The organism is Mycobacterium sp. D16Q16 (genome assembly GCF_002013745.1).
GTDB lineage: Bacteria > Actinomycetota > Actinomycetes > Mycobacteriales > Mycobacteriaceae > Mycobacterium.
The window spans coordinates 114,127-171,797 of record NZ_MAEY01000013.1; the positions used below are offsets into that span (position 1 = coordinate 114,127).

General features: G+C 65.1%; 43 protein-coding genes and 1 pseudogene (2 of these 44 only partly in view). 22 read left to right on the top strand and 22 right to left on the bottom strand.

Going from position 1 to position 57,671, the window contains the following annotated elements:
- A protein-coding gene (locus B4394_RS13875) for a CHAP domain-containing protein (RefSeq protein ID WP_078315342.1) crosses the window boundary here: on the bottom strand, nt 1-552 show its 5' portion. It extends 12 nt beyond the left edge of the window; only the first 552 of its 564 coding nucleotides appear in the window; its start codon is at nt 550-552; its stop codon lies off the left edge, out of view.
- A gap of 47 nt (nt 553-599) precedes the next feature.
- Nucleotides 600-1,322, bottom strand: a complete 723-nt coding sequence (locus tag B4394_RS13880) for an aminoglycoside 3'-phosphotransferase (RefSeq protein ID WP_078315343.1) — start codon at nt 1,320-1,322, stop codon at nt 600-602.
- 44 nt (nt 1,323-1,366) lie between these two features.
- On the opposite strand from B4394_RS13880, the gene B4394_RS13885 reads away from it, so the two are divergent.
- From B4394_RS13885 to B4394_RS13900, 4 genes are read left to right on the top strand one after another with little or no spacing between them, the layout of a single operon-like run.
- Entirely contained in the window at nt 1,367-2,140 is a 774-nt protein-coding gene (locus B4394_RS13885; protein WP_078315344.1) for an SDR family NAD(P)-dependent oxidoreductase, read from the top strand.
- A gap of 47 nt (nt 2,141-2,187) precedes the next feature.
- Nucleotides 2,188-2,970, top strand: coding sequence for a lysophospholipid acyltransferase family protein (locus B4394_RS13890; protein ID WP_078290740.1), 783 nt, complete (start codon nt 2,188-2,190; stop codon nt 2,968-2,970).
- Nucleotides 2,971-3,735 (top strand): lysophospholipid acyltransferase family protein, encoded by a 765-nt coding sequence (locus tag B4394_RS13895; RefSeq protein ID WP_078315345.1) that lies wholly within the window; start codon nt 2,971-2,973, stop codon nt 3,733-3,735.
- Nucleotides 3,732-4,550 (top strand): HAD family hydrolase, encoded by an 819-nt coding sequence (locus B4394_RS13900; RefSeq protein WP_078315346.1) that lies wholly within the window; start codon nt 3,732-3,734, stop codon nt 4,548-4,550. The genes B4394_RS13895 and B4394_RS13900 overlap by 4 nt, the downstream gene beginning before the upstream one ends.
- 36 nt (nt 4,551-4,586) lie before the next feature.
- On the opposite strand, the gene B4394_RS13905 is transcribed toward B4394_RS13900, so the two are convergent.
- Nucleotides 4,587-6,338: an N-acetylmuramoyl-L-alanine amidase gene (locus B4394_RS13905; protein ID WP_078315347.1), complete on the bottom strand. Its 1,752-nt coding sequence runs from the start codon at nt 6,336-6,338 to the stop codon at nt 4,587-4,589.
- Between the two features lie 201 nt (nt 6,339-6,539).
- Entirely contained in the window at nt 6,540-7,346 is an 807-nt protein-coding gene (locus tag B4394_RS13910; RefSeq protein ID WP_078311346.1) for a hypothetical protein, read from the bottom strand.
- 275 nt (nt 7,347-7,621) lie between these two features.
- On the opposite strand from B4394_RS13910, the gene glf reads away from it, so the two are divergent.
- The 12 genes from glf (at nt 7,622) to B4394_RS13970 (ending at nt 28,112) form a co-directional block, all read left to right on the top strand.
- Nucleotides 7,622-8,827, top strand: coding sequence for a UDP-galactopyranose mutase (gene glf / locus B4394_RS13915; protein WP_078311345.1), 1,206 nt, complete (start codon nt 7,622-7,624; stop codon nt 8,825-8,827).
- Nucleotides 8,820-10,772, top strand: a complete 1,953-nt coding sequence (locus B4394_RS13920; RefSeq protein ID WP_078315348.1) for a glycosyltransferase — start codon at nt 8,820-8,822, stop codon at nt 10,770-10,772. The genes glf and B4394_RS13920 overlap by 8 nt, the downstream gene beginning before the upstream one ends.
- Nucleotides 10,769-11,332, top strand: coding sequence for a phosphatase PAP2 family protein (locus B4394_RS13925; protein ID WP_078315349.1), 564 nt, complete (start codon nt 10,769-10,771; stop codon nt 11,330-11,332). Before B4394_RS13920 ends, B4394_RS13925 begins: the two co-directional genes overlap by 4 nt.
- On the top strand, nt 11,329-12,243 hold the full coding sequence (locus B4394_RS13930; protein ID WP_078311342.1) for a decaprenyl-phosphate phosphoribosyltransferase: 915 nt from the start codon (nt 11,329-11,331) through the stop codon (nt 12,241-12,243). The genes B4394_RS13925 and B4394_RS13930 overlap by 4 nt, the downstream gene beginning before the upstream one ends.
- 43 nt (nt 12,244-12,286) lie before the next feature.
- Complete coding sequence (gene aftB, locus B4394_RS13935; protein ID WP_078315350.1) at nt 12,287-14,242, top strand: terminal beta-(1->2)-arabinofuranosyltransferase; 1,956 nt, start codon at nt 12,287-12,289, stop codon at nt 14,240-14,242.
- A 189-nt stretch (nt 14,243-14,431) separates the two neighbouring features.
- Nucleotides 14,432-15,406 carry an alpha/beta hydrolase gene (locus B4394_RS13940; RefSeq protein ID WP_078315351.1) on the top strand — a complete coding sequence of 325 codons (975 nt, stop codon included), beginning with the start codon at nt 14,432-14,434 and terminating at the stop codon, nt 15,404-15,406.
- A 160-nt stretch (nt 15,407-15,566) separates the two neighbouring features.
- Nucleotides 15,567-16,547: an esterase family protein gene (locus B4394_RS13945; RefSeq protein WP_078311339.1), complete on the top strand. Its 981-nt coding sequence runs from the start codon at nt 15,567-15,569 to the stop codon at nt 16,545-16,547.
- 222 nt (nt 16,548-16,769) lie between these two features.
- Nucleotides 16,770-17,750 (top strand): alpha/beta hydrolase, encoded by a 981-nt coding sequence (locus tag B4394_RS13950; RefSeq protein WP_078311338.1) that lies wholly within the window; start codon nt 16,770-16,772, stop codon nt 17,748-17,750.
- A gap of 214 nt (nt 17,751-17,964) precedes the next feature.
- Nucleotides 17,965-18,975, top strand: a complete 1,011-nt coding sequence (gene culp6, locus B4394_RS13955) for a carboxylesterase Culp6 (RefSeq protein ID WP_078315352.1) — start codon at nt 17,965-17,967, stop codon at nt 18,973-18,975.
- A gap of 288 nt (nt 18,976-19,263) precedes the next feature.
- On the top strand, nt 19,264-21,168 hold the full coding sequence (fadD32, locus tag B4394_RS13960; protein WP_078311336.1) for a long-chain-fatty-acid--AMP ligase FadD32: 1,905 nt from the start codon (nt 19,264-19,266) through the stop codon (nt 21,166-21,168).
- 150 nt (nt 21,169-21,318) lie between these two features.
- The gene (gene pks13 / locus B4394_RS13965) at nt 21,319-26,559 is read left to right on the top strand and encodes a polyketide synthase Pks13 (protein ID WP_502688528.1); all 5,241 of its coding nucleotides are present in this window, start codon (nt 21,319-21,321) and stop codon (nt 26,557-26,559) included.
- A gap of 2 nt (nt 26,560-26,561) precedes the next feature.
- Nucleotides 26,562-28,112 (top strand): acyl-CoA carboxylase subunit beta, encoded by a 1,551-nt coding sequence (locus tag B4394_RS13970; RefSeq protein WP_078311334.1) that lies wholly within the window; start codon nt 26,562-26,564, stop codon nt 28,110-28,112.
- A gap of 61 nt (nt 28,113-28,173) precedes the next feature.
- Here the strand turns inward: B4394_RS13970 and B4394_RS13975 are convergent, their stop codons facing one another.
- Nucleotides 28,174-28,587 (bottom strand): hypothetical protein, encoded by a 414-nt coding sequence (locus B4394_RS13975; RefSeq protein WP_078315354.1) that lies wholly within the window; start codon nt 28,585-28,587, stop codon nt 28,174-28,176.
- Nucleotides 28,588-28,641: 54 nt separating this feature from the next.
- Nucleotides 28,642-29,601 carry a cation diffusion facilitator family transporter gene (locus tag B4394_RS13980; RefSeq protein ID WP_078311332.1) on the bottom strand — a complete coding sequence of 320 codons (960 nt, stop codon included), beginning with the start codon at nt 29,599-29,601 and terminating at the stop codon, nt 28,642-28,644.
- A gap of 95 nt (nt 29,602-29,696) precedes the next feature.
- Here B4394_RS13980 and B4394_RS13985 point away from each other — a divergent pair, with 95 nt between their 5' ends.
- Nucleotides 29,697-29,948 carry a hypothetical protein gene (locus B4394_RS13985; RefSeq protein ID WP_078311331.1) on the top strand — a complete coding sequence of 84 codons (252 nt, stop codon included), beginning with the start codon at nt 29,697-29,699 and terminating at the stop codon, nt 29,946-29,948.
- A gap of 69 nt (nt 29,949-30,017) precedes the next feature.
- Here the strand turns inward: B4394_RS13985 and B4394_RS13990 are convergent, their stop codons facing one another.
- Nucleotides 30,018-33,230 carry an arabinosyltransferase domain-containing protein gene (locus B4394_RS13990; RefSeq protein WP_078315355.1) on the bottom strand — a complete coding sequence of 1,071 codons (3,213 nt, stop codon included), beginning with the start codon at nt 33,228-33,230 and terminating at the stop codon, nt 30,018-30,020.
- Nucleotides 33,227-36,392: pseudogene (locus B4394_RS13995) on the bottom strand (arabinosyltransferase domain-containing protein). Before B4394_RS13995 ends, B4394_RS13990 begins: the two are co-directional and overlap by 4 nt.
- A 191-nt stretch (nt 36,393-36,583) precedes the next feature.
- On the opposite strand from B4394_RS13995, the gene B4394_RS14005 reads away from it, so the two are divergent.
- Nucleotides 36,584-37,750, top strand: coding sequence for an ATP-binding protein (locus B4394_RS14005; protein ID WP_078311328.1), 1,167 nt, complete (start codon nt 36,584-36,586; stop codon nt 37,748-37,750).
- A 76-nt stretch (nt 37,751-37,826) separates the two neighbouring features.
- On the opposite strand, the gene B4394_RS14010 is transcribed toward B4394_RS14005, so the two are convergent.
- The 8 genes from B4394_RS14010 to pdxR form a co-directional block, all read right to left on the bottom strand.
- Complete coding sequence (locus B4394_RS14010) at nt 37,827-38,009, bottom strand: hypothetical protein (protein WP_078311327.1); 183 nt, start codon at nt 38,007-38,009, stop codon at nt 37,827-37,829.
- A 122-nt stretch (nt 38,010-38,131) separates the two neighbouring features.
- Nucleotides 38,132-41,359: an arabinosyltransferase domain-containing protein gene (locus B4394_RS14015; protein ID WP_078315358.1), complete on the bottom strand. Its 3,228-nt coding sequence runs from the start codon at nt 41,357-41,359 to the stop codon at nt 38,132-38,134.
- A gap of 48 nt (nt 41,360-41,407) precedes the next feature.
- Nucleotides 41,408-43,300 (bottom strand): galactan 5-O-arabinofuranosyltransferase, encoded by a 1,893-nt coding sequence (locus tag B4394_RS14020; RefSeq protein ID WP_078315359.1) that lies wholly within the window; start codon nt 43,298-43,300, stop codon nt 41,408-41,410.
- A 10-nt stretch (nt 43,301-43,310) separates the two neighbouring features.
- Nucleotides 43,311-44,090 carry a decaprenylphospho-beta-D-erythro-pentofuranosid-2-ulose 2-reductase gene (gene dprE2 / locus B4394_RS14025; RefSeq protein WP_078311324.1) on the bottom strand — a complete coding sequence of 260 codons (780 nt, stop codon included), beginning with the start codon at nt 44,088-44,090 and terminating at the stop codon, nt 43,311-43,313.
- Between the two features lie 18 nt (nt 44,091-44,108).
- Nucleotides 44,109-45,518: a decaprenylphosphoryl-beta-D-ribose oxidase gene (gene dprE1 / locus B4394_RS14030; RefSeq protein WP_078315360.1), complete on the bottom strand. Its 1,410-nt coding sequence runs from the start codon at nt 45,516-45,518 to the stop codon at nt 44,109-44,111.
- A gap of 20 nt (nt 45,519-45,538) precedes the next feature.
- The gene (locus tag B4394_RS14035) at nt 45,539-45,952 is read right to left on the bottom strand and encodes a GtrA family protein (protein WP_078315361.1); all 414 of its coding nucleotides are present in this window, start codon (nt 45,950-45,952) and stop codon (nt 45,539-45,541) included.
- A gap of 244 nt (nt 45,953-46,196) precedes the next feature.
- Nucleotides 46,197-47,051 carry an alpha/beta fold hydrolase gene (locus B4394_RS14040; protein ID WP_078311321.1) on the bottom strand — a complete coding sequence of 285 codons (855 nt, stop codon included), beginning with the start codon at nt 47,049-47,051 and terminating at the stop codon, nt 46,197-46,199.
- 41 nt (nt 47,052-47,092) lie between these two features.
- Nucleotides 47,093-48,526, bottom strand: coding sequence for a MocR-like pyridoxine biosynthesis transcription factor PdxR (gene pdxR, locus B4394_RS14045; protein WP_078315362.1), 1,434 nt, complete (start codon nt 48,524-48,526; stop codon nt 47,093-47,095).
- A 50-nt stretch (nt 48,527-48,576) separates the two neighbouring features.
- Here pdxR and B4394_RS14050 point away from each other — a divergent pair, with 50 nt between their 5' ends.
- The 3 genes from B4394_RS14050 (at nt 48,577) to B4394_RS14060 (ending at nt 51,282) form a co-directional block, all read left to right on the top strand.
- Nucleotides 48,577-49,041 (top strand): carboxymuconolactone decarboxylase family protein, encoded by a 465-nt coding sequence (locus B4394_RS14050; RefSeq protein ID WP_078290713.1) that lies wholly within the window; start codon nt 48,577-48,579, stop codon nt 49,039-49,041.
- A 108-nt stretch (nt 49,042-49,149) separates the two neighbouring features.
- Nucleotides 49,150-49,731: a VldE C-terminal domain-containing protein gene (locus tag B4394_RS14055; protein ID WP_078315363.1), complete on the top strand. Its 582-nt coding sequence runs from the start codon at nt 49,150-49,152 to the stop codon at nt 49,729-49,731.
- 57 nt (nt 49,732-49,788) lie between these two features.
- Entirely contained in the window at nt 49,789-51,282 is a 1,494-nt protein-coding gene (locus tag B4394_RS14060; RefSeq protein ID WP_078315515.1) for a bifunctional phosphatase PAP2/diacylglycerol kinase family protein, read from the top strand.
- On the opposite strand, the gene B4394_RS14065 is transcribed toward B4394_RS14060, so the two are convergent.
- From B4394_RS14065 to B4394_RS14090, 6 genes are read right to left on the bottom strand one after another with little or no spacing between them, the layout of a single operon-like run.
- Complete coding sequence (locus B4394_RS14065; protein WP_078315364.1) at nt 51,236-51,916, bottom strand: phosphatase PAP2 family protein; 681 nt, start codon at nt 51,914-51,916, stop codon at nt 51,236-51,238. The two genes, B4394_RS14060 and B4394_RS14065, sit on opposite strands and share 47 nt — an antisense overlap.
- 2 nt (nt 51,917-51,918) lie before the next feature.
- Complete coding sequence (gene wzm, locus B4394_RS14070) at nt 51,919-52,752, bottom strand: galactan export ABC transporter permease subunit Wzm/RfbD (protein WP_078311316.1); 834 nt, start codon at nt 52,750-52,752, stop codon at nt 51,919-51,921.
- Entirely contained in the window at nt 52,749-53,690 is a 942-nt protein-coding gene (gene glfT1, locus B4394_RS14075; RefSeq protein WP_078315365.1) for a galactofuranosyltransferase GlfT1, read from the bottom strand. Before glfT1 ends, wzm begins: the two co-directional genes overlap by 4 nt.
- The gene (gene wzt / locus B4394_RS14080; protein WP_139360191.1) at nt 53,683-54,471 is read right to left on the bottom strand and encodes a galactan export ABC transporter ATP-binding subunit Wzt/RfbE; all 789 of its coding nucleotides are present in this window, start codon (nt 54,469-54,471) and stop codon (nt 53,683-53,685) included. Before wzt ends, glfT1 begins: the two co-directional genes overlap by 8 nt.
- Nucleotides 54,472-54,473: 2 nt before the next feature.
- Nucleotides 54,474-55,001, bottom strand: a complete 528-nt coding sequence (locus B4394_RS14085) for a bacterial proteasome activator family protein (RefSeq protein ID WP_078311314.1) — start codon at nt 54,999-55,001, stop codon at nt 54,474-54,476.
- Nucleotides 54,998-56,974 carry a DUF6541 family protein gene (locus B4394_RS14090; protein ID WP_078315366.1) on the bottom strand — a complete coding sequence of 659 codons (1,977 nt, stop codon included), beginning with the start codon at nt 56,972-56,974 and terminating at the stop codon, nt 54,998-55,000. The genes B4394_RS14085 and B4394_RS14090 overlap by 4 nt, the downstream gene beginning before the upstream one ends.
- A 109-nt stretch (nt 56,975-57,083) precedes the next feature.
- Between B4394_RS14090 and B4394_RS14095 the strand changes: the two genes are divergently transcribed.
- On the top strand, nt 57,084-57,671 hold the 5' end (the start) of the coding sequence (locus tag B4394_RS14095) for a cysteine desulfurase-like protein (protein ID WP_078311312.1). It continues 609 nt past the right edge of the window; the window shows 588 of its 1,197 coding nt (coding positions 1-588); the start codon lies at nt 57,084-57,086; its stop codon lies beyond the right edge, outside the window.

Here is a 57,671-nt window from a genome sequence, read left to right on the forward strand (position 1 = left end):
TCCGTACCCGGTGATCCCCGAGTCTTCGGCGGCCACATAGGTCGACATCCCGACTCCCCTGCCCTCGCCGCCACCGACCGTGGTGAGGGTGCCGTTGTCGTTGATCAGGACGATGTTGACATGCTGGCCCTTCGGGCTCGGTTCGTCATACAGCACCATGTCGCCGGGCTTCGGGCTGTAGTCGGGGGTCTCGTAACGCCTCTCGTCCTTGAGGTATGCGGTCAATGTCAGCACCCCGGGGATGCGCCAGTTCCCGGAGTTTGGGTTGGAGAACGGCTTGCCGGACTCGCGCATCACCCAACTGGTGAAGTCGGCGCACCACGGCTCGTCGTTGCCGTCGGAGTACTTGGCCATCCCGGCCTGCGTCTCGTACTCCTGCCCGAGAATCCGCACCACGGCGGCACGCCCGGGGGATAGCGCGGAGGTGTCGACCACGGGAAATTCCGGGCTAGCGGTGCGGGAACGGTAGAAACCGACGGCGCCGCCCGCCGCCACCACCAGGGTCGCGACGAGTGCAATCAGTATCAAGGCCCGGCGGGTCGAGAGACGCATGCGATCCAGGTTACGGAAATCCGCCGGTCCGCTGCCTCTAGGCAGGGTTAATCTTCGGAGTTCCATAGGCGCCGGTAGTAGGCCATGCGCTCAGAGTCCTCCGTGACGCCGTACGCCTCGAAGAAAGTGGCGTCCCAGCCCGCACCGTAGTTCCATTCCAATGACCAGCTGGCCACCGCAAGGTCCGCCCAGCGATCGGCAACTCCCATATCGCCGAAATCGACATGGCCACAACAGTTCCCGGCGTCATCCACGAGAGTGTTGGGCGCACACGCGTCACCGTGACACACCACCAGGCGATCGATCGGCGGGTGGTGCGTCAGCCCCTCGGGATTGACGAGACGGGCCACTCGATCGGCCACCGCCCAGCTGTAGGGGCAGTCGTCCGCGGGCAGCCGGTCATGCAGCGCGCGCAGCCCGGAACCGATGGCGCGCACTGCGGGCCCGGGGTCGTTGATCCAGCGGGGCACCACCGCGCTGTTGCCGTCGACACCGGCGGTGTGCAGCCAATGCAGCGGACCGCCGGTGTCGACGCCCAGGACCACGGGAACCGTGGTGTAGTGGCCTGCCCAGGCGAGCTTTTCAGCCTCGACACGCAGGTCAATCGCCGGATGAGGCTCCGACACCTTGATGAATTCACGGCCTGGCCCGTCGCCGATCTGAAACGTGTGGCCGCCAATTTCGTTGTCCCACACCGGGAGTATCGGCTGTCCCGCTGCTATATGGGACACGATCTCGGGAATGGTCACCGGCTCGATCGGAATCGTCACCGTTCCAGTCTGCCCGTCATCGGGCGACGGGTAGCGTGCCGGGCGTGAACCTCAATGACTTCCGGGCGCTCTACGACTTGTCGGGACGTACCGCGATTGTTACCGGTGGGACCCGCGGGATCGGGTACGCAATAGCCGAGGCTCTCGGTGCCTGCGGGGCATCGGTGGTGGTGTCCAGCCGCAAGGCCGATGCCTGTACTACCGCGGCGAAGGAGCTTCAGGACAAGGGGTATCGGGCGCTCGGTGTGCCCGCCCACATGGGTGACCTGAGTGATATCGACGGTTTGGTCGCGAGCACGGTCGACGAGTACGGCGGCGTCGACATCGTGGTCAACGCGGCTGCCAACCCGGTCGCGCAGCCCATGGGCAGCTACACGCCTGAGGCGCTGGGCAAGTCGTTCGACGTCAATGTGCGCGGTCCGGTATTCCTGGTGCAGGCGGCGTTGCCGCATCTCACTGCCAGTGAGCATGCCTCGGTGCTCAACGTGGTGTCGGTGGCCGCTTTTCAGTACGTGCCGATGTTGTCGATGTACGCGGCCATGAAGGCCACGCTCATGTCCTTCACCCGGTCGATGGCCGCCGAGTACACCGGGCGGGGCATCCGGGTGAACGCGCTGGCGCCCGGCACTGTCGATACCTACATGCTGCAGCAGAACCCGCAGGAGGTCATCGACGCCATGGCCGCGCAGTCCTTCATGGGGCGCCTGGCGTCCACCGACGAGATGATCGGACCGGCGCTCCTGCTGTTGTCGGACGCGGGCTCGTTCATCACGGGTCAGGTGATCGTGGCCGACGGTGGCGGTCTCGTGCAGCGTTAGACGGGTATCGAGTGCATCGGGTGGACCACCAGCGCTAGGCTCGTCACGTGGAGCCTGTTTATGGAACGGTGATTGGGCTTGCCCGTACCGTCTGGGCCATTCAAGGCCTGAAATTCACCGTTACGGGTGTCGAGAACCTGCCGACTGAAGGCGGGGCGGTTGTGGCGATCAATCACACCGGATACATGGATTTCACCTTCGCCGGGCTGCCGGCGTTCCTTCAGAAAAAGGGGCGCAAGGTGCGGTTCATGGCTAAGAAGGAAACCTTCGACAACAAGATCACCGGCCCCATCATGCGGGGCTGCCGGCATATCTCGGTCGACCGCGTGGACGGTGCCGCGTCGTACGCCGAGGCAGTCGACAAGCTCAAGGCCGGTGAACTGGTGGGGGTGTACCCGGAGGCGACCATCAGCCGCAGCTTTGAGATCAAGGAATTCAAGTCAGGGGCGGCGCGCATGGCCATCGAGGCAGGTGTGCCGATCGTTCCGCATGTCGTCTGGGGTGCGCAGCGCATTTGGACCAAGGGGCATCCCAAGAATCTCGGTCGCACCAATACGCCGATCTCTATCGCGGTGGGCGCACCTATCGAGCCGACGCTGCCGGTTTCGGAGCTCACCGCGCTTCTGCACGCACGCATGCAGCACCTGCTGCTGGAGGTGCAGGACGACTACGGCCAGCATCCGGCAGGAGAGTACTGGGTGCCGCATCGGCTGGGTGGGTCCGCGCCGACCTTGGCCGAGGCCGCGCAGTGGGATGCCCAGGACGCTGCCGAGCGCAAGGCACAACGCGCCGCTCGCGAGGCAGAAAAGCAGGCCCAGAAAGACAGCTAGATGGAACCGGTTTACCGACTCCTCGAAATCACAGCCAATACGGCGGTCTTCCTCACGGGGACCGTGATCAGATATCGAGGTCTGGAGCAGGTCCCGTCCGGCGGTGGTGCGGTGATCGCGATCAACCACACCAGTTACGTCGACTTTCTTCCGGCGGGTTTGGCGACGGTCCGCGCCGGTCGGCGGCTGCGGTTCATGCTCAAGGCAGAGATGCAGGAGGTGCCCATCATGAACTTCCTGATCAAACATGCCAAGGCGATTCCCGTCGACCGCAGCGCGGGCCACGGCGCCTACGAGGCGGCGGTGGACAGCCTGCGTAGCGGCGAGATCGTCGGGGTGTACCCGGAGGCCACCATCAGCCGTAGCTTCGAGCTCAAGGAGTTCAAGAGCGGCGCCGCCCGGATGGCTCATGAGGCCGGCGTGCCGATCGTTCCGCTCATCGTCTGGGGTGCGCAGCGCATCTGGACCAAGGATCATCCAAAAGACCTGGGGCACAGTAAAATTCCTGTCAATGTCGCCGTCGGTCGGCCGCTGGCGGCTTCCCCGGATGTCGATCGCACGACGGCCGAGTTGCATGACGCCATGGAGCAGCTGCTGACCCAGGCGCAGCGGGACTACCCGAAGGAACCGGGCGCGTACTGGCTGCCCAGGCGCCTGGGCGGTAGCGCCCCCACCCTGGAGGAAGCCGCTGTGCTCGAGGAGGCGGAATTGGCAGAACGCGCCCGGAAGAGGGCCCAGAAGAAGACGGGGCCGGGCTGCCCGTGACTCCTCCCACCCTTATCGCGTCCGACGTGGACGGGACGCTGATCGATTCCGACGAGCTGCTGTCGGCGCGCACTCGCGCGGTCATCACCGCCGCGGTCGGATCGGGTGCCACGTTCATCCTCGCCACCGGGCGTCCGCCCCGTTGGATCACCCCGATCGTCGAGGCTCTCGGCTTCGCGCCGATCTCGGTGTGCGCCAATGGATCCGTTCTGTACGACGCGGACAGTGACCGGATCATCTCGGCGGCCACGCTGGGCCCGGCGGAGCTTGCCGTGCTGGCGGAGGTTGCGCAAGCCGCCATCCCCGGGGTGGGCCTCGCGGTGGAGCGGGTCGGTCGCAGCGCACACGATGCCGCGACACCGCAATTCGTCAGTTCTCCCGGATACGAGCATGCCTGGCTGAACCCCGACAACACCGAGGTGTCTCTGGAGGACCTGCTGAGCTTTCCAGCGGTGAAGCTGCTGGTGCGCAAGGCCGGAGCGCGTAGCTCGGAGATGGCTGAGATCCTCGCGCCGCTGGTGACCGAGGCGGGAGCGGCCATCACCTACTCCACCGATAACGGGCTCATCGAGGTGATGCCCACCGGAATCAGCAAGGCCAGCGGAATCGCCGTGGTAGCGGATCAGGCTGGGGTGCAGCCGGAATCGGTCATCGCCTTTGGCGATATGCCCAATGACGTGGCCATGCTCCGCTGGGCCGGGCACGGGGTGGCGATGGGTAACGCGCACCCGGAGGCGCGCGCAGCCGCCGACGAGATCACGGCCACCAACGACGATGATGGGGTGGCCAAGGTTCTCGAACGTTGGTGGGGCTGAGGCGGTTACGTTCGTGCTGTCGCTTCCGATGACGCGTTAGGCGGCGGGTGCGAACTGTTCGACCGGTGGCGGCGGGGGAGGCGGCGCCGGTGCGGGGGGTGGCGGTGCGGCGGGCGCGGCAGGGGCTGAGAACTGTTCGGGCAAGGCGTTCTGTGCCACCGGTGCCACCCCGAGTACCTCGCGGGTCTCCCCGTTGATCACACTCGACACCCGTCCGCTGGCCCGGTCGTAGATTAGGGATCCGTTCTGGAAGTTCTGCACGATGATGTTCGGCTCGCCCAGCTCGTCGCTCACAGGAAGCCCCAACGGCCCACGCTCGAAATTTGTTTCGGCCCAGGCGTGGTAGATCGCCCCGACGACAGGGTAGGTGCCGGTGCCGGGCGAGAAGTACATCGCCCCGTTGCGGAAGGTGGCGAAGCGGGCGTCGCCGGCGGCCTGTTGTTCCGTGGATGTGGGTGCGCCCAGCGTGCTGTCGGTACTGCCCAGCCGCATCCAGGTGTCGTAGATGGCGCCGCCGCGCATCGCGTCGACGAGATCCGGCGGGTCTCCGTTGGCGGCGCCGGCCGCGATATCGCGCAGCCGGGGGATCAATCGGTAGGCGGCTTCACCTGGGCATTCGGTGTTTCCGACGTCACGGTGCGTGAAAATCGTTGGCAGCGTGACGACTTTTCCTCCGGGCACGGTGGTGAAGGGGCCGCCCTCCGAGGTCAGGTCCACTTGTCCGCGCGGATCCACGCCGGCGAGCCGCAGGCGCCAACCCAGCATGCGGCCTGCGGATTGCAGCATTGCGGGGGAGGGCTCGTCGCGAGTGAAGTCACCGATCAGCGCGAGGCCCCAGCTGTGCTCGTTGAATCCGCCGGTGTGTGCGCCCTGCACGTTGTTGGTGATACCGCCGAAGCGGCCCTCGAAGATCTGCCCGTACTTATCCACCAGCACGTTGTAGGCGATGTCGCACCACTTGAGAGTTTTGGTGTGATACGCGTAGATCGCCCGGATGATGGCGGCGGAATCGTAGGGCGAGTAGTTGTTGCTTCCGGCGGTGTGGTGGACCACTCCCGCGCGCACGTCTCTGTTGTAAACCGGTGGGCAGCGGTCTGATTCGTTGGCGCCCCATTGGGCGCGCGTGATGATCCGCGGGCCCGCTTGGGGCAGCGCTATCGGTGCCGACCAGCGCTCTTCGAACCGTGCTCCATCGGGGGGCGCCAGCTTGGGGCTGATCAGGATGGCATCGAGTCCGGTGGTCAAGGGCTGCTCGATGCTCGCGGGCCGGTAACCCAAACCGGGGGCGGCCGATGTCCGGCCACCGTCGGCGGGCGGGGGCTTCACGTTGGCGCCGTACCGGGGTTGCACCGCAATCTGGGCGGAATGAGTGGTGCCGACAAATACCGGTTCGGTCGCTGCGGGGATTCCCTTGTCTGGGGCCACCGGATCGCCCGACTCAACGGGGTGGAGTTCGTACCACTGCCCCCAGCCGCCGTCGGCTTGTTGTGCCCGCACAGAAACGTTCACGGAGGCCAGGTCCTCACCACGGACGGCGATAAGGCTGAAGGAGTCGGCCTGCTGAATGTCGTGCACGGTGGCCGGTGTGTTCTGGCCGGGTAGTCCGACCTCGGCGGTCAGCACGTCGTGCGTCGCGGCATTCTGCAAGGACTGCGTGGTGATGGCGGTCTCTTCGGCCTGCTCGGTCTTGAGGTGATCGACCACGCTGACGGTCATGACCGTCGCGGTCGCGGCAAGAGCCAGCGCAAGCTGCCGTCTCATGGGCATCTTGCTGACTCGTACTGGCACGTCGTCTCTCCTGGATCACACCGGACGCGCCGCAAGGAGCGACACGACCACCAGGGATGTTACGTATGGGACAAATGTGACTAGTGATTCGACACGCGTCAAATGTCGATCTTGATATTTGGCGGGTTGGTCACACGCAACGACACCGCAGAGCCTCTATGCCCTGCGGTGCCGTTTCGCTATCTAGCTTGTGTGTCGGGCCTAGCCGGCCGGCGCCGGAGCCGCCGCGGAGGCGGCCGCCGGGATGGCGCCCTTGATGAGGTCAACCGCCTGGGTGATGCCCAGCTGGTTGACGGCCCCCATCGCGTCGCTGATCAGGCTGCTGCCGCCACCGAGTCCGCTGCCGCCGCCGAGTCCGCTGGGCGTACCGAGGCCCGCCAGCGAGGGGTCGGCAAGTGCCGGGTTGGTCAGGCCGGTGCCCAGTGCGGGGTTTGGCGTGATCGGGACCTCGCCAGCGGGGGAAGTCAGACCCGCGGTGCCTGCGGCCGGATCGGTCAGCGCCGGGTTCACGCCCGTCGCGGGAGTGAGTCCCGCGGTGCTCGCCGGGGCGGCCGGGTTGGTCAGGCCGGGGTTGGTCAGCGCCGGATCGGTAAGGCTCGGCGTGGTGGCTCCGCCCGGGCTGGTGAGGCCGGGGTTGGTCAGAGCGGGGTTCGTCAGCGACGTGGACGGGCTGGTCAGACCGCCCGGCGTGGTGAGACCGCCGGGGGCGAGCGCCGGGTTGGCGCCGCCGAGGCTACCGAGCCCGCCACCACCCAGGCCGGGGATGTTGAGACCGGAAAGCCCGGGGATCTGCACGCCGAACTGTGACGTCATCTGTTGAACTGCGCCCATGAGCTCGCCGGGGAGGTCCGACACGATCGCGGCCTGCACGAATTCCTGCTGTGAAGGTGCGGGCGCGGCGGCCTGGGTCATGTTGGTCGCGAGGGCGATGGCAAACGGACTTGCAACGGCCAGCGCGGCGACCGAGCTCAAGGCTGTCGAAAGCCGGCGGCGGCGACGATTAGGCACGGAAGTCTCCTCAATATCGGGTCGATCACTTATGGTGTACTGCGGTTTTGCGTGTTCTTTCACGGGATTTCCCGTTGGGTGTCGGATCGGCGGATCGGCACCGGAACCGACGCTTTCGATGGTAACCAGAGTTACTGGTGTGACTAGAGGGACGAAATCAAATCGTGAGCCAATCGCGACCGGATCCGTACCTGCGAACCCTGACGGGTACGTTCCACGCGGGGCGGATGTCGCTGTCCGGGGCTCGTGGTGCCGGTCCAGTACCCTGACTGCACGTGACCGGAGAAAACCAACAGTTCGACCTGATCGTCGTCGGATCCGGGTTTTTCGGCCTCACCATCGCCGAGCGCGCGGCCACGCAACTGAACAAGAAGGTGCTCGTCGTCGAGAGGCGTCACCACATCGGTGGTAACGCCTACTCCGAGCCCGAGCCGCAGACCGGTATAGAGGTGCACAAGTACGGCGCCCACCTGTTCCACACCTCTAATAAGAGAGTCTGGGACTACGTACGGCAGTTCACCGAGTTCACCGGCTACCAGCACCGCGTTTTCGCGATGCACAACGGGCAGTCCTATCAGTTCCCGTTGGGCCTGGGGCTGGTCTCACAGTTCTTCGGCCGCTACTTCACCCCGGACGAGGCCCGCGCGCTCATCGCCGAGCAGGCCGCCGAGATCACCACCGAGGACGCCACCAACCTTGAGGAAAAGGCGATATCGCTGATCGGTCGCCCGCTGTATGAGGCGTTCGTCAAGGCGTACACCGCCAAGCAGTGGCAGACCGACCCCAAGCTGCTGCCCGCCGGGAACATCACCCGGCTGCCGGTGCGCTACACCTTTGACAACCGGTACTTCAACGACACCTACGAAGGACTGCCGGTCGACGGGTACACCGCATGGCTGCAGAACATGGCCGCCGACGACCGGATCGAGGTGCGCCTGGATACCGACTGGTTCGAAGTCCAGAAAGACCTGCGCACGCAGTCGCCTCATGCTCCGGTTGTGTACACCGGGCCGTTGGATCGCTACTTCGACTACGCGGAGGGCCAGTTGGGTTGGCGCACTCTGGACTTCGAGGTCGAGGTGCTCGATACCGGCGATTTCCAGGGCACCCCGGTGATGAACTACAACGACGCCGACGTCCCCTACACGCGGATCCACGAGTTCCGTCACTTCCATCCGGAACGGGCCTATCCGACGGATAAGACCGTGATCATGCGGGAATTCTCGCGGTTCGCCGAGGGAAATGACGAGCCGTACTACCCGATCAACACAGAATCCGATCGGGCCATCCTGGCCGCCTACCGTGCCCGCGCCAAGCAGGAAACAGCTTCGGCCAAGGTGCTGTTCGGTGGCCGGCTGGGTACCTATCAGTATCTCGATATGCACATGGCGATCGCCAGTGCGCTGAGCATGTACGACAACGTGCTCGCGCCGCACCTGGCCGACGGTGCACCCTTGTCCGGAGGTGACGACAATGAGTGATATTCCATTCGGCCCCATCGATTCGGCGGAATCGCATGCGGTGAGCCTGCTGTCCCGGGTGATCCTGCCCCGGCCGGGTGAACCGCTCGACGTGCGCAAGCTCTACATCGTCGAGTCCGACACCAACGCCAAGCGTGCGCACGCGCCCACCCGCACCACCCTGGAGATCGGCGCGGAGTCCGAGGTGTCATTCGCGACCTACTTCAACGCCTTCCCGGCGAGCTACTGGCGTCGCTGGTCGACGCTGGAAAACGTGGTGCTGCACATTGAACTGAGTGGGGCCGGTCGCATCGATGTGTACCGGACTAAGGCCACCGGAGCTCGAATCACGGTGGGCGGCACCCAGTTCAGTGGCCAGAATGCGGTGATCGAGTTCGAGATCGGCCTGGACGCATTCGAGGATGGCGGCTGGATCTGGTTCGACATCACCTCCGATACCGAGGTCGCGCTGCACAACGCGGGCTGGTACGCGCCGAGCGCCGCACCAGGCCGCGCCAGCATCACCGTGGGCATCCCCACCTTCAACCGTCCCGGAGATTGCGTGAACGCCCTCAAGGCGCTTACCTCGGACCCGCAGGTGGACAAGGTGATTACCGCGGTCATCGTTCCGGACCAGGGCACCAAGAAGGCCAAGGACCATCCGGAATGGGCCGCTGCCGCGAGACCGCTGGGGGACCGGCTCCGGGTGTTCGATCAGCCGAACCTGGGCGGTTCGGGTGGCTACAGCCGGGTCATGTACGAGGCGCTCAAGAACACCGACTGCGAGCAGATTCTCTACATGGACGACGACATCCGGATCGAGCCGGATTCGATCCTGCGGGCCCTGGCGTTGAGCCGGTTTGCCAAGGCCCCCATGCTCGTCGGTGGCCAGATGCTCAACTTGCAGGAGCCCTCGCACCTGCATGTGATGGGCGAGATGGTCAACCGTGACAACTTCATGTGGACCAATGCGCCGTTCGCCGAGTACGACCACGACTTCGCCAAGTTCGCGCTGGGCGACATCGAAGAGGAGCGCAGTAAGCTGCTGCACCGCCGCATCGATGTCGACTTCAACGGCTGGTGGATGTGCATGATCCCGCGCGCTGTCGCCGAGGAACTGGGGCAGCCGCTGCCGCTGTTCATCAAATGGGATGACGTCGAGTACGGGATCCGCGCCAACGAGCACGGTTACGGCACCGCGTCGATGCCGGGCACCGCGATCTGGCACATGGCCTGGAGCGACAAGGACGACGCCATCGACTGGCAGGCCTACTTCCACCTGCGTAACCGGCTGGTGGTGGCAGCACTGCACTGGGACAACCCGATCCGCGGTCTGCTCGCCAGCTCGCTGAAGGCCACCTTCAAACACCTGCTGTGCCTCGAGTACTCGACCGTGGCCATCCAGAACCGGGCCATTGACGACTTCCTGGCGGGGCCAGAGCACATCGCATCGATTCTGGAGTCGGCGCTGCCCGATGTGCGCAAGATGCGCCAGGAGTTCCCGGACGCCGTGGTGCTCCCGACAGCCACCTCACTGCCGTCCCCGTCTGGACGCCGCAAGGTGCATAGGCCGCCGGTCTCGTTGCCCGCCATCGGGTTCCGACTCTCCCGCGGTGTGATTCACCAGCTCAAAAAGGAAGATCCCGCGCATCACGTGCGCCCGGAGCTGAATGTGGCGACCCAGGATGCTCGCTGGTTCCTGCTGTGCCGTGTCGATGGTGTCACCGTGACCACCGCCGACGGGCGGGGCGTGGTGTACCGGCAGCGTGACCGCGCCAAGATGTTCGAGCTGCTGCGCGCGTCGGCGCGCCGCCACCTGCAGCTGATGCGTAATTTCAACAAGATGCGCAAGACCTACCGCAACGCGCTGCCGACGCTGACCAGTAAAGAGCAGTGGGAGAACATCCTTGGCATCGAGAAGGACAACACGGCGGCTCAGTCGGTGAATCCCGGGGTGAGTGCATGACCGGTCTGCTGCCGGGCGAGGTGACCGCGCCGCAGGGTGAGACCGCGGTGCTGGTCGCCGTGCAGTCGGCTCTCGCCGGTCGGCCCGGGGTGCTCAGCACTGCTCGCGGGCTGTCCCATTTCGGTGAGCACAGCATCGGATGGGTGGCCGCGGCGCTGGTCGGAGCGGCCATCAACAAAAGTGACAAGCCCCGTCGTCGCAGCTGGTTGGCGGCGGGCGCCGGCGCCTTTGGCGCCCATGCCGCCTCGGTGATCATCAAGCGTGTGGTGCGTCGCCGTCGTCCCAGCCATGAGGCGGTGCGGGTGAATGTCAGTACCCCAAGCCGGTTGAGCTTCCCCTCTTCGCATGCCACCTCGACCGCGGCGGCGGCAGTGCTGCTCGCGCCGCTGACGGGATTGCCCCTGCCCGCGCTGCTGATTCCGCCGATGGCATTGTCGCGGTTGGTTCTTGGCGTGCATTACCCCACAGATGTGGCCGCGGGCGCCGCGATTGGCGTACTGATCGGCGCGGCCGTTCGTCGGGCGGACGCTCGCCTGGCGCTCAAGGAGGAACAGCGATGAGTGAGGCACCGACTCCTACGGCGGGCCCGCCCAAGAATCTCGTTTCGGGGATCGTCAAGGCGGTGCGCCCGCGCCAGTGGGTGAAGAACGTCCTGGTCTTCGCGGCGCCGTTGGCGGCGCTCGGCGATATCTCGCCGCACGACTACCGGGGCATTTTCATTCGGGTCGCTATTGCCTTTGTTGCGTTCAGCATGGCGGCCTCGTCCATCTATCTGATCAACGACGCCCGCGACGTGGATGCCGATCGGCAGCACCCCACCAAGCGATTCCGGCCGATCGCCGCGGGTGTGCTCCCGATCCCCGCCGCGTACGGGCTTGCGGTTGTGCTGGCTGCCGGATCGCTGGGTATCGCATCGCGCGTCAACATCAACCTGGTCATCGTGATAGCGATCTACATCGCCATCCAGCTGGCCTACTGTTTCGGCCTGAAACACCAGCCGGTCATCGATATCTGCATCGTCTCGTCGGCGTATCTCATTCGGGCGATTGCCGGTGGTGTGGCCGCCGGGGTGTATCTGTCGCAGTGGTTCCTGCTGATCATGGCCTTCGGGTCGCTCATGATGACCGCGGGTAAGCGCTATGCCGAGTTGCAGATCGTCGAGAAGACGGGTGCCAAGATCCGTAAGTCGCTCGAGGGATATACCTCCAGCTACCTGCGTTTCGTGTGGACGCTATCGGCCACCGCCATCGTGGTCTGTTACGGGCTGTGGGCCTTCGAACGCGACCACCGCGCCGGATCCTGGTTTGTGGCATCGATGATTCCGTTCACCGTCGCGATCCTGCGTTACGCGGTAGATGTCGACGGGGGCGAGGCAGGCGAGCCCGAGGAGATCGCTCTGGGGGACAGGGTGCTGCAGTTCCTGTTCGTCGCATGGATCGGATCACTCGGTGCGGCCTTCTACTTCTCCTAATACCCAACCCGGCCCGGGCACGAATGGACTGACCCGCTTCACCATGTGGGTCAGCGTCCTCACCGTGACCGTGCTGTTCGGTTGGGGTGCCTGGCAGCGGCGCTGGATAGCGGATGACGGCCTCATCGTGCTGCGTACCGTGCGAAATCTGCTGGCGGGCAACGGTCCTGTTTTCAATAAGGGAGAACGGGTAGAGGCCAATACCTCCACAGTGTGGACCTATCTGACGTATCTGGGTAGTTGGGCCGGCGGAGGCATGCGCCTGGAGTACGTGGCGCTGACGCTGTCGCTGGTGCTGAGTCTGGCCGGCGTCGCGCTGGCCATCTTGGGCACTGCCCGGCTCTACGCGCCGCTGCTTGCCGGGCGCGCCGCCGTCATGGTGCCCGCCGGAATGCTGGTGTACATCGCCATCCCTCCGGCCCGCGACTTCGCCACCTCTGGCCTTGAAAACGGTTTGGTGCTGGCGTATTTGGGTGGGCTGTGGCTCATGATGGTGATCTGGGCGCAGGCCGTGCGCATGCCGGTGACTCTGGATCGGCGCGGCGGCCCGCATCAGCCGGTGGACCCGCGGATCGTGCATGCCGCCCAAAAAGACCAGAAAGATGTTCTGAGCAAGCGGTTTACGTTAGGGCTGGCCTTTTTGGCCGGGCTGAGTGTGCTGATCCGTCCGGAGCTCGCGCTTATCGGCGGCGGCTTTCTGGTGATGATGTTGATCGCCGCGCGCGGGTTCACCATCCGGTTGTACATCGTGGCGGCCGGTGGAGCATTGCCGGTGCTGTATCAGATCTTCCGGATGGGCTATTACGGCCTGCTGGTGCCGAGTACGGCGATCGCCAAGGACGCGTCGGGCTCCAAATGGGGACAGGGCTTCGTCTACCTGCAGAACATGAATTCGCCATATCTCATCTGGGTTCCGGCGGTCCTGCTCATCGCGCTCGGCGTGGCCGCCTACCAGGCTCGCCGCGGTCAATGGTGGGTACGTCAGGTGGCCGCCCCTGGATACGGCTGGCTGGCACGTCTTATCCAAAACCCCACCGCTGTAGTTCTTTTCATGCTCGCGAGCGGATTCATCCAGGGCGTGTACTGGATCCGGCAGGGTGGGGACTTCATGCACGCCCGCGTGCTCTTGACGCCGGTGTTCTGCCTGTTGCTGCCGATCTCGGTGGTTCCGCTGGCCGCTCCGGACAGTGCGGCCTTCACTCCGAAGCAGGCTCGCCTGCTCACCGCGGCCACTGTCGGCCTGTTCGCCGGCATTGCCGGCTGGTCGGTGTGGGTGGCCAATTCCCCGGGAATGGGCGGGGATGGCACCAAGGTCACCTATAGCGGCATCGTCGATGAGCGGCGTTTCTACGCCCAGGCGACCGGTGTCGCCCATCCGCTGACCGCCGCGGACTACCTGAACTACCCGCGCATGCGTGCGGTGCTGGTGGCCATCGACAACACCCCGGATGGCGCGTTACTGCTCCCGTCGGGGAACTACGACCAGTGGGATGTGGTGCCGGCCATCCCGCCGCCACCTCCGATTCCGCATGGTTATCGCGGGCCGCACGCGGTGCTGTTCACCAACTTGGGCATGCTCGGCATGAACCTGGGCCTGGATGTGCGGATCGTGGACCAAATCGGCCTGGCCAACCCGTTGGCCGCACACACTGCGCGCATCACCGATGGACGCATCGGCCACGACAAGAACCTCTTCCCGGACTGGATGATCGCCGACGGGCCCTGGCTCAAGCGCTACCCGTACATCCCGCGATACATCGACCAGGACTGGGTGGCGGAGGCCGTGGAGGCGCTCAAATGCCCGCAGACCGATGCGATGTTGGGTTCGATACGCCGGCCGCTCTCACCTCGGCTTTTCGTGTCCAATCTGTTGCACGCCGCGGACTTCACCACTTACCGAATCGACCGTGTGCCGCGCTTTGAACTGGCTCGATGCGGTCTGCCGATGCCAAAGCTGGATACCCCCCCGTACACTGGGCTTCCGGCGACCGGTCCCTAGAGCGTTCCCCGTCGGGGCCCTACAAGCGACCGTGCCGGTGGGTCTCCGTGTCCGAATCGAGATCCCAATTAGGTAACGCTGCGGCCCCGTCGTGGCGATACGAAGACGACCGTGTCAGACACTTCAGACGCAATGTTGCGTTACAGAAGTGACAGTTGTGACTTCCCCAATGAAACGGATGGATCCCAGATGAGCGTGCGCGTGAGAGCCCGCCGCGTGCTGACGGCCCTGTTAGCGGCGGTTGTGATGCCCTTGGCGATGGCTGCGGGTTTGGCGATCAGTCCGGCTACGGCGCATGCCTTTTCGCGTGAGGGACTTCCGGTCGAGTACCTGGACGTCTACTCCAATTCGATGGGGCGCAATATCCGAGTCGAGTTCATGGGTGGGGGACCCAAGGCGGTCTACCTGCTTGACGGCCTTCGCGCTCAGGACGACTTCAACGGCTGGGATATCAACACCGGGGCATTCGACTGGTTCTATCAGTCGGGAATTTCGGTGGTCATGCCTGTGGGCGGCCAGTCGAGTTTCTACAGCGACTGGTATTCGCCGTCTGCGCTCAACAAGCAGCCGTACACGTACAAATGGGAAACATTCCTCACACAAGAGCTGCCCGTTTACCTCGCCACCAACAAGCAAATATCGGCCACCGGCAATGGTGTCGTGGGACTGTCGATGAGTGGCGGCGCGGCGCTGATCCTGGCTGCCTACCACCCTGCACAGTTCAGATTCGCGGGCTCGCTCTCGGGATTCCTCAATCCCTCAACCATTTTCATGACCAACGCGATTCGGGTCGCGATGCTCGACGCCGGCAGCTACAGCGTCGACAACATGTGGGGCCCGCCGTGGGATCCGGCGTGGCGGCGCAATGATCCCACCGTGCAGGTCCAGGGGCTGGTCGCGGCCGGAACCCGCCTCTACATCTATTGCGCTCCTGGTGGCTCGACACCGATCGACGAAAACGGCGATGCCGGTGTCGCCCTGAGTGCGAGCAGCTTGGAGTCGCTGGCTGTCAGCGGCAACAAGAGGTTCCAGCAGGCGTATGCCGCCGCCGGCGGCAGCAACGCCACATTTGTCTTCCCCTCGTCCGGGAATCACTCCTGGCCGTATTGGGGACAGCAACTGCAGGCCCTCAAGGGTGATCTGATTGCCACGCTCAATGGCTAGGGTCTCGGGGCACCTTGAGAAGGTCCGCAGGCGCACGTAGTGATGATGCTGACAGGTCCAGGGATGTGGTTGACTACCGCGCGAACGTGCGACGGGCGTCCATCAAATCCGTTGGCCTGCGCGTGGGAAATCGATTGAAACAGATGGGAAAACGAAGTAAATGAAGCTCTTTTCGAAGATGCGTGGTGTTACCGCGCGTCGACTGGCTGTAGTGGCAACGGCCGCAGCCGTGCTGCCGGGTCTTGTCGGCGTTACCGGTGGCTCGGCGATTGCGGGCGCGTTCTCGCGTCCCGGGCTTCCGGTCGAGTACCTGCAGGTGCCGTCGGCGTCGATGGGCCGCGAAATCAAGGTCCAGTTCCAGCCGGGCGGTACCAAGGCCGTCTACCTGCTGGATGGTCTGCGTGCGCGCGATGACTTCAGCGGTTGGGACATCGAGACCACGGCGTTCGAGGACTACTACCAGTCCGGTATCTCCATGGTCATGCCTGTCGGCGGTCAGTCCAGCTTCTACACGGACTGGTACAACCCGGCCAAGGGCAAGGATGGCGTCTGGACCTACAAGTGGGAAACCTTCACCACTCAGGAACTTCCGGCCTACCTGGCTGCCAACAAGGGCATCTCGCAGACCGGTAACGCAGTCGTCGGTCTGTCGATGGGCGCCTCTGCCGCACTGACCCTGTCGATCTACCACCCGCAGCTGTTCATCTACGCGGGTGCGCTCTCGGGCTTCCTGAACCCGTCGGACATGAAGTTCCAGATCGGTATGGCCATGGGTGACGCCGGTGGCTTCAGTGCCTCCGATATGTGGGGCCCGGACAGCGATCCGGCCTGGCAGCGCAATGACCCGTTCCTGAACATCCAGAAGATCATCGACAACGGCACTCGCCTGTGGCTGTACTGCGGTACCGGCGACTCCACCGATCTCGACGCCAGCCGTAACGGCTTCGAGAACTTCACCGGTGGATTCCTGGAGGGCATGGCCATCGGTTCGAACAAGAAGTTCGTCGAGGCCTACACCGCCGCCGGCGGCAAGAACGCCCACGTCGAGTTTCCTCCGGGCGGTATCCACAACTGGACCTACTGGGGCCAGCAGTTGCGGGCCATGAAGTCCGACATGGTTGCCTACCTGCAGAGCCACTAGGCATAAGCAGTCAAAAGAGCGGTGGCCACCCAGGTGGCCACCGCTCTTTTTGTCTTCGCCGGACTGTGTCTCAGGAACACATCGGTCTGGTTGCGGAGGGCCAACATCCGCGCCGGGATGTGTTGACAGCCCTCCTGATGTGGTTGACTACCTCGGGGACCCCACAGGATGTCTGTCGGCCTGACATGTAACGCCGACTGAAGCAGACGGGATACTGAGGTAATGAAGCTCTTTTCAAACTTGCGCGGTGTGACCGCGCGTCGACTTGCTGTCGCCGCTGCGGCAGCTGCTGTTCTGCCCGGACTCATCGGTGTTACCGGTGGTTCAGCAGTTGCGAACGCGTTCTCGCGGCCGGGTCTCCCGGTTGTGGATCTACAGGTTCCGTCGGCCTCCATGGGCCGCGACATCAAGATCCAGTTCCAGGGTGGCGGCGCTAAGGCCGTCTACCTGCTGGATGGTCTGCGTGCGCGCGACGACTTCAACGGCTGGGACATCGAGACCACGGCGTTCGAGGACTACTACCAGTCCGGCCTCTCCATGGTCATGCCCGTCGGCGGCCAGTCCAGCTGGTACACCGACTGGTACCAGCCCGCCAAGGGCAAGGACGGCGTCTTCACCTACAAGTGGGAGACCTTCCTGACCCAGGAGCTGCCCGCATACCTGGCGGCCAACAACGGTGTGTCCAAGACCGGTAACGCTGTCGTCGGTCTGTCCATGGGTGGCGCATCCGCCATCACGCTGGCCAACTACCACCCGCAGCAGTTCGTCTACGCCGGCGCGCTGTCCGGCTTCCTGCACCCCGCAGACATGAAGGGGCAGGTCGGTATGGCCATGGGCGACGCCGGTGGCTTCAGTGCGCAGGACATGTGGGGACCGGATAGCGATCCGGCCTGGGTTCGCAACGACCCGTTCCTGAACATCGACAAGACCGTGGCCAACGGCACCCGCCTGTGGATCTACTGCGGTAGCGGCGACGCCACCGACCTCGACGCCACGCGTAACGGCTTCGAGAACTTCACCGGTGGATTCCTTGAGGGCATGGCGATCGGCATCAACAAGCAGTACGTCGATGCCTACACCGCAGCCGGTGGCAAGAACGCCCACGTGGAGTTCCCCCCGGGTGGTCTGCACAACTGGACCTACTGGGGCAACCAGCTCAAGGCCATGAAGTCTGACATGGTCGCCTACCTGGGCAGCCACTGAGCATCACTGACAATCGCGAAGGCGGCGGCCACTTCGGTGGTCGCCGCCTTCGTCGTTTCGGGAGACGACCGACGGCCACAATCGCGTAACGAATTCTGTGCTGTGACGATCATTTGCGCAGGTGCGGATGGCATCGGTTCGGTAGCCTCGCCCGGGGCTCCCGGTACCGTGGAGCAAGCTGCGAGACCGCACGTCACGAACGGCCAGGAGACACATGCCCAAGACCTCGAGTAGTAAACGACACCGGATTCTCGGTTTGGCGGCGGCGCTGGCCGTGGCCGTCGTCGTCATCCTGGTGATCGCTATCGTCGTTGTCATCGTCCGCCGGCCTGACGACGTCACGCCGCCCGCGGGGCAGGTGACGACGACGACACCGCCGTTGACACGGCCTGGCCAGAAACCCCGGCCGGCCTTCCAGAGCGCCGACTGCCCCGATGTGCAGACGCTCATCATCCCCGGCACGTGGGAGTCGTCGGTCACCGACGATCCGCTCAATCCCACGCAGTTCCCGCGCTCGCTGCTGCTTAACGTCTCGCGGCCGATCACCGAGAAGTTCGACAAGGCCCGGTTGGAGACGTGGACGGTGCCGTACACCGCCCAGTTTCACAACCCGTTCGCCAATGACAACCAGATGTCCTACAACGACAGCCGCAAGGAAGGTACGGACCGCGCGGTCAAGCAGCTGACCGAGATGTACGACCGGTGCCCGCTCACCAGCTACGTTCTGATTGGTTTCTCGCAAGGTGCGGTGATCGCCGGTGACATCGCCAACCAGATCGGAAACGGCGAGGGACCGGTTGATCAGGACTTGGTGCTCGGCGTGACATTGATCGCAGACGGCCGCCGTCAGGACGGGGTCGGGCTGTCGCCGGGACCCAACCCGCCCGGGCAGGGTGCCGAGGTCACTCTGGGCGATCTGGGAGTGCTGGATTCGTTCGGTCTGAAGATGTCGGGTCCGCGTCCCGGCGGATTCGGTGAGCTCAGCGACCGCACTAATCAAATCTGCGGTACCGGTGATCTGATCTGCGCGGCGCCGCCGGACGCCTTCAACATCTCCAACCTGGGCAAGACGCTGGATATTCTGTCCGGCGGCGCGGGTGCACCCGTACATGCGCTGTACGCCACGCCGGAGTTTTGGCAGATCGATGGTCAGCCGGCGACGGTATGGACCACCAACTGGGCTGAGGGGCTCATCGAGAAGGCACCCCATCCGAAGCACGGCTGACGGGCCTCGATGTCATCTTCGCAACAGGGCGACGAGATATTTGGCGGGCACGGTACGCTCGCCTAAGATTAAGAGAAAAATAAGACTGTAAGCCGTTCGTTGGGTCGCGGGATTTTGGCTGGCCGACGCCGACCGATAACCTCGTCGCGAATGGCCGCCTGAGCTGCCGTAGTACGCGAATGCCTCTCGGTACCATCATCGAGGATTTGACGTTCGCGATGACGCGTGCTCGCGAATGCTTCAGGCCCGCGAAACGCGCACCATGCACCGTCAGAGGAGAAAAGCACAATGGCGTTCGACAACCCGTTCCTCGACTCGGCGGGCCACATCAAGTTCCCCGAAGACGGGAGCATTGTTCGTCACGTCGAAGGTTGGGCAGAGTCGCAGGGCGACAGCCTGGCGTACCGGTTCCTCGACTTCTCCACCGAGCGTGACGGCGCGTATATCGACATCACCTGGTCGGAGTTCGGTGCGCGCAACCGTGCCGTGGCGGCCCGTCTGCAACAGGTGACCAAGCCGGGCGACCGTGTCGCCATCCTGGCGCCGCAGAGCCTCGACTATCTGGTCGCGCATTATGGAGCTCTATATGCCGGTGCCATCGCGGTGCCGCTGTTCGACCCCAGCGAGGCCGGCCATGCGGGCCGCCTGCACGCGGTGCTCGACGACTGCCAGCCGTCCGCGGTGCTGACGACCACCGAGTGCGCCGAGGGCGTGCGTAGGTTCTTCCGGAATCGTCCGCCCAAGGAGCGCCCCCGCGTGATCGCCGTCGACGCCATCCCGAATGACGTGGGGTCGACGTGGGTGGAGCCCGTGGCCACCAAGGACACCATCGCCTACCTGCAGTACACCTCTGGTTCCACCCGCGCGCCGGCCGGTGTGCAGATCACCCACCTGTCACTTGCCACCAACCTGCTGCAGCTGATCGACGCGTTGTCGGCAAAAGAAGGTGACGGTAGTCATCGCGGGACCACCTGGCTGCCGTTCTTCCACGACATGGGCCTGATCACGGTGATGGTGCCGTCCATGATCGGTCGGCACATGACGGTGATGAGCCCGGCGGCGTTCATCCGTCGGCCCATCCGCTGGCTGCGGGAAATGGGGGTCCAGGGTGATGACCGCGCCGGCACCTATTCGGCCTTGCCGAACTTCGCCTTCGAGCATTGCGCGATGCGCGGCGTACCCAAGGAGGGCGAGCCACCGCTGGACCTCTCGAACGTCTACTCGATCATCAACGGATCCGAGCCGGTGTCCACGGCCTCGCTCAAGAAGTTCTGCGATGCCTTTGAGCCGTATGGCTTCGATCCCAAGGCCATCCACCCGTCCTACGGCATGGCCGAGGCCACGCTGTTCGTCACCTCGACCATCTGGAACACGGATAGGGCGCGCGTGCTGCACGTGGATCGCACCGAGCTGAATGCCGGGCGCATCGTCGAAGTGGAGCCGGGCGCCGAAAACTCGGTGACGCAGGTGTCCAGCGGACGGATGGCCCGCGACGAGTGGGGCGTCATCGTGGACGGTGAGACCGCCTCCGAACTGCCCGACGGCCAGATCGGCGAGATCTGGTTGCACGGCAACAACATTGGCTCCGGCTACTGGGGCCGCCCGGAGGAAACGCGCGAGGCGTTCCAGAACACCCTCAAGTCGCGGATCGCCGAATCACATGCCGAGGGTGTATCGGACGACGCCATCTGGCTCAACACCGGTGACCTCGGAGTGTGGGTGGATGGCGAGCTGTACATCACCGGCCGCGTCAAGGACCTCATCATCGTGGACGGCCGTAACCACTACCCGCAGGACATCGAGTACACCGCGCAGGAGGCGAACAAGGCGCTGCGCCCGGGATACGTCGCCGCCTTCTCGGTGCCGGCCAACCAGCTGCCGCAGGTCGTCTTCGACAACCCGCACGCGGGCTTGAAGTATGACCCGGAGGACTCCTCCGAGCAGCTGGTCGTCATCGGCGAGCGCAGCGTGGGCGCCCACAAGTCGGATAACCAGGCGGTGGGTGACGATGTGCGCGCCGCAGTCGCGGTGCGCCACGGTGTGACGGTGCGCGATGTGCTGCTGGTTCCGGCCGGCTCGATCGCGCGGACCTCCAGCGGCAAGATCGCCCGCCGGGCCGCACGGACCAGCTACCTGGATGGCAGCCTGCGCGGCGGCTACCAGCAGACCGCATTCCCCGACGACCGGCAGTAACCGTTACACACGGTCGTCCGTACGCGATACCCCGGAGAGGGCTCGAACATGACTGATACGCAACAGGATTCGACACCAGAGATCGAGACCGAGCCCGAGGCTCCAGAGGCGGCGGCACCCACCAGCGGCGCCGAGCTGACTGTCGCCGAGATGCGCGAGTGGCTGCGTAATTGGATCGCCAAGGCCACCGGGGTGAGCCCCGATCGCATCGACGAGTCGGCACCCATGGTGGAGATGGGCTTGTCCTCGCGTGACGCGGTGGCCATGGCGGCCGATATCGAAGACCTCACCGGGGTCACGCTGACCGCCACCGTGGCCTTCCAGCACCCCACCATCGAGTCACTGGCCACCCGCATCATCGAGGGTGAGCCGGAGTTGCCGGACGCCGGTGACGAGGACTGGTCACGCGATCCCAAGGCTGCCACAGGCGAATTCGATATTGCGGTGATCGGTCTTGCCACCCGCCTGCCCGGTGATGTCAATACCCCGGCGCAGCTGTGGGAGGCGCTGCTGGAGGGCCGCGACGCGATCACCGACCTGCCCGAGGGGCGCTGGGAAGAGTTCACCAGTGAACCGCGCATCGCCGAACGCGTTGCGCAAGCCGCCACCCGCGGCGGATACCTGAAGGACATCAAGGGGTTCGACGCCGAGTTCTTCACGCTCTCCAAGATGGAGGCCGACAATATCGATCCGCAGCAGCGGATGGCCCTCGAACTCACCTGGGAGGCGCTGGAGAACGCGCGCATTCCGGCATCGAGCCTCAAGGGAGACAGCGTCGGTGTCTACATCGGCAGCTCCAACAACGACTACGGTTACCTGTCGGTGGCCGACCCCACTGTCATGCACCCGTACGCCATCACCGGAAATGCGAGTTCGATTATCGCCAACCGGGTTTCGTATTTCTTTGACTTCCGCGGCCCGAGTGTTGCCGTCGACACCGCATGTTCCTCCTCGCTGGTCGCGGTGCATCAGGGCGTGAAGGCCCTGCGTTCCGGTGAGGCCGATGTCGTCTTGGCCGGTGGCGTCAACGCACTCATCACACCGCTCGTGACGGTCGGTTTCGACGAGGTCGGCGGCGTGCTCGCCCCGGATGGCCGCATCAAGTCCTTCTCGCAGGATGCCAACGGCTACAGCCGTTCCGAGGGTGGCGGCATGCTGGTGCTCAAGCGCCTCTCCGATGCGCGACGCGACGGTGACCCGATCATGGCGATCATCGCCGGGTCCGCGGTCAATCACGATGGCCGGTCCAATGGTCTGCTCGCACCAAACCCCGACGCCCAGGCCGAGGTGTTGCGCAAGGCCTACAAGGACGCCGGTATCGATCCGCGCACCGTCGACGTCATCGAGGCGCACGGCACCGGCACCATCCTCGGCGATCCGATCGAGGCCGACGGCCTGGGCCGGGTGGTGGGCCGTGGACGCGACGCCGATAAGCCGGCACTGCTGGGCTCGGCTAAGTCGAACTTCGGGCACCTGGAGTCCGCGGCCGGTGCCGCGAGCCTGTCGAAGATCGTGCTGGCCTTGCAGAACAACAAGGTTCCGCCGTCGATCAACTACACCGGCCCCAACCCGTACATCGACTTCGACGCGATTCACTTGAAGGTCGTCGACCAGGTCTCCGACTGGCCGCGCTACAGCGGGCACGCCATCGCCGGTGTTTCCGGCTTCGGTTTCGGTGGCGCCAACGCCCACATCGTGGTGCGCGAGGTGCTGCCGATCGACCTGGTGGAACCCAGTGAGCCGTCCGAATCCGATGTGGACGAAAATTCCGACGTCAACGGCAAACATGTTGCGGCAGAGGCGGATACTGAAGAAGGTACCGATTTCGACGCATCTCGTTTTGACGAGTACGGCGAGTTCATCGGCGGGTACTCCGATGGGCCGCACGAGCTGCCTGGACTGACCGACGAGGCCAAGCGACTCAAAGAGGAGGCGCTGGCCGAGCTCGCTGCCGAAGAGCCGGTGACTCCCGTTGTCCCGCTCTTTATCTCAGGCTTCCTGTCCTCCCGCAAGAAGGCCGCCGCGGCCGCGCTGGCGGACTGGATGGAATCCGAAGAGGGCCAGTCCTACTCGCTGGAGTCCATCGGACGATCGCTGTCCCGGCGCAATCACGGGCGCTCGCGTGCCGTGGTGTTGGCCCACGATTTCGATGAGGCCATCAAGGGCCTGCGCGCCGTCGCCGAAGGCAAGCAGAAGCCGTACGTCTACTCCGTGGATGGTCCCGTCACCAGCGGTCCGGTTTGGGTGATGGCCGGTTTCGGTGCGCAGCACCGCAAGATGGGTAAGAGCCTGTACCTGCGCGATCCGATCTTCGCGGAGTGGATCGACAAGGTCGACGCGTACGTGCAGGACGAGCGGGGCTACTCCGTTGTCGAGTTGATCCTCGACGACTCGCACGAGTACGGCATCGAAACCAGCAACATCGCCATCTTTGCGATCCAAATCGGTCTGGGTGAGGTGCTCAAGGCCCATGGCGCCAAGCCCACCGCGGTGATCGGGCAGTCGCTGGGCGAGCCCGCGTCGGCCTACTTCGCTGGGGGGCTGTCGCTGGCTGACGCCACCCGCGTCATCTGCTCGCGTGCCCACCTGATGGGTGAGGGCGAGGCGATGCTGTTCGGTGACTACATCCGGCTGATGGCGCTGGTCGAGTACTCGGCCGACGAGCTTCGGACGGTGTTCGCCGACTTCCCCGACCTGGAGGTGTGCGTGTACGCCGCCCCCTCGCAGACCGTCATCGGTGGTCCGCCGGCGCAGGTCGACGCGATCGTGGCGCGCTGCGAGGCTGAGGGCAAGTTCGCCCGCAAGCTTCAGACCAAGGGTGCCGGCCATACCTCGCAGATGGACCCGCTGCTCGGCGAGTTCGCCGCCGAACTGCAGGGGATCGAGCCGATGACCCCGAAGATCGGGATCTTCTCGACGGTGAACGAGGGCACGTTCATTCGCCCCGGCGGTGACCCGGTGCACGATGTCGACTACTGGAAGAAGGGAATGCGGCATTCGGTCTACTTCACCCATGGCACCCGTAACGCCGTGGACGCCGGATACACCACTTTCCTGGAGCTGGCACCGAATCCTGTGGCGCTCATGCAGGTTGGGCTCACCACCATGTCATCCGGACTGCCTGACGCACAGCTGATCGCGACGCTCGCCCGTAAAGAGGACGAGGTCGAGTCCATGGTCAAGACCATGGCCCAGCTCTATGTGTACGGCCATAGCCTGGATCCGCGGACGCTGTTCGTCGCGGCGACCAGGTCGGCGGATTACGCGCCGATTCCTCCGACCGAGTTCAAGCGCAAGGAACACTGGCTCCCCGCGCATTTCAGTGTTGATGGCGCGACCCGGATCCCCGGTACGCACGTATCGCTGCCCGACGGCAAGCATGTGTGGGAATGGACTCTGGGAGCCGCAACGCCGGCGACATCCGACGTGAGCGGTATTTCCGCTCTTCTCCCCGAGCTGGTGAAAGCCGCTGCGGTAACGGTACTTCCGGATGCTCAGCTGACCGCATCCGAGCAGCGGGCGATCCCGGGCGAAGGTTCCACGCTGGTGACCACGCTGTCTCGCCATCCCGGTGGGGCCACCGTGCAGGTGCACGCCCGCATCGGTGAATCCTTCACCCTTGTCTACGACGCGGTGGTGTCCCGTGCGGGTCAGGGCGGCGCACTGCCGTTCGCGACCGCCGCGGGTGTTGCCACCAACGGTTCGGCGACGGTGACGGCGGCCCCCGCCCTGGCGGTCGCGGTCGCGGAAGACGAGGTGCCCGAAGAGATTCACGACAACCTGCTCTCCGGGGCGGGTGCGGGTGCCGACTTCAAGAAGTGGAGCAAGGAGTCCGGCGAGCCGGTCATCGAGCGTCTGGCCGCGATCGTGTCGCTGGCCATGGGCTACGAGCCCGAGGACGTGCCGCGCGAGGTGCCGTTGATCGAGCTGGGTCTGGATTCCTTGATGGCTGTGCGCATCAAGAACCGCGTCGAGTTCGACTTCGACCTGCCGCCCATCCAGCTGCAGGCCGTGCGCGATGCCAACCTGCTCGATGTCGAGCGGCTGGTTGTCTACGCGCTGGAGAACCCCGACGCCGTGCACGAGCTGCACGACTACCAGCAGACCGATGAATTCAAGGAGGCCGCGCCGACCGGCGGCATGCTGTCCAAGGCCGATCTTGAGAAGGCGCTGGAAGCCGCCCCGCAGGCCGCGGAGCCGGAGCCCGCCGCCGACAGCGTTCCCTCGGCGGAGCCGGCCCTCTCTGCGGAGACCTCTGAACTGGCCAAGGCTGCCGCCGTGATGAACCAGGAAGCCATCGCCGAGGCGCTGAATGCCGATGTGCCACCGCGTGATGCGGCCGAACGTGTCGCCTTCGCGACGTGGGCCATCGTCACCGGCGAGTCGCCGGGCAGCATTTTCAACGCGCTGCCCAAGATCGACGACGCGACGGCCGAGAAACTCGCAGAACGCCTTTCGCAGCGTGCCGATGGTGAGATCGGCGCCGAGGAGGTCAAGCTCGCGCCGACCATCGAGGCACTCGGTGAGGTTGTCCGCAGCCGATTGGAGGCCGGCAAGATCGACGGCTTCGTGCGGACCCTGCAGCCCAGGCAGGAGGGTTCGACAACGGTCCCCGTCTTCGTGTTCCATCCGGCGGGCGGGTCGACGGTTGTTTACGAGCCGCTGTTGAAGCGTCTGCCCGAGGACACGCCGATGTTCGGTTTTGAGCGCGTCGAGGGCACCATCGAGGAGCGGGCGACCCAGTACGTGCCGAAGCTTCTTGAGCTGCACAAGGGTCCGTTCATTCTCGCCGGGTGGTCACTCGGTGCGGTGTTGGCGTACGCCTGTGCGGTGGGCCTCAAGGAGGCCGGCGCCGAGGTGGCCTGGGTCGGCAATATCGACGGGGTGCGCCCCGGGACGCCGATCCTGACGACCACGGAGGAGACCCGCAAGCGCTGGGACCGGTATGCGGCCTTTGCGCAGAAGACCTTCAACGTGCAGATTCCGGCCATCCCGTATGAGCAGCTGGAGGAGCTCGACGACGAGGGCCAGGTCAGGTTCGTGCTGGAGGCGGTCAAGGCGGCCGGCGTGGAGATCCCCGGGGGGATCATCGAGCACCAGCGCACGTCCTACCTGGACCAGCGGGCCATCGACACGTCGACGCCGGTGCCGTTCGACGGCCATATGACGCTGTACATGGCGGACCGGTACCACGACGACGCCATTACGTTCGAGCCCGCGTACGCGACTCGCCAGCCCGACGGTGGCTGGGGCGAGTTCGTCTCTGATCTCGAGGTGGTTCCGGTCGGTGGGGAGCACATCCAGATCATCGACGAACCGTTCATCGCTAAGGTCGGTGCTCATATGAGTCAGGCATTGCGCTCCATCAATGCGAAGAACCAGGAAGGCTAGACGTGCCACCACATACAACTGCGGAGAAGGTCGCCGACCTGCGTGAGCGGATTGCCCGTACGCAAGAGCCGGGTGACGCCAAGGCCATCGCCAAGCGTGATGCCAAAGGCATCCCGAGTGCGCGCGCCCGCATTCACGCCCTGCTCGACAAGGGCAGCTTTCTGGAGCTCGGCGCATTTGGGCGTACTCCTGGTGATCCGAATGCGCCGTACACCGACGGTGTGGTGACCGGCCTGGGCCGCATCGACGATCGTCCGGTGGCGGTGTTCTCCCACGACCAAACGGTGTACCAGGGGAGCGTCGGCGAGATGTTCGGCCGCAAGGTCGCCAAGCTCATGGAGTGGGCGGCTACCAACGGCTGCCCGGTGATCGGTATCAACGACTCAGCGGGTGCCCGCATTCAAGACACCGCCACGTCCTTGGCCTGGTACGCCGAGCTAGGGCGTCGTCACGAGATGCTGCGCGGCATGGTCCCGGAAATCTCGTTGATCTTCGGGAAGTGTGCCGGCGGTGCGGTGTACTCACCGATCCAGACCGACCTGGTGGTCGCGGTCCGCGATCAGGGCTACATGTTCATCACCGGGCCCGACGTCATCAAGGATGTCACCGGCGAGGATGTCACGTTCGACGAACTCGGTGGCGCGGATGTACAGGCCCAGCGTGGCAACATCCACAAGGTTGTCGAGGACGAGGCGGCCGCGTACCAGTATGTCCGCGATTACTTGAGTTTCTTGCCCTCCAACACCTTTGACTACCCGCCGGTCGTCAACCCGGGACTTGAGCCCGAGATCACCGAGGACGATCTGTACCTCGACACGATCATCCCGGACGCCGATAACCAGGGCTACGACATGCACGAGGTTCTGTTGCGGATTTTCGACGACGGTGACGTCTTCGAGATCGCCGACCAGCGCAGCCCATCCATGATCACCGCGTTCGCCCGCGTCGACGGGAGCCCGGTCGGCGTCATCGCCAATCAGCCGATGCACATGTCTGGCGCGGTGGGCAATGAGGCCTCCGACAAGGCGGCCGGTTTCATCCGGTTCTGCGACTCGTTCAATCTTCCCCTGGTGTTCGTCGTCGACACCCCGGGAGCCATGCCGGGTGTGGAAGAGGAGACCAACGGCGTCATCAAGCGCGGCGGTAGGTTCTTCAATGCCGTGGTGGAGGCCGATGTGCCCAAGGTGACGATCATTACCCGTAAGGCCTACGGAGGCGGGTACGCGGTCATGGGCTCCAAGCAGCTCTCTGCCGACCTGAACTTCGCCTGGCCGACCGCACGTATCGCGGTGATCGGTGCCGAAGGGGCGGCGCAGCTGCTGGTCAAGCGATTCCCCGACCCGACCGCGCCCGAGGTGCAGAAGATTCGAGCCGACTTCATCGAGGGCTACAACAAGAACCTGGCTACGCCCTGGATCGCCGCCGAGCGGGGCTACATCGATGGCGTGATCGAGCCGCATCAGACTCGGCTGCTGCTGCGTCAGTCGCTGAAGCTATTGCGGGATAAGCAGATCGCCCGTGTCCAGCGCAAGCACGGTCTCACCCCGATCTAACGATTCATCGCCAGAAGGCCCCCGCGCGCGACGCGTGCGGGGGCCTTCTGCTTGTGCGTATTCAGTCCCGCAGAACGAGGGCGCGGCTGCCCGCGTGGGCCCAGACCATGGCGGCACCGATCGAGATCAGCACCGTTACCCAGGAGAACCAGGTGACGTCCACGCGTGGACCGGAAACGAAGCTGTCCTGCACCGCCGGCCAGTAGGTCGGCATGAGGTGCACGTATCCGAGCCCCAAAACGCTTGCCGTGCCGACAATCACGGTGGCTTCCGGCGCGTGCTTGCGGTGGCGCAGGATCATGGTCACGGCAATCGCGATGAGGACCGCGTGGGTGGCGGAGAGATAGGTCAGGGTCACCGGCGCCGCGGTTACACCGCGCCGTAGGTGATCGATGACGTCTAGTCCCCAGCCCATGATGAAGGCGATGGTCGCCGCTCGCAGGAACCTGTCGGCGCGAGTGGTGAGCTCTGTCATCGCGACCTCCGTTGGTCTACTACAAGTGATAGTAGATACCTGGCCCGTGTTCGGCTAGGTGCTTTCCTCGGCGCGGTACGGCTGTCCGTGAGGGTCGAGGCAATGACTTGATGCCTCGGTGTCCTCGTGGTCGACCTGCAACGTCGTGTGGTCGATGTCGTACTGCGTATGGAGTAACCCCTCGATGTCGCGCCGTATTCCGTGACAGTCCGCAGCCGGGGCCACCAAGATGTGCGCCGACAACGCGGGCTGACCGGAGGTGATCTGCCAGATGTGTAGGTCGTGTACCTCGGCGACGGAGGGCAACGATGCGAGCTGAGCTCCGATGGCGTCGGGATCCAGATTGGCTGGCGCGGCTTCCAGGAAGATGCGGCCCGATTCGCGTACCAGGCCCCAACCGGCCTTGAGCATCAGCGCGGCGACGACGAGCGCGGCGATGGCATCGGCTCGGGTGAAGCCGGTCAGCCAGACCACGGCGCCGGCGACGGCGGTGGCGATGAAGGCGTACAGGTCGTTGAGGATGTGCTGGAAGGCCCCCTCGACGTTCAGGCTGGATCGGTTGGCCTTACTGATGCACCAGGTGGCGGCCACGTTGACGGCGATTCCAGCGAGCGCGGTGACAAACACGAGGAGCCCCGACACCTCCGGGGGAGTGATCAGGCGGCGGATGCCCTCGTAGATAAAGAAGGCGGCGAGCAGGAACAGAGTGACGCCATTGGCCTGTGCCGACAGGATCTCGGCACGCTTGAGCCCGTAGGTGTAGCTGCCGCGGGCAGGGCGCGAGGCGAGGCGAATGGCGATGAGCGCCAGCACGATCGAGGCCGCATCGGTCAGCATGTGTCCGGCGTCGGAGATCAGGGCCAGCGACTGGGCGATGAAGCCGATGACCACCTCGATGGCCATGAACCCGCCGATCAGGACCAGTGCGATGGTTAGCCATTTGCGGTCAGCGTTCGCACTCACGCCGTGGCCGTGCGAGTGTCCGGATCCGTGCTCGTGTGCGTCCGTAGCCATGTCACTCCTTCGTTATTACTCATGCAAACATATGCATGCTAGCATGTGTCATGACAAACGTTCAGCCGTTGACGTGCCCCAAGTGTGAGTCGCAGATGCTGTCGACGAAGTGGTTTGGTGTGCGCACGTTCCAATGCACGGGATGTGCGGCCGTGCTGCTGGAGCAGGACAGCCTGCAGCAGTTCGTGGACGGCGCCGCGCGCTTCGGCCCGTCAGCACATATCGACCAGGCGCCTGCATCGCAGCCCTATCCGCCCCCGCCGCCGCCACAGGATTACCGCGGCATCATGGGCGGGCTGTTCGGCGGTGGTGGCGGCCACGGCTATCGCCGCCGCGGTCACCATTGATTCGTCGTCCGACGGATCAATCCGGTAGGCCGCGACGCACGGTGGCGCGGTGACGTCCTCGAGGACGGCCTACGGCTTGATCCGGATCTTGTTCGGCTTCCACAGTCCGCTGTGCACTTCGGACCCGTACTCGATCTGGGCGGGCTGGGCCTCGACGAGGGTCTCGAACTTGCGCAGCGAGCCCCAGTCCCTGCCCCAGTCCTTGGACAGGTAGGTCGGCATCACATGCGCCCGCAGGAGCAGATCGGTGATCCCCAGTAGGCCGCCGTTCTCGCCGTCCTGCCAGGTGTCGGTGTCCTTGCGCTTCTGGTCGTAGTCCGGAGTGATGCGGAATTCGGGGATCTCGGTGATCCCGTATTGGTGCAGCATCGGCTGCTGGCACGGGAAGACGAGTCCCACGGTCCAGTCCATGAGCACCGGCCGCTTGCTACCCACGTACTCCTGCAACGACTTCAGCTCGGGTACCCGAGGCGGGGCGAAGGCCAGCCAATCGCCCGGAGTCAGCGAGCCATCGACGGCCACGATGCGTACGGCGGTGGCGGTGTCCGGGATATCCGACCGTGCGAAGCGCAGATTGCGCCATGACGGCGCGGGTCCCAGGTCGTAGGGCGTGAGCCGTCCGGCGGGTGTGAAAGCGCCGTCCGGCCCGGCCGTGCCGTACTCCAGCTCCAGCGTCTGCCCGGCCACTGCGCCCTTGACGTTCTTGGCCGCAATCGTTCCGGCAGCCGTTACCACCACCAGCGGGTGGGCGGCATCGCGGGCCGGTAGCTCGTACCAGTCGGAGGTCGCCTTCGCCTGCTGCTGCGGGCCAACCCGGTAGGTGCCCACGATCGGCACCCGCGCCGGGTCCAGCCCGTACGGCAAGCGCACGGTGGAGCCATTGATACCCGGAGTCTTGGTGCGGTCCTTGGAGTCCCAGTCGTAATCGGTGCCCGGGCGCGAGTCATTCATCCGGATGGACTCGGCGACGATCTTGTCCGGCACACCGTCCGGTGTGAATCCGGAGGGATTCGTGCCGCCGAGCGGGCCCAGAGGACCCGACGGTGCATCAATGGCCCGCAGCAGACCAGCATTCGCGTCGGACTCGACGAGAACATCATCGGCCAGTCCGCACCCGCCCGCGAGTTCACGGATGTTGGCCCAGCCGTTGGAATACGACGGGTACTGACGAACGACACCGATCGCCAGCTGGCAGATGGACGTCAGCACCATGAACCCGGCCGCCCAGGCCACCGGGGCGGAGGTGATGGACCTGGTCACCCGGTTGTCCTCGTGCCGGGGTGAGAAGTGCAACCACGCCGCGTAGGCCACGGCCAGCGCGAACAGCGCGAAAAATATGGTGCTGACACTTATCCCGGCGATCTTGGGCATGCTGCTGTTGAATGGCACGCCGAAACTCGAGACGTACCACCATCCGGCCGCACTGGCCCAGCTCAGCGCCAGCACGAACAGCACGGTCGCCACGACCGCCATCCTGTTGCGGCTCCAGCGCAGCACCTGTGGCGACACCAGCACCGTGGCCAGCGCCGCGACCGCGGCTCCTAGGGCGGCGAAGAGCCCGAAGTGGTGCACCCACTTCGTCGGCGCGAACATCAGGAAGAAGATGGTGCCGAAGACGACGCCCAGTACGCGCCAGGCCGGTCCTCGGGCGACACCGGGAACCCGCTTGCGGCGCAACAGGATGAACATCGCGATGAACAGGCACGCGGCGATGAGCAGGAACCCGAAGCGTCGCGAGACCGAGCCGTCGACGGTCGGCAGGAACATGTAGTAGTACCGCAGGTTATCGGTGTACCAGGCCTGTGACGGGCCGATCGCCGTGCGAATCCGGGTGGCCTCGATAACCGTCGCCAGGGTCTGGTCGGAGAACACTACGGGCAGGATGACCGTTCCGGCGGCCAGCATCGGCGCCACCAGCGGCCAGGTGCCCACCTGCCGGTGTTTCGTCACGATGATCCGCAGAATGGGCCGGCCGCCGGCGAGTAGCGCGGCGACGGCGATCAGACCCGTCGGCTGAATCCCCAGGGTGAAGGCGGCGGTGATGATCGCCAGCGCGGCCGGGGTCAGCCGGCGAGAAGTAATGGCCCGTTCGATGAGCACCCAGGTGATCAGCGATCCGACGGCGATCTGGCCCTCGGGGCGCAGGCCGTTGTTGAACGGGAACCACGATGCCAGCAGCACAAAGCCGGCAGCCCAGGCCGCGGGCTTGCTACGAGCGACGGCGGGCCCCAAGCGGGGCAACACTTCCCGGCTGATCAGCAGCCAGCAGACCAGTGAGGCGACGAGGTCGGGCAGCCGGATCCAGATGCTGATATCGCTGAACTTCGTCATGATGGCCAGCAGGTTGTAGTACCAGCCGAAGGGGTCCTCGGGGCTGCCGAACCAGCGGAAGTAGTTGGCCATGTACCCGGCGTGCTCGGCGGTACGCGCCATGCCCATCTGGTAGCCGTCGTCAGAAGACCCTGCGCCGATCACGTACCAGAGCACCAGGCTGCTCATGATGACGATGTCGGTGAAATCGAAACGGCGCCATCGGGTGGGGATGACCCGTTGCATGCGATGACCGTCGGTCTGGTCGATTCGCCACAGGGCCAGCAGCGCAATGATCGTGGAGATAACCGCGCCTACCATCGCCGCGAGCTTGAGAAGTGTCGGGCTGGAGGAGAACCGGTTGTCGATATGGGCGGTGAGGCTCAGTCCTGTCGGAGCCGGACCGGTGAGCTGGGTGAAGACCCCGACGATCTGCGGGCGCAGATTGGGATCGGGGAATCCCGACTTGAGGTCAGCGGACTTGTCGGACCCGTCACCGCGAAGTCCCTCGAATGTCGCGTACGTGCCCTTGTCCGAGGAGGTGATGACGATCTGTCGGCAGTCGGGCGAGGCCACCTTGGCGCGCGGGACGCTGGCGATCACCACGTTGCGGTCGGTGATGTCGACGCGTTCCTTGGAGACCCTGACGAACAGGCCTTGTAACGCGGCCTCTTTGCCCTCTGGCGGTGCGGTACCCAGGATCACCGCACCCTCGGCGGGCGCCGAGTTAATGACTGCGCACGGCACGATCACGGTCATGTCCATGGGTGTCTGCGCGATCAGCGGCGCGGTGACGTTGTTCAGCTGTCCCTGCTGCGGCCAGTCGAGGGTCGCGGTGGACACCTTGACCGGCAGGAGGGGGATGGAGACGCTCAACACGAACCCGAGCAGGCCGAAAACGGTTGCTGTCCAACGGGCGATATTCAGCTTGCGGGCCTCAGGGGAGGTGTCTGTCACGGAATTCTGTGTCATGGCAGGGCTCGAATCGGTCCGTTGCGGGTCCAGCCGTTCACAACGACGGTGCCCTCGGTGAGTTGTGCGTTGGGTGCCAGGTTCGCGGCGATGACGGGCTCGTACTTCTCGATCGAGCCCCAGTCGCGGTACCAGTCATTACGCAGATAGGTCGGAACCGAGGAGGTTCGCAGCAGCGCGGTCGTGAACATGAACGGTCCGCCGTCTTCGGCCGACATCCACATGTTCGACGACGTCGCGACCTGCTTGTGTTCGGGCATGACCCGGAACTTGGGCAGCTCGGCGACCCCGAGGCGCTCGCTGAACGGCCGCTGGCAGGGGAAGTTCTGCGCCACAGCCATATCCAGTAGCACCGGAGTATCGGAGCCCAAGAGATCCTGTGCGGTCTTGAGTGTGGGGACCCGGGGTGGGGTGAACGCCAGCCACTGGTCATTGGACAGGTTCGGGTCGTCGGCGACGATCCGAACCACATTGGCCCCGGGAGGAGCGGTCTTGGTGGGGAATCTCAGGTTGCGCCAGACCCTTTGCGGTCCAATGTCGATCGGGTAATCCTGACGAAGTGCGCGGAAGCCACCGGGACTGCTCTGATCGCGGACGCCCCACTCCAGCTTGAGGGACTGGCCATAGTTGACCTCGGGACTGAAGGTTCCGTCCTGCTGGAACGACCAGATCGCTCCGGCGGCCGAAATCACTACCAGTGGTCGATCCGGGCTGGGCGGGGGAAGCTCATACCACGACGACTTCAGGTGCGCGGCAATCGAATTCTCGCCGTAGCTACCCATCACCGGAGTACGGGCCGGGTCCAGTCCGAACGGCAGCAGTGCGTTGGAGCCGTTGATTCCGACGGAGCCGACACCGCCGGTGGTCCCGGCCGCATCGCTGACCTCCATGATCGGCGCATTGGGTGAGGCATCGGAGTTCACCAGGCCCGGCTTGCCGATAACGGGAAGTGAGGTCATGCCGGTCTCTACCGCGTCGGGGGTGAAGCCGACGGGATCGGTGCCACCGAGCGGCCCGTACTTGCCCGCTGGCTGGTCCGGAACGGGTTGCAGCAGGCCCTCATTGGCGTCAGGTTCAACAAGGACGTCGTTGGCCATCGCGCACGGGCCGCCGGCCAGGGCCAGCAGATTGGCCTTGCCGGTGGTGTAGGTGTCGCTGCGTGCGTAGACCCCCTTGGCCATGGAGGAGACCTCGAGAATCACCATGATCGCCGCCACGATCATCAGCGGCGCGGACGCGAGGAGCCGGTTCCTGCGGGTGTTCTTTACCTCGGTGTGCCCGGCGTAATCCAGGCGGAAGTGCAACCAACCGGCGAGCAGGGCGGTGACGATCGAGAGCGCCAGGAACATCGTGGTGACCGGTTGTCCCGCGATGACCGGCTGCTTGTCGAACCACGGCACGCCGTAGTTGCCGACGTAGAACCAGCCGTTGATGCCGGAGGTCGACCACGCCAGGATGAACAGCAGGGCCGTGACGTACAGCGCCAGGTTGCGTCGTGAGTGCAGTCCGACCCGGGCGAAGGTGAAGGCGGCGACCGCACCGAGTGCACCGGCGAGCCCGGCGAAGATGCCGAATTGGATGGCCCACTTGGTGGGGGTGAAAGTGAGCAACAGCAGCCCGATCGCGGTGCTGCCGAGGAGCCGCCACACCGGCCCGCTGGCCAGGCCGGGAAGTACGCCGCGGCGCAGCAGCACCGCGAGTGTGCCGAAGAGACAGAGCAGCAAGGTGAACACCGCGATGCGGCGTGTCAGCGAGCCGTCGACATTGGATTCGACCGTCAGGAAGTAGTAGCGCAGAAACTCCTGATACCAGGCGATCGTCGGGCCTACCACGTATTTGATACGGGCGGATTCGGCGACTGTGGCCAGCGTCTGGTCCCGGAAGGTAAAGGCCAGCACGCCCGCGACGGATGCCGCCAGCACCGCGACGGGGGTGAATCGTCCGTATCGAACCCGCCGCACGGCGACGACGCGGGCGATGGCTCGTCCACCGGCGAGTAGTGGTCCCAGCGCGATGAGCCCCTGGGGAGCGACGGTGGCGGTGAGCAGTGCGGCGACGATTGCCAATGCGGCGGGGGAGAGGCGCCGGGTCGCGATGGACCGCTCCACCAGAATCCAGGTGACCACCGTGCCGAACACGATGATCGGCTCGGGTCGCAGGCCATTGTTGAAGGGCAGCCAGGCCGCAAGGAAGACCAGTGCGGCGGTCCAGACCGCAGTGCGGCTTGCGGCGAGCTGCTCACCGAGGCGGGGCAGCATCTTCTTGCGCAGGATGTACCAGGTGCCGATGCCCGCGAGAGTGGCCGGCACGCGCATCCAGACGCCGACCGTGCTCACTTGCGTGAGCCAGCTCAAAAGGGTTGCGTACCAATCGAATGGGGAGGCGCTCGCGCCGAAGTAGCGGTAGTACTCGGTGACGTATCCGGCCTGATGGGCCACGCGCGCCTCGACCAGGACGTTGCCGTCGTCGGAGGTGATGGCTCCGATGACATGCCAAAGAAGAAGTGTGCCAATGACTCCGACATCGGCGAGGCCATTGGTCAGTAGAGCCGCACGATCCGGCAGCCTGAATGGGCGCCGGGCGGGGTTACGTCCGCCGCGGGCCCGCGGCGGGCACCTTGAGGTCGGTGAATAGGCCGGTCACCTGGGGCTTGTTTTCAATGGACAGGGTGCCGTTGGCGCCGGGGAGCCCGGCGAAGTTGGCGCCGACGCCGCCGGCGTTGGCCCAGATGTCCAATGTGGTGCAGCCGCCGGATTCCACCGCCTTGCGCGGGGCGACTGTCGCGACGTTATCCCGGAAGGCGACGACCACCAGATCGGAGGTGGCGCGGACGAACAGCGCGTGCCGGCTTGCCTCGAACCCGCCTTCGGGACTGGTGGACAGCACCACGCCGCCGCTGGCAGGCAAGCTCGCGATGGCAGTGCACGGAATGTGGGCGTCGAACGACAGCGGTGCGCCCGACACCAACGGTGCCGTGATGCTGGTGACGTTCCCGTCGGCTGTGACTCCCTGGGGCCAGCTGATGTCGACGGTGGACTGGCGGACCGGCAGCAGGGGAACAAGCACGCACAACAGCACACCGATGGTGGCCGCAGCCAATGAAATCAGACGTGCCCGCTGGGCTGTACCTGCTGTCGCGGACTTTAGAAGCGGCGAAGGCACGAGGGCGATGGTATGTGACGAAGCTTCGGGCGCCTCAATGCAGCGCGCTCGGTTGGCCGGATTGAGACCTCTAATCTGGATACCAGTAGATACCTTGATAGAAGTATCAATAAGTATCGACGATGTCGGTTGTATCTGATACGTGTTGATACAACGCCACGCAGTATCAACACGTATCAGGTAGGACATCGATGCAGCCGAGCCCCTACACACCAGGCCAGGTGGCACGCGAGGTGGTCGGCCGCGCAGAACAGCTCGCTGAGATCGGTGAGCGGCTGATGTACATGGCCGAGCTTGGCCGGCTGATCGGGCGTATCCGGGTCGACACCGGCCCCCGCGGGGTCGGAAAGACCTCACTATTGCGTGAGGTGCAGCGCGACGCGGAGGCCCGTGGCGTGGTGACGGTGTGGGTGACCGCGGGGGGAGACGAACCGCTCGCTGCGGCAATAGGGACTGCGATCCGCGCCCGGGTCACGGCGTGGAAGAAGAAGTCGCGTGGCCGTCTGCTGCGCGCCGTCGATCAGGTGAGTATCACCGCGGGCGTGCCGGGGGTGGCTCAAGTGGGCGCGACCGTCAAGCCGTCGCAGGGCACGCAAGCTGCCGTGTCAGAGGCATCGTTCAAGGATCTGATCATCGAGACCGCCACGGCGGCGCGCGACGAGGGACACCGTGGCCTGGTGCTGCTGATCGACGAGGTTCAGGACGCGGACCGGGCAGGGCTGCGTACCTTGGCCGTGACGTGGCAGGACCTGCAGGCCGAGGCCGACACCCTGCCCGCCGGGGTGTTCGCGGCCGGTCTGCCGCAAACGCCGGAGATCATCAGTGCCGCAGCCACATTCAGTGAGCGATTCGCCTATCGTACGTTGCGTCGCCTCGGTCCCGACGCCTCCCGGGTGGCACTCGTCAAGCCGGCGGGCGCGGTCGGGGTCGAGTGGTCCCAGGACGCGCTGGATGCCGTGATCGCGCAGACGAGCGGGTATCCGCACGCCCTGCAGCTCTACGCCGACGCCGCGTGGGCGCGTGCCGGGTATCCGGATCCCGGGGGCCGGATCAGGATGTCCGATGTCGAGCACGCCGCCCGTCAGGTCGCCGAGGAGATGGACGCGCTCTTTCGTGCGCGGTGGAACAACGCCACCCCGGTACAGCGGCAGTTCATGTCGGCGATGGCGCGATCGCTGACCGATGATCGGTGGGCGAGCCGGTCCGATATCGCCGCCGTCATGGGCCGGGATTCGCGGGCGATCAGCGCCGCCCGCGCCGGCCTCATCGATAAAGGCCTCATCGGTGTCGCGGGCCATGGGCTTCTGGAGTTCACCATTCCCGGATTTGCGGAATTTGTTCGCGCCCAAGAGGACTGACGCCACTCCGCCGACACGCCGTGTTCTGCGTTTCGCACCCGGGAAATGCGTCAGAAACCGTAGTCTCGGCGGCTGGTCAGTCGTTGTGCGGAGACTTCTCGCGGATCGCTCCGGAGCGTTCGCACTTCGGATCGATCTTGACCGGGTGGTGCGGACAGGGCTCGTCGTCCTGTGGTTTTGCGTAGCTGGGGAACGCTGCCACCAGGCATGACGCCAGGGATGCAGTCACCAGGAATTGCCAGGCGATTTGTCGCAGCATGGGCCGCACCTTCCTCTGGGATCGCTATGGAGACAACCCCATTGAAGTCGGCGGACCTGCTACTGGCTTCCGATAAGAAGCCAGCTTCTATCGAAAATCAGCCAAACGTTGGATACCGGGTGCTACCGGCTCTTACGCAGCGGGCCAGGCGTCCAGAGTCCGCTGTGCACGGCAGTTCCGAGCTGCAGCTGTGCCACGGTGGCGTTCCTGTAGTACGGCGTAAACCGTTGCAGCGCACCCCAGTCGCGGAACCAGTCGTTCTGCAGGTAGGTGGGCACCGGCGTCGCCTTCAACAGCAGCTCGGTGATGCCCAGCGGTCCGCCGCCGAGGTAATCCATCACCGGCGAGTTGGCCTCTGCGCCAAAGCGGTCGGGAAGAATGCGCCACTTCGGGATCTCGATGACCCCGTTCTTGTGATCGAACGGCCGCTGGCATGGGAAGGCAAGCCCCACAAGCCAGTCCAGGAACACCGGATCGGAGCCCACCACTTCCTGCAGCGTGCGCAGCGACGGAACCCGGGGCGGGGTGACCGCTATCCAGTGCTGCGGTGCCAGGTCGTCGTCGATGGCGAGGAGCCGGATCCGGGTGGCCTCCGTCGGGATGGCGTCGCGGGACATCCGCAGGTTTCGCCATGCCGGAGCCGGGCCGAGGTCGGCAAACGAGATGGCGCCCATGACCTTTCCATCTTCGCGGGCAAACTGCACCTGCAGCTCGACCGGATCGAAGCGGCCCGCCGCCGCGAGCACGATCAGCGGCTTGGTGGCGTCCTTGGGCGGCAGGCGGTACCACGCCGACTGCAGCCGAGCGGGACGCTGATTGCCGATCTGGTAGCTGCCCATGACGGGCGTGGTCTCGGGCTTGAGGTCGAAGGGCAGCCGGGCCAGCGATCCGTTGACGCCAGGGGCAACCGTGGTGCCCCCCTCGGTGCCTTCCTGGCTCCCGGCCGCGTTGCCGCTCTTGTCGCGCTCCACGAAGCTGTCGGAGCTCTGCGGGTTGTTCTCCTCGTCGGCGGACACATCCGACGGAATCCCGTTGGGGTTGAATAAGATATTGGTATCGGCGGCCAGCGCCTGCCCGACCGGGGTATCGATAGGCTGCAGCATCCCGGCGTTCGGGCTTTCCTCGACCAGGACGTCGTTGGCCAGCCCGCAGCCGTGCCCGCGCAGCGCGTCCAGATTGGAACGTCCGACCGACCACGCGGGGTACTGGTTGACCATTCCGGCGGTCAGCGAGAACACCGACCAGATCACGACAATCCAGGTGCCGACGGCCAGGGGAGATTCGGCCACGCGTGCCAGCACCGGATGCACCGGGGTGCGGCCGGGATGGTCGCGGCCGGTGAAGTGCATCCACGCCGCTATCAAAATCGCGAGCACGCACAGTCCGAAGAACACCGTGCTGATGCCGAAATGCCACTGTGGAAAGGAATTTGACCACGGCACGCCAAAGTTGGAGACGTACCACCAGCCATTCACGCTGGAGAACGAGAGCGAGAGGACGAACAGCACGATCGCGGCATACAGTGTGCGGTTGCGCGGCGAGCGCATGGCGGCCGCGGTCACCGCCACCGCGGCCAGCGCGCCCAGTGATCCGGCCAGGCCGGCGAACACCCCGAAGTGGTGGGTCCACTTGGTGGGGGTGAACATGATCGCGACGAACGAGATCAGGGTGATGCCGATGATCCGGCGGCTGGGGCCGCTCGCAGTGCCGGGAATCTTGTTCTTGCGCAAGGTCATGGCTACGGCCACGCCGAGTGCGGTGACAAGGGCCAGTACCGGGAAACGGCGGGAGATGGCGCCGTCTGTCGTGGGCAGGAACAACCGTTCGTACCGGACGTGCTCGTCGAACCAGTTCAACGACGGTCCGACAGCCGACTTGAGCGCGTTGGCCTGGATCTCTCCGATAAGGGTTTGATCCCGGAAGATGACGATCAGCGTGACCAGCCCGGCCGCCAGAATAGGTGCCAGGAGCGCGGCGTAGCCGAATCGCTTGGCGCGCTTGCTCACGATGGTGCGCAGTGGCCCGATCGCGACCAGCAGCGCACCGACGGAGGCGATACCCGTCGGTCCGGAGAACAAGGTCAGCGCGCCGATGATGCACGCGGCCGCCGCCGGAAGCAGCCTGTTGGTCGCGATGGACCGCTCGACCGAGCACCACGTCAACAGGATGCCCACCGCGATGATCGGTTCGGGACGCAGGCCGTTGTTGAACGGCAGCCAGAAGGCCAGGAACATCGCGGCGGCCGTCCACGGCACCACCGGATTGGTGCGCGCGGCGTGGCCCAGTCGCGGGATCACCTCTCGGCTGATGACCGCCCAGCACAGCACACCCATGACGAGCGTGGGCAGCCGCATCCAGACGCTGGCGGTGCTGACGTGCGCCCAGATGGTCAGTAAGTCGTAGTACCAGCCGAATGGCGATTCGGGCGTGCCGAACCAGCGGTAGTAGTTGGCCATGTAGCCGGAGCGCTCCGCCACGCGAGCCATGGTGAGGATGTAGCCGTCATCAGAGGTGTTGGCGCCGACGAAATGCCACCACACCAACACCGCGCCGACCAGCGCGTCGAGCGGCCGTGGCTTCCACCAGCCCGCGGGCATGAAGCGCTTGTGCCTGCGTCCGTCGGCCGCGTCGAGAGTGTGCAGGGCGATCAGCGAGACACCGGTCAGCAGGACACCGAGGACCATCGCGATGAACTTGATGACGGTGGGCGAGCTGCTGTAGCGGGTGTCGATGGTGGCCGAGAGGCTCAGACCCTCGGGGGCGGGTCCGGCCAGGTCGGTGAACACGCCGACGATCTGCGGCCGGAAGTCGTACCCGCCGCGCTCCCCGGCGCGTGGTTGGCCAGGCTTGGCATCCTTGGGTCCTTGAGTGAGGCCGAAGAACTTCCCGGTCACCTTGTCCGCATGCCCGGTGACTTCGAGCCGCTGGCAGTTGGGGCCGGTGACCTCGGACAGTGGGGCAGAGACCACCGGTACGTTGCGCACGATCACCACGAGGTCGCCGCCGATGCGCTGGATCAGCATGCCGCGGTCCACCGCGTTGGGCGCCTGCTTGGGCACGGTGGACAGCAGCACGCTGTTGTGGCCGTCGAGGCCCCTGGCTGCCGCACAGGGCACCGTGATGGTGAGGTCGGTGGGCACATATCCGATGAGGGGCGCCTCGACGCTCGCGAGGGTGCCGTTCTGGGGCCAGTTCAGCGTCGCGGTGTCCTGCTGGACAGGCAGCAGCGGAGTGGCGATGGCCAGCAGCGCACCCAGGAAACCGGTGACGATCGCGATCAGCCGGGCCCTGCGGTAGTCGCTGTCGCCGTTGCCGGCGACCTTCTCCGTCGCTTTGCCCTGAACCGTCACGGAGGAAGATGTTAGTTGGCGTGCGATGAGTGGCTTGCGCGAAGAGCGTTAAGTGCGCGGGGGAACCCGCACAACCAGGACGAAGGGTCCTATGGTCCGGACGGTGAAGCGCGGATCAGCGAACAGCTGCTTGTTCAGCGTGACGGTGTAGCGCTTCACATTCGGCTGGTTGGGATAGACATCCTTGGCGAGCCGCAGGGAGTAGTTGTCACCGGATTGGCGCATGAGAAGGACGGTCGGAGCCGGCCAGGGGAGCGCATCGAGCGCCCGGATCATTTCGTCGGCGGTGTGCAAGTTTTCCCAGCTCTTGATCGCGGCCGCACGCTTGTCGAACTGCGCCAGGGGGTTCGCGTAGTGCGGGGTGAGTCCCTGGAAGCCGTAGTAGGGGTAGAACGCCAAGAAGCTGTAGTCGGCGGTGAGCACCACGGTCTCATCGCGCGGCTTACCGGTGATCTCGGTGATGGCCTTGTCGATGGCGCCGTAATAACTTTCCGGGCCGGGCGGCCGTCGATCGGCGCGCTGGCCGGTGCCGTCGGTGTCGGCGTATGCGATGACGATGTCGTTGCGGAGGACATTGGGGATGTCCTGGCTGAATGCCAGTGCGCCGGCCAGGCCGATAACGGTGGCTACGATCGTCGCGGCCTTGCTGCGCTGTGCCGCCCACGCGGCCACCTCGATGAAGGCGAAGACACCCGCGGCGACGAGCAACACGGTGAGGGTGGGGACGAGCCGGAACGAGAGCAGGGTGGTCTTGGCGAGCGTGGCGAGCATGGACAGCAGTGACCACAGATAGACGGAGACCACGCCGACAGCTAGCGCCCCGGCGCGTACCGAGCTCCGTGCCCGTGCCACCAGCCAGATAGTTCCGAGCAGGCACAGCCCGCCGAGCATGGTGGGCTGCAGCATCGGGAAGGCCAGTTCGGCACCCTCATTGGGCAGATAGTGCTGTGCCGACGCCGCCCGTTCCTGTGAACGGCTCAGTGCGGCAGCCAAGTACGGACCCCAGAAGACGAGCGCGAGGGCGACGGCGATGCCGGTGATGGTGAGCCAGCGGAGCAGGGGTTCCTTGACGGCGGGCCACCAGCCGTCACGCCGGATGCGGCTGATCGCCACCACCTTGGCGGCGACGGTGATCGCCAGTGCGCCATACGCGGTGAGCAGGGTGTAGAACAGTGCCGCGAACCCCAGGAACACACCCGTCCCGATGACGGCGCTCCAGCCGCTGCCAGCGGTCGCGCGTAATCCGCTGTAGCCGAGCACAAGTGCGGGTGCCAGCAGCACTGTGATGATGGCGCCGTATGGCTCGGCAGCCGTGTAAGCCAGTGTGACGGCGGTGGTCGCGGTGGTCACGATGAGCGCGTACTCAAAGCGGATCATCTTGTTCCACAAGACAAATGCTGCACATACCGCGATGGCCAGGGAGGCGATGGCCCACGGCTTGTACATCTCCCAGCCGGCGGTTCCGGTGAGCGCCGCGAGGCGCCCGCCGATCCAGAACCAGCCGGCCGGATAGAACGGCGGCATGTCCGGATAGGTCATATCGTGCAGCGCGGGCGAGTCGGTGAATCGCGTGACGTACTCGGTGCGGAACTGCTGGTCCACGGAGACCCCGAACAGGTACAGCTTGGTGGCGCCCAGGGGCATCCCCAGAGTCACCACGGTGAAGGTCGACAAGAACAGCAGTGACAGCATTTTCGCGCTGGCGCGGCGCCCCCTGCGCCACAGCACCCCGGCCAGTACCAACCCGGCGATGGCGCCGAACTGTCCGACCGTGGTCAGGGCGTGCAGCTGGTTGGACGATCCGAAGGCCGGCCACTCCACCCGCCCGATCGCGATGAGCGCGACGGCGCTGACAGCGGCGGCGGTGACCACGGCGAGCGTCAGGTCTTTGGCGGTGTCCAGCACATGCCGTCGCGCCGTCAAAGTTATCTGGGCTGTCATCTCGACGTGATTACACGGGCAACTTGCGGAAAATGGGGCGCGGAACATGGCGCAGTACCGACATGACAAAGCGCCATTGGCCGGGCGCCCAGATGAGTTCCTTGCCCGCGGCGGCCGACGCCACCACCAGGTCGGCGATCTCCTCCTTGTCGACCGTGAACGGAGCCTCCTTGGCGCCGGTGGCCTTCCAGTGTTCGATCGTCGTGGTGGTGCGGACTTGGCCCGGGCGTACCACCAGCACGTGGACGCCGAACTCGCGCAATGCTTCTCCGAGGCCCAGGTAGAACCCGTCGAGGCCGGCCTTGGTCGATCCGTAGACAAAGTTCGAGCGGCGGACGCGCTCGCCGGCAACCGAGGACATCGCGATGACCTGGCCGAAACCCTGTGCCTTCATCTTCTGGCCGATCAGCACGCCGACGGAGACGGCAGCGGTGTAGTTGACCTGTGCGCTCAGCACTGCCTTGGCCTGGTTCTGCCAGAGCTCTTCGGCGTCCCCGAGGACACCGAAGGCGACGATAGCGACATCCACATCACCTTGTGCCCAAGCGGATTCGATGAGTGCGGGGTGACTCTTGGTGTCGACGGCATCGAAATCCAGGTACTCGACGGACTTGGCCCCGGCTGACTTGATCTGCTCGATGGCCGCCTCACGCTTGGGTGCGTTGGGCAGGTCGGCCAGGATGACGCGTGCCTTGGCGTTCTTGAGATAGCGCTCGACGATGGCCAGGCCGATCTCCGAGGTGCCGCCGAGCAGCAGAATGGTCTGGGGGTTACCCGTTGCGTCAATCATTGTGTTGCTGAAGCCTTTCTAGAGCAGCTCGAGTCGGCGGGCCATATCGGAGGCGAACACGCCATGCGGATCGGCCTTGCGGCGGGTGGCGATCCACTCGTCGACCCGCGGATACATCCTGTGGAACTTCTCAGCGCTCACCCGTGAATCCTTGGCGGTGTAGACCCGTCCGCCGAACTCCATGGCGCGGTTGTCGAGCTCGTTGAGGAACTCGTTGACGCCGGGCTTGTTGGGGAAGTCCATGGCGACGTTCCAGCCCTTCATCGGAAAGCTCAGCGGTGCTTTGTTCCCAGGGCCGAATAGCTTGAAGACGTTCAGCGCCGAGTAGTGGCCCTGGGTCTGGATCCAGCGGATGATGCCCTTGAACTCGTCGAGCGCATCGGGCGGCACCAGGAATTGATGCTGCGCGAAACCGGCTGGGCCGTAGGCATATTGCCAGCCGGTTGTGATGTCAAGCATGTGATAGAACTGCGTCAGATTGACGATCTTGCCCTGGTAGTTACCGCTCATCCGGTAGAACGCCTCGCCGATCGCCATGAGCGACGGCTTGATCATGAAGTTGACCGGGAAGAGGTCGGGGAAGCCGGGGAGCTGCGGTGCGGTGAATTTGAGTGGGTCCTTGGCCAGCTTCGCGGGCAATTGGTCCAGTCTCGCGAGGCTTCCGCGGCTGACGGCCGCACGGCCCAGCTTGGGCGGCGGATTGATCAGATCGAACCAGGCGCTCGAATACGTGTACTTGTCCTCGCTGCCGTCCTGGTGCACCGCGATGGTCTCGTCCAGGTCCCGGGTGGCGACGCCGTCGGCGATGAAATAGGCAGTCTCCGTGCGTGTCATGGCGATGCGGGCGCGAACGACGATGCCCGTCAACCCGTTTCCGCCGACGGTGGCCCAGAACAGCTCGCTGTCCGATCCGTCGGGCGTGATGGTGCGCACTTCGCCGTCTGCCATCAGCAGGTCCAGGGACAGCACGTGATTGCCGAAGCTGCCGGCGCTGTGATGGTTCTTGCCGTGGATGTCCGAGCCGATGGCACCGCCCACGGTGACCTGGCGGGTGCCCGGCAGCACCGGAACCCACAGCCCGAACGGGAGCGCGGCCTTCATCAGCTGATCCAGGCTCACGCCCGCGTCGACGTCGGCGATGGCGGTCTCGGCACTGATCGAGTGCACCTTGTTCAGCGGTGTCATGTCGACGACGATTCCGCCGCCGTTGCACGCGTGATCACCATAGGAGCGGCCTAGGCCGCGTGCCACGATCCCGCGGCGCAGATAGTCAGGGCCGCTGGGGCTCGCGTCGGCGACTCGGCGCACGGCCTCGGCAATGACGTCGACATCGGGGGTGGAGAGCACCTGCGCCACGGTGGGTGCGGTGCGGCCGAACCCGGTAAGGGTGCGAGGAGTGAGCGGTAGCTCGGACTTCGGAGTTGTCATCGGTATTTGAGCGTAGCGGCTCAGCGTATCCGGAAGATCACAGCGCGCTGGACGATGAAATTGATGACTGTCGCGGTCCCCTGAGCGATGACAAAGGCCACGGGAACCCGCCATGGTTTGTCCTCGAACTGCATGTAGAACACATAGTTGATGCCGACCTGGACGGCATAGGTCAGACCGTAGAGAGCCATCACCGCGATGAACCGGGCCCGGCTGGGTTCGGCCTGGAAGGTCCAGCGCCGGTTGATCAGGTACGCGGTTGTGGTTCCCGCCACAAAGCTGATGGATTTGGCGACGTTGACCTGGAGCCCGAGGTGCAGCAGCAGCACATACAACCCGAAGTCGACGATGGCTGAGAGCCCGCCGGTGATGACGAATCGGGCCGCTTGTGTGGTCAGCGACAGCGGCGCCTGCTCGGCTGGGGCATCTGACACGGGCCAGAGCCTATGTCAGGTGGCGTCCGGCAGCGCCAATCACGGGACCCCGCGCACGACTTTCCGCGCGCAGGTAGGGTCGCGAAGGATTGCTGGAACATCGACGCGTGAGGGGCAACCATGACGACTCCAGAGCACGGAAGGCACGAACGGGCCGAGGGCGAAGGCATTGATCCGCTGATCGACCTGTCGCGCGATCCCAACCCTGGAGTCGCCGACCACGCCAAAGAGGACGAGTAACCGCTCACACTCGTTGCGGGACGAACGCCTCGATCTCCTTCACCATGAGCTCGGGCTGGTCCTCGCTGACAAAGGTGTAGCTGTCGGGGACCTCGACGAGTTTCGCGTTGGGCAGTAGCTGCACCCACCGTTGCGCATGTGCGAACGGGAAGAACGGCAGCTTGCGTGGCCAGAGCAGCAGCACCGGCTTGTCGAAGGTGCGCAGTGTCTCGGCGGCGGCCAGGGTGTCGCGGTGGTCGATCCGGCTGAGGAACGCGCGCACGTCGCGGCGCACGCCCTTCTGCTGCAGCAAGGGACGAACCCACTCGCCGAGCACGTCCTCAGGGATGGAGTGCTTGGCAAGGGTGTTACCGAGAGCGCGTTGCGCGATCTTGAGCTTGAACGGACGCAGGACGAAATCGGTGCCGGGGACGCGCGCCCAGTACTGAAAGATGCGAATCGACTTCGGCAGGAAGTTGTCGAACGAGTCGCAAGGGGTCAACACCACGCGTCCGATCCGCGGGCTGCCCCCGACGAGCAGCAGTTGGGTGATGGCCCCGCCGGTGTCGGTCGCGACCACCGTGACGTCATCGAGGTCCAGGCTCTCAATGAGTTCGCGGATCAGCCCGGCCACACTCTGAGGGCTGATGTCCGCGCTCGGATTCATCGGGGTCTTGTGCGCACCGAGGGGAAGGTCCGGTGCGATGCAGCGGAACCGCTGACTCAATGGCTCGATGACCTTGCGCCACATGGTGCCGGTGACGAACAGCCCGTGCACGAAGACGATCGGAGGGCCGTCCCCGGTATCGCGGTAGTGGAGAGGGCCGGCGGAAGACTCGAAGGTAGGCATGCCTTGACCATGGCGCTGGCCTGCTGCCATGACGAGGCACGGCACTGCCAGACGGTGCCATCCGGGCCGTTCTAGAGACCCGCGGACGCCAGCACGCCGCACAGCGCTTCTACGGCGGGCGCGAATCCGTGATCGGCCGGCGTGCCAAAGCTGACCACGACCCCGTCCGGATCGGGGATGTGCGGACCGGCCTGGGGGTGCCGCAGCCGCGACAGCCCGGCCAGGGCCACGCCCGCCTGACCGGCTCGATACAGCACGTCGGGCTCCGCGCCGTCGGGCAGCGTCAGCAGCAGGTGCAAGCCGGCGGACAGTCCCCGGACTCCGACGTTGTAGTCCGAGAGCCGCTCGACAAGCAGGTCGCGCCGGCGTCGGTACCGACTACGCATTCGACGGATGTGCCGGTCGTAATGGCCGTTGACAATGAAATCCGCCATGGTCAGCTGAGAGATCGCGTCGACGTACCACTGCCCGCCGCCGGCAGCCGCCACGACGGCGTCCACCAGGTCCGGCGGCAGCACCATCCATCCCAGGCGTAGTACGGGGGCCAGGCTCTTGCTCGCCGAGCCGAGATACACCACGTGATCGGGATCGAGGCTTTGGAGCGCGCCGACGGGCTGGCGGTCGTATCGGAACTCGCCGTCGTAGTCGTCTTCCAGGACGTAAGAGTCGGTGCGGCGTGCCCAGTCCACCACCGCGGTGCGCCGTGCCGGGTGCAGCGGCAGCCCGTGCGGAAAGTGGTGTGCGGGGGTGATCATGGCGGCGCGCACGTCGATGGAGTCGAGATCGCTGACCACGGCGCCTTCTTCATCGAATCCGATCGGGGTGCTGGAGCCTCCCGTCGCTTCGATGCAGTCGCGAAAGATGAACAGCCCGTAGGCTTCCAGGGCGATCGGCTGGGTCAGCCCATACATTCGGGTGAGGATCTCCACGGCATGACGGGTGCCCGCGCAGATGACGACCGAATCGGGCGAGGTTCGCACGCCCCGCACCCGGCTCACGTATTCGGCGACGGCAGAGCGCAATTCGGGACGTCCACGCGGATCACCAGACCGCAGGGCCTCATGCGGGGCGTTGCTCAGTGCGCGGCGAACGGAAGCGACCCAGTCTGCGCGCGGGAAGGCGGTGACGTCTCCGGAGCCGGGCATGAGGTTGTGCGGTGGGGGAGAGCCTGCTCCGCGTGACCGCGGCGGCAGCTGATTCTGGCCACGATTGACCACTCGGGTTCCTGAGCCCTGCCGCGATTCGAGCCATCCCTCGGCAACGAGCTCCGCGTAGGCCTCGGCGACGGTGTTCCGCGCCAGCCCGAGGTCGATGGCCAGGGTGCGGGAGGGCGGCAGCATCGCCCCTACGGTCAGCCGTCCGGACCGGACTGCCTCACGGAGCGCGGAGATGAGCAGGTCGCGTACGCCGCGGGCGCCGGGGGTGATGGCCTGGCGCACGTCGAGATGCAGGTCGTGGCTGAGGGGCCGCTGCTCGGCCGGTCTCGAATTGGCCCACGAACTCACCCATAAATTGAACCATGAGAATGGGTCTTTGTACTTCTACCGTTGAGGGCATGACAAGCACCCTGAATGCCCCAAGAATCCGCATGGAGAAGGTTTCGCCCGAGGTGTACGAGGCCATGATGGCGCTGAGCATCGCCTCGGCCAAGGACGTCGAGCCTGGTCTCGCCGAGCTGATCAAGATCCGCGCATCCCAGCTCAATCACTGTGCGTTCTGTCTCGATATGCACACCCACGACGCACGCAAGCAGGGTGAGACCGAGCAGCGCATCTACCTGCTGAATGCCTGGGCCGAGGCCGGCGATATCTACACCGAACGAGAGAAGGCCGCGCTGGCGCTGACCGAGGAGGCGACCGTTCTTTCCGCTGGTGAGCACGTGTCCGACGCCACCTATGCCCGGGCGGCGGCGATCTTCACCGAACGCGAGCTCGGCCAGATCATCGGGATGATCCTGACGATCAACGCCTGGAATCGCATCGCTGTCACTACCCGCAACGCACCTCCGAAGCGTGGCTAGATTTGCCACATTCTTTGCCGTCGGCGTGACAGAAGCGTGATCATTTCGTAATCTGACCGGGTGATCTTGGCGAGATGGCGTGCGAAAGACGGTGAGAAGAGGCCCGCGATGCCGCTCTCTCGCGTCGCGGGCCTCGCGCTGTCACTCGTTGCCGGTGCCGCCGTGATGGGGGTCGTGAGCGAAGTCGAGAAGCCGGATGTTCAGCTCTCGATCAAGCCCGAACAGCGTGCGATCGTGCTCATCGCCGACCTGCCGCGTGCCCAGCGGGACCGGCGGTATGTCTCGGCCGAGGCGCTGGCCCTGGAGGCCAGAGCCAAGGCCATCAAGCCGTGTTCGACCGTGTTGGCAGGCGCACAGCCGGCGGTGGCGCAGGCGGGGAACTTCTTGAAGACGATGTTCGGTATCGGTGACATCGGCGGTGCCAGCGGGCGCGGAGGCGGCGGCGATCACGGTCGCGGTCTGGCTCTGGATTTCATGACGAGTTCCAACACGACCGGCAGCGCGCTTGCGAGCTTTGTGCTCGCCAACCGTGACCGGCTGGGCGTGACGTATGTGATCTGGCAGCAGCGGTACAACGACGGCAACGGCTGGTCGATGATGGAGAACCGCGGCAGCCCGACCGCCAACCATATGGATCATGTACACGTGTCGTTCCGGGCCGGAGCCAAGCCGCCCGCGGTCAGCTGCTGATCCCGGCGGGCGGACGATCCACGGCGCCCGCGCTCAGGCGCGGATATGTTGAATTCCATGGGTTTCCTGGTGTCTCGACGTTCTCTGCGTGGTCTGCGACAGATTGGCGATGGCCTCGGCACGCTCGACCGAGAAGTGTTCGAAGCGATCGCGGAGTCGCCGAGCCCGCTGCTGGACGCCGTCATGCCGCGGCTCACTCGTGCGGCCGACCATTCCAAGCTCTGGATCGGTATTGGTGCCGGGCTGGCGATGTTCGGCAAGCCGGCCGTGCAGCGCGGTGCCACACGCGGGCTGCTGTCACTGGCGGTGACGAGTGCCGTCACCAACCAGGTGGCCAAGCGGTTGCGGCGGCGCGCCCGCCCCAACCACCTCTCGGTGCCGCTGATGCGGCGCAGCAGGCGTATCCCCACGTCGTCGTCACTGCCCTCGGGCCATTCGGCGAGTGCGGCGGCCTTCGCGGTGGGCGTTGGCCTCGAGAGCCCGCCGGTGGGCTTTGGGCTCTCGCTCCTTGCCGGGTTGGTGGGTCTGTCGCGCGTGGCCACCGGTGTCCACTATCCCGGTGATGTATTCGCGGGTTTTGGGATCGGAGCCGGAATAGCGGTGTTGGGTGCGCGGGTGGTGCCGCCGATCGTGCCGACGACGGTGCGCACGGCGGATCCGCTGCAGGTGGATACCGTCGCACGGCCCGAGGGCGAGGGGGTGGTGTTGGTGGTCAACCCGGCTTCGGGCGACGGAACCGGGCAGCGGATCCTGGACCAGGTGCGGAAGGCCTTGCCGCGCGCCGAGATTGTCGAACTCGACAAAGACGATGATGTGATTGCCGTGATGCGTGGAGCGTCGGGCCGCGCCGAAGTGCTCGCGGTGGGCGGCGGTGACGGCACGGTGGCCTGTGCCGCGGGTGTCGCGGCCCAGACCGATACGCCGCTGGCGGTCTTCCCCGGTGGCACGTTCAACCACTTCGCCAAGGACATCGGCTGTGACAGCGTGGCCAAGACGGTCGATGCCATCCGTCGGGGTTCGGTCAGCCGAGTCGATCTGGTCTATCTGAACGAGAAACAGGTGGTGATCAATACCGCCAGCATCGGTTCGTACCCCAAGTTCGTGCAGGTCCGGGAGAAGCTCGAACGCCGGATCGGCAAGCCGCTGGCGGCCGTGTACGCGATGCTGCACATGCTGCGGCGCGATCACCCGGTGCGTATTCGATTCGACAACAAGACCATCCAGACATCGCTGTTCTTCCTGGGTAACTCGGTCTATCTGCCCTCGGGTTTCGCCCCATCGCTACGCAGCCGTCTGGACGACGGCCTCATCGATGTACGCATCCTGGAAACGGGCCGCAAATTCAGCGGCGTGCGGATCCTGACGGCGCTGGCGCTTGGGCGGCTGCAGCGCAGCCCGCTCTACCACGAGCTACAGGTACCCGAGTTCTCCTTTACCGCGGTGGACGGCCCCACGGTGCTTGCACGTGACGGTGAGGCCGGCGACAAACTCGCGGAGGCCAGTTTCACAGTGCATTACCGGGCACTGGCGGTCTTTCGTCCGCTGCCCTGACCGGCCACGGCGGCAGGATCAACAGGCAGGCAACGAAGTACGCGTAGCCCAACGCCCACCCAGCCAGCACGTCCGAGGGGTTGTGGACGTTGAGCAGAACTCTGCTGACGCCGATCATCAGAATCAATACACCGCCGAGCACTGCGAGCCAGGGGCGCAGCGCGGCAACCGCTTTCGGCAGGAACACCGTGAGCAATGCCAGCACACCGACCATGACGCCCAGGGCATGTCCAGACGGGAACGAGGATCCGTACGCATCGACCAACCTGGTCGCCGGGCGCGGGCGGCCCGCGAGCAGTTTCGCCAACTCGGTCACCAGCGCGCTGAGCTCCACGGTAATCAGCAGGAACACCGCCTCGCGCCGCTGGTGCCGCACCAGCAGCACGACGATGACGACGGCCACCGCGATGCGGAACGCACCCGGACCCAAGGCGGTGGCGAACACATCCCAGGCGGTGACCCAGCCGGTGTGAGCGATTCCGTAGTCATGCGCGGGAGCCAGTGCCGCGCCGTCCAGTCGAGGCAGCCAATCCCACTGCTGGGCATAGCTGATCCAGAGCAGTGCGAAGACGATGAAGGCAGCGCCGGCGGAGACCAGCAGCCATCGGTGTTCGCGGGCGCTTATTTCTGGCATGACTAGACCCAGTACGGGACCCGGGCGCGGTACTGGCGCATCACCAGGATCGCGACGGTCCAACCGACGACGGTGATGGCGATCGCGATGATCCAGTGGTGCAACTGCTGATCGAGTCCGAGCAGCGGATCGCGGATGATGGCCAGGAAATGCACGAATGGGTTGAGCTGCACCACCGTGGCCAGCTTGCCGACCTTCTCGTTGAGCATGTTCTCGTTCCAGATGATCGGCGTCATGAAGAACAGCAACTGCACCAGGCTGCCCAGCAGCGGGGAGATGTCCCGATAGCGGGTAGCCAAGATGCCGAAAACCAGTGAGACCCATACGCAATTCAGCGCGATCAATACCAGTGCGGGGATGAAGCTCAGATCGGTGATATGCCAGTGCGGCGGATACACGGCCACGACGACGAAAAAGATGATGATGTTGTGGGCGAACAACAGCAGCTGTCGCCACACCAGCCGATAGACGTGCACGCTCAGTGGTGTCGGCAGCTGTTTGATCAGTCCCTCGTTCGCGACGAAGACGTCCGCCCCCTCCAGGATCGCGGCGTTGAACAGGTTCCAGACGATCAAACCGATGGTCACGTAGGGCAAGTGCTCGGCGAGTGGGATCTTGAACAGCTGCGAGTACAAGATGCCCATCGCCAGGGCCGTCGAGCCGGTGGCGATGGTGATCCAGAACGGTCCCAGCACCGAGCGGCGGTAGCGCTGCTTGATGTCCTGCCAGCCCAGCTGTAACCAGAGCTGCCGGTGCTCGAAGCCTTCGGACAGATCACGCCACGCGCGTTTGAAAGTCCGGGAGTCCGACGATAGCTCCACCAGTTGGTCCGTCATTTCTCAGTCTCCTGTACCGAAGGAGTTGGGTTACCCGGTCTGCCGAACTGCTCGCGTCTGCCTAAGCGCCGCAAAGCAATCCAGTCGCGTAGGCCGGGCAAGTCGCGTCGGGTTATCAGGAAGTACCAGCCGAAGCGCACCCATTCCTGGGGGAGTAACTTGCGCATGCCTGGCTGGGACATCAGGTAGCCACGGTTGCGGTAGGTGAAGTACCGCTTAGTGGCATCGTCCGGGTACTGGGTGTGCATGCGCCCGCCCAGAATCGGTTTGAACTCGGCTGCACCGTTGGGGTGCAGATACGTGGCATCCAAACAGGTCCCGAACGGCAGGCCCGAACGCACGAGCCGCCGATGTACGTCCACCTCGTCGCCGCGCACGAACAGTCGTAGGTCGGGAACGCCCACGGCCTCCAGGGTTTCGGCACGGAAGAGCGCGCCATTGAACAGCGAGGCGATGCCGGACAGCAGATCTTGACCGGCTTCGGTGCGCAGCTCCTCGACCCGTCGCCGCCACACGAGCCCGCGTCGCAGTGGAAACGCCAGCCGGCCGGGATCGTCGATATCGCACACCATCGGCGACACCTCGGCGAGGCGATGCTTGCGGGCGCAGGCCAACAGCGTCTCCAGAACATCGGTGCCACCGGGTCGGCCGTCGTCGTCAGCCAGCCATACCCAGTCGGCGCCGAGAGTGAGGGCGTGGAGTATGCCGAGCGCGAATCCTCCTGCACCCCCGAGGTTTCGGCGAGAGCCCAGGTATGTGGCGGCAATGGGTTGACCATCGACCAGAGCTTTGACCGCAGGGTCGTTGTCGTTGTCCACCACCACGACATGGTCCGGCGTGACGGTCTGTGCCGTGACGATCTTCAGCGACTCGGCCAGCTCCGCGGCCCGCCGATAGGTGACGACGACGGCAACAACACCGCTGGTCGTGTCATTCATGGCGGTCTTCGGCGAGGATCTGGGCGACGTGATCGCCCGCCTCGTTTCCTTCATAGGCGCGGACCACGTCCTCGATACCACCGCTCATCTTGATCGTGCCGTGGTCGATCCACATCGCCGTGTTGCACAGACGGGCCAGGAACTCGTTGGAATGGCTGGCGAACACGAGCATGCCGGAGCGTTCCACCAACTGCTGCAACCGAACTCGCGCCTTCTTCATGAACTCGGCATCGACCGCACCGATGCCCTCGTCGAGCAGCAGGATCTCCGGGTCGATGCTGGTGACGACGCCCATGGCCAGACGCACGCGCATGCCGGTGGAGTACGTGCGCAGCGGCATGGCGAGGTACTCGCCCAGCTCGGTGAAATCGGCAATCTCGTCGACCTTGTCCTGCATCTGCTTACGGGTCTGCCCCAGGAACATGCCGCGGATGATGATGTTCTCGTATCCGGAGATCTCCGGATCCATGCCTACACCCAGGTCGAACACCGGCGCGACCCTGCCCTGGATGGACGAGCTGCCCCGGGTGGGTTCGTAGATTCCCGAAAGGAGGCGCAGCAGAGTCGATTTGCCCGCACCGTTGTGGCCGACAAGCCCGATCCGGTCGCCCTCCTTGAGGGACAGCGTGATGTCCCTCAAGGCCTCGATGACCACCACGTTCGACTCGTTGCGGCCAATCGCGCCGCCCGCCTTGCCGAGGAACGCCTTCTTCAGAGAGCGTGACTTGGCGTCGAAAATCGGGAACTCCACCCACGCTTCGTGGGTCTGGATACTGACCACGGTTACAGATACTGACCGGTGCCGCTGCCGCCGCCCTGCGCGGGTACGGAAAGCCCCGGTGGCAGAACACCTTGACCACCTTGACGCATCTGCTGAAGCTGCGCGCGTGCCGCCATCTGCTGAGCGAAGAGCGCAGTCTGGATGCCGTGGAACAAGCCCTCCAGCCAGCCGACCAACTGTGCCTGCGCGATACGCAGCTCGGCATCGGACGGAATGGTGTCCTCGACGAAGGGCAGGGTCAGACGCTCCAGCTCTTCGCGGAGCTCGGGTGCCAGCCCTTCTTCCAGCTCCCGGATGGAGGCGGCATGGATTTCGCGCAGCCGGGATCGACTGGGTTCATCGAGGGGAGCCGCGCGCACCTCCTCGAGGAGTTGCTTGATCATCGTGCCGATGCGCATCACCTTGGCGGGCTGCTCGACGAGATCCGTGATGGACGGGTCGTCGTCCGCACCGTCGGCACCCTTGTCGGAATCGTCGGCGCCCAGAATGATCACCTGGTCGTCGTCATCGTCCTGACCGGGATGGGTCATCTGTCACCTTCCGCCTGTGTTTTCTGGTCGCCGACCCATTCGTAGATCTGGGCGGCGCCGCTGTCGTACAGCTTTCTCCATGATCGGGATCTGTCCAACGACCTTAGTCCGTCGGGAACCTTGAACCCCTGGACCACGGGAGTACTGGTCATGACATAGCGAATGTTCAGCGCGTGCACAGCCTCGGTCACGCGCCGGTCGGTATCGGCATCGTCGGCGTAGGCCCAGAAGATGTACCGGTGATAGCCCGGGCCTTGCTGCTGAGGGAAGTCGTAGTGCGTCCACAGCGGATGCAGCCCCGCCACCGCGTACATCCAGCCCGAGCCGTCCACGTTTCCGTCGCCGATAGTGGTGTCCTTGGCGCCGGGCAGGGTCGCCAGGTACGCGAAGGCGTCGAGCTTCTTGGGGCCCACCATCACCTGGTCGTATTTGGCGCCGACGAGGTACTTGTGCGGCAGGAAGTAGTGCCGTGCGGAGAAACTGCAGATTCCGGCCAGCACGATCGCCGTGGCGACCAGCGACCACTTTCGCGTGCGCTCCCCGCGCACCCTCGTCAGCACGCCGTAGGCCAGCGTGAACAGACCGATCCCGGCGGCCGGGGCCAGCAGCAGACACACGATGGCCGATAACCGGCGCGGGTCGCTGTAGAACGCATCGGAGAATAGGGCCACCGCATGGCCGATGAAACCGCCAAAGGGCCTGGAGGAGTGGACAATCGCAACGATGAGCAGCAGCCAGACAGCGATCGGCCAGTACACCCGCTTCACGACCAGTACAACCGCGCCGAGAAGGGCAAGCCAGAGCAGTGCGGACTGCACGGGGTAGTCGGCAAGGTGCCGGGTGTGCTGTGTGAGGGCGTCCAGCAGCGCGCGCTTCTTGCCCCACGGTGTGGCGAACTGGTGCCCGGCGATGATCTCGGACAGCTGCAGCAGCGTGCGCAGTTGCGGGTAGAGCAGCACCAGCGAAGCGAGGCCAGCGATGGCCAACGGAACGAAACCACTTCCCAAGCGGGGCTTTACTTTTTGTTCCTTGCCCCGGCGCCGGGATAACGGTGCGAGGAGCCACCAGGCTCCCACGAAGACCACCGCCACAATGGCGCCGGAGGTGTGTACCGAGGCGATCCCCACGAACGCCAGGACGGCCGCAGGTATGCGGCTGCGGTCGGCGACCACGCTCGTGATGGCGATCACGGCGGGGCCCACCAGAGCGAAGGACACCAGGTTCGGGACGGCCGCGACGTAGAACTCCACATAAGGCAGCGCCGTGAAGGACGCCGCGAGTGCGGCGGCGGTGGCCGCGGAACCGGCCTGGAAGGTGCGGCTGGTACGCCCGCGCAACATCTGCCAGGTTAGCGCCGCCGCGCTGAGCGGGAAGAGCAGCGACCCGGCCACCGCGTACAGCGTGTAGCTGGTGGTGGGAGCCGCACCGGTCAGTTGGCAGAGCACCGCGGCCAGCCCGTGGAAGGCCGATGGGTAGTACAGGGTGGCATGCGTCTCGACGTTGCGGAGGTCACCCATCCGGGTCGACGATGCTTGCCCGGTGTCGAGGATGTAGCGGATGGTGTTTCCGTGCCACATCGAGTCCCAGGTGCTCGGGATCGATTGCCAGTTGGTCAGCCCGCGCAGGAACGCATAGAAGATGAGCGCGGACCCGATCGCGATGCCGAACGCGACCGCGATAAGCGCCACACGATTTTCTGACGGGAATTGTTCGGCGTGCTCTTTCGGCCGCAGTCGGCGCCAGATCAGCCGCGCGATGACGATCGCGCCGAGTAGCGCAAACCCGGCGGAAACTGAGTTCCACGGTATGCCGATTGAGCCGAAGGTGACGATGCACAGCCCAACTAGCCCATAGGTCAATGCAGGTGCGGTGAGGGCGGCCGAATGCGTTGGTAGCCCGAAGGCTCGGCCAATCAGCCAGCCTGGGATGAACAGCAACAGCAGTGCCGTAGCCACCCCGAAAGCGAACGACATTGCTCTAGTATGACTACACGAGACGGCGCCGTGGACCGTCGTCCGTCGGGGCGTGGTGCAACGACGGGTTCAGCGCCGTGACCTGTAGTGAGCATCTAAGGTGTCTGGCATGGCTTATGACGTCGCCCGGGTGCGTGGTTTGCACCCGTCTCTCGGCGACGGGTGGGTACATTTCGATACCCAAGCCGGGATGCTCATCCCCGATGCGGTTGCTACGACTGTATCCACAGCGTTCCGCGGATCCTTTTCCGACACGCGGGGGCCGCACCCCAGCGCCCGGCGCAGTGCCGCCGTTCTGGAGGCCGCCCGGCACGCGGCGGCCGACCTGGTGGGGGCCGACGCGCGCGGGGTGGTGCTGGGCAGCGACCGCGCCGTTCTGCTCAACTCTCTGGCGGAGGGGTCCTCGTCCAAGGCGGGGCTCGGCTATGAGCTGGTGGTGTCCCGGCTCGACGAAGAGGCCAATGTGCAGCCGTGGCTGCGTTCGGCCAACCGGTACGGAGCCAAGGTCAAATGGGCCGAGGTCGACATCGAGTCCGGTGATCTGCCGTCCTGGCAGTGGGAGTCGTTGATTACCAAGCCGACCCGGCTGGTGGCGGTGACAGCTGCTTCGTCGACCCTGGGCACGGTGCCGGATCTGCAACAGGCCACCAAGCTGGCGCACGCGGTCGGTGGTCTCGTGGTGATGGACTGTTCGAGC

What these genes read in the sequence shown, in the direction of transcription:
- B4394_RS13920 (WP_078315348.1), top strand. Translation starts at nt 8,820, where the DNA reads ATGAGTGATATTCCATTCGGCCCCATCGATTCGGCGGAATCGCATGCG.
- B4394_RS13975 (WP_078315354.1), bottom strand. Translation starts at nt 28,587, where the DNA reads ATGACAGAGCTCACCACTCGCGCCGACAGGTTCCTGCGAGCGGCGACC.
- B4394_RS13895 (WP_078315345.1), top strand. Translation starts at nt 2,971, where the DNA reads ATGGAACCGGTTTACCGACTCCTCGAAATCACAGCCAATACGGCGGTC.
- B4394_RS14085 (WP_078311314.1), bottom strand. Translation starts at nt 55,001, where the DNA reads ATGACCCATCCCGGTCAGGACGATGACGACGACCAGGTGATCATTCTG.
- B4394_RS14060 (WP_078315515.1), top strand. Translation starts at nt 49,789, where the DNA reads ATGGGTTTCCTGGTGTCTCGACGTTCTCTGCGTGGTCTGCGACAGATT.
- culp6 (WP_078315352.1), top strand. Translation starts at nt 17,965, where the DNA reads ATGCCCAAGACCTCGAGTAGTAAACGACACCGGATTCTCGGTTTGGCG.
- B4394_RS13930 (WP_078311342.1), top strand. Translation starts at nt 11,329, where the DNA reads ATGAGTGAGGCACCGACTCCTACGGCGGGCCCGCCCAAGAATCTCGTT.
- B4394_RS14090 (WP_078315366.1), bottom strand. Translation starts at nt 56,974, where the DNA reads ATGTCGTTCGCTTTCGGGGTGGCTACGGCACTGCTGTTGCTGTTCATC.
- B4394_RS14050 (WP_078290713.1), top strand. Translation starts at nt 48,577, where the DNA reads ATGACAAGCACCCTGAATGCCCCAAGAATCCGCATGGAGAAGGTTTCG.
- B4394_RS14065 (WP_078315364.1), bottom strand. Translation starts at nt 51,916, where the DNA reads ATGCCAGAAATAAGCGCCCGCGAACACCGATGGCTGCTGGTCTCCGCC.
- B4394_RS14005 (WP_078311328.1), top strand. Translation starts at nt 36,584, where the DNA reads ATGCAGCCGAGCCCCTACACACCAGGCCAGGTGGCACGCGAGGTGGTC.
- B4394_RS14010 (WP_078311327.1), bottom strand. Translation starts at nt 38,009, where the DNA reads ATGCTGCGACAAATCGCCTGGCAATTCCTGGTGACTGCATCCCTGGCG.
- glfT1 (WP_078315365.1), bottom strand. Translation starts at nt 53,690, where the DNA reads ATGAATGACACGACCAGCGGTGTTGTTGCCGTCGTCGTCACCTATCGG.
- B4394_RS13950 (WP_078311338.1), top strand. Translation starts at nt 16,770, where the DNA reads ATGAAGCTCTTTTCAAACTTGCGCGGTGTGACCGCGCGTCGACTTGCT.
- B4394_RS13985 (WP_078311331.1), top strand. Translation starts at nt 29,697, where the DNA reads ATGCTGTCGACGAAGTGGTTTGGTGTGCGCACGTTCCAATGCACGGGA.
- B4394_RS13925 (WP_078315349.1), top strand. Translation starts at nt 10,769, where the DNA reads ATGACCGGTCTGCTGCCGGGCGAGGTGACCGCGCCGCAGGGTGAGACC.
- B4394_RS13990 (WP_078315355.1), bottom strand. Translation starts at nt 33,230, where the DNA reads ATGACACAGAATTCCGTGACAGACACCTCCCCTGAGGCCCGCAAGCTG.
- B4394_RS14020 (WP_078315359.1), bottom strand. Translation starts at nt 43,300, where the DNA reads ATGACAGCCCAGATAACTTTGACGGCGCGACGGCATGTGCTGGACACC.
- pks13 (WP_502688528.1), top strand. Translation starts at nt 21,319, where the DNA reads ATGCGCGAGTGGCTGCGTAATTGGATCGCCAAGGCCACCGGGGTGAGC.
- B4394_RS14040 (WP_078311321.1), bottom strand. Translation starts at nt 47,051, where the DNA reads ATGGCAGCAGGCCAGCGCCATGGTCAAGGCATGCCTACCTTCGAGTCT.
- aftB (WP_078315350.1), top strand. Translation starts at nt 12,287, where the DNA reads ATGTGGGTCAGCGTCCTCACCGTGACCGTGCTGTTCGGTTGGGGTGCC.
- fadD32 (WP_078311336.1), top strand. Translation starts at nt 19,264, where the DNA reads ATGGCGTTCGACAACCCGTTCCTCGACTCGGCGGGCCACATCAAGTTC.
- B4394_RS13980 (WP_078311332.1), bottom strand. Translation starts at nt 29,601, where the DNA reads ATGGCTACGGACGCACACGAGCACGGATCCGGACACTCGCACGGCCAC.
- dprE2 (WP_078311324.1), bottom strand. Translation starts at nt 44,090, where the DNA reads ATGATTGACGCAACGGGTAACCCCCAGACCATTCTGCTGCTCGGCGGC.
- B4394_RS14055 (WP_078315363.1), top strand. Translation starts at nt 49,150, where the DNA reads ATGCCGCTCTCTCGCGTCGCGGGCCTCGCGCTGTCACTCGTTGCCGGT.
- dprE1 (WP_078315360.1), bottom strand. Translation starts at nt 45,518, where the DNA reads ATGACAACTCCGAAGTCCGAGCTACCGCTCACTCCTCGCACCCTTACC.
- B4394_RS13945 (WP_078311339.1), top strand. Translation starts at nt 15,567, where the DNA reads ATGAAGCTCTTTTCGAAGATGCGTGGTGTTACCGCGCGTCGACTGGCT.
- B4394_RS13940 (WP_078315351.1), top strand. Translation starts at nt 14,432, where the DNA reads ATGAGCGTGCGCGTGAGAGCCCGCCGCGTGCTGACGGCCCTGTTAGCG.
- wzm (WP_078311316.1), bottom strand. Translation starts at nt 52,752, where the DNA reads ATGACGGACCAACTGGTGGAGCTATCGTCGGACTCCCGGACTTTCAAA.